Source organism: Companilactobacillus furfuricola (assembly GCF_003946325.1).
GTDB lineage: Bacteria > Bacillota > Bacilli > Lactobacillales > Lactobacillaceae > Companilactobacillus > Companilactobacillus furfuricola.
In genome coordinates this window covers 1-55617 of the sequence record NZ_RHNT01000007.1, presented here as the reverse complement: position 1 = coordinate 55617, position 55617 = coordinate 1, and the positions used below count along the sequence as shown (strand labels likewise).

Annotated in this window: 73 protein-coding genes and 3 pseudogenes (1 of these 76 only partly in view); 21 read left to right on the top strand and 55 right to left on the bottom strand. The window is 37.0% G+C overall.

Going from position 1 to position 55617, the window contains the following annotated elements; all coding sequences use genetic code 11:
- From EKM78_RS03875 to EKM78_RS03730, 32 genes and pseudogenes are all read right to left on the bottom strand, one after another.
- On the bottom strand, positions 1–304 hold the 5' portion of the coding sequence (locus tag EKM78_RS03875) for a hypothetical protein (RefSeq protein WP_164507191.1). The gene continues 218 nt to the left of window position 1, outside the view; 304 of the gene's 522 nt are visible here — the first part of the coding sequence; its start codon is at positions 302–304; its stop codon lies beyond the left edge, outside the window.
- Between the two features lie 34 nt (positions 305–338).
- A complete protein-coding gene (locus EKM78_RS03870) occupies positions 339–941 on the bottom strand; it encodes a phage major tail protein, TP901-1 family (protein WP_125769561.1) in 603 nt (200 codons plus the stop codon).
- Positions 942–955: 14 nt separating this feature from the next.
- Entirely contained in the window at positions 956–1354 is a 399-nt protein-coding gene (locus EKM78_RS03865) for a hypothetical protein (RefSeq protein WP_125769559.1), read from the bottom strand.
- Positions 1351–1743: a phage tail protein gene (locus EKM78_RS03860; protein ID WP_125769557.1), complete on the bottom strand. Its 393-nt coding sequence runs from the start codon at positions 1741–1743 to the stop codon at positions 1351–1353. The genes EKM78_RS03865 and EKM78_RS03860 overlap by 4 nt, the downstream gene beginning before the upstream one ends.
- Complete coding sequence (locus EKM78_RS03855; protein WP_211334327.1) at positions 1727–2017, bottom strand: hypothetical protein; 291 nt, start codon at positions 2015–2017, stop codon at positions 1727–1729. The genes EKM78_RS03860 and EKM78_RS03855 overlap by 17 nt, the downstream gene beginning before the upstream one ends.
- 26 nt (positions 2018–2043) lie before the next feature.
- Positions 2044–2415 carry a phage head-tail connector protein gene (locus tag EKM78_RS03850; protein ID WP_125769553.1) on the bottom strand — a complete coding sequence of 124 codons (372 nt, stop codon included), beginning with the start codon at positions 2413–2415 and terminating at the stop codon, positions 2044–2046.
- A 9-nt stretch (positions 2416–2424) separates the two neighbouring features.
- Entirely contained in the window at positions 2425–2583 is a 159-nt protein-coding gene (locus tag EKM78_RS12520; RefSeq protein ID WP_164507190.1) for a hypothetical protein, read from the bottom strand.
- A gap of 67 nt (positions 2584–2650) precedes the next feature.
- The gene (locus tag EKM78_RS03845) at positions 2651–3532 is read right to left on the bottom strand and encodes a hypothetical protein (RefSeq protein ID WP_125769552.1); all 882 of its coding nucleotides are present in this window, start codon (positions 3530–3532) and stop codon (positions 2651–2653) included.
- Between the two features lie 19 nt (positions 3533–3551).
- The gene (locus EKM78_RS03840) at positions 3552–4064 is read right to left on the bottom strand and encodes a DUF4355 domain-containing protein (protein ID WP_164507189.1); all 513 of its coding nucleotides are present in this window, start codon (positions 4062–4064) and stop codon (positions 3552–3554) included.
- Entirely contained in the window at positions 4024–4185 is a 162-nt protein-coding gene (locus EKM78_RS12515; RefSeq protein ID WP_164507188.1) for a hypothetical protein, read from the bottom strand. The genes EKM78_RS03840 and EKM78_RS12515 overlap by 41 nt, the downstream gene beginning before the upstream one ends.
- A 139-nt stretch (positions 4186–4324) precedes the next feature.
- Positions 4325–4543, bottom strand: a complete 219-nt coding sequence (locus EKM78_RS03835; RefSeq protein ID WP_125769548.1) for a hypothetical protein — start codon at positions 4541–4543, stop codon at positions 4325–4327.
- A 5-nt stretch (positions 4544–4548) separates the two neighbouring features.
- Complete coding sequence (locus EKM78_RS03830; RefSeq protein WP_125769546.1) at positions 4549–6321, bottom strand: minor capsid protein; 1773 nt, start codon at positions 6319–6321, stop codon at positions 4549–4551.
- Between the two features lie 2 nt (positions 6322–6323).
- Positions 6324–7694, bottom strand: a complete 1371-nt coding sequence (locus EKM78_RS03825) for a phage portal protein (protein WP_125769545.1) — start codon at positions 7692–7694, stop codon at positions 6324–6326.
- Positions 7695–7704: 10 nt separating this feature from the next.
- Positions 7705–8961, bottom strand: a complete 1257-nt coding sequence (locus EKM78_RS03820) for a PBSX family phage terminase large subunit (RefSeq protein WP_125769542.1) — start codon at positions 8959–8961, stop codon at positions 7705–7707.
- The gene (locus EKM78_RS03815; RefSeq protein ID WP_125769540.1) at positions 8951–9373 is read right to left on the bottom strand and encodes a terminase small subunit; all 423 of its coding nucleotides are present in this window, start codon (positions 9371–9373) and stop codon (positions 8951–8953) included. The genes EKM78_RS03820 and EKM78_RS03815 overlap by 11 nt, the downstream gene beginning before the upstream one ends.
- A 592-nt stretch (positions 9374–9965) precedes the next feature.
- Positions 9966–10391 (bottom strand): hypothetical protein, encoded by a 426-nt coding sequence (locus tag EKM78_RS03810; protein ID WP_125769538.1) that lies wholly within the window; start codon positions 10389–10391, stop codon positions 9966–9968.
- 7 nt (positions 10392–10398) lie between these two features.
- Positions 10399–10830: a hypothetical protein gene (locus EKM78_RS03805; RefSeq protein ID WP_125769536.1), complete on the bottom strand. Its 432-nt coding sequence runs from the start codon at positions 10828–10830 to the stop codon at positions 10399–10401.
- Positions 10827–11015 carry a hypothetical protein gene (locus EKM78_RS03800; RefSeq protein ID WP_125769534.1) on the bottom strand — a complete coding sequence of 63 codons (189 nt, stop codon included), beginning with the start codon at positions 11013–11015 and terminating at the stop codon, positions 10827–10829. Before EKM78_RS03800 ends, EKM78_RS03805 begins: the two co-directional genes overlap by 4 nt.
- Positions 11016–11053: 38 nt before the next feature.
- A complete protein-coding gene (locus tag EKM78_RS03795) occupies positions 11054–11404 on the bottom strand; it encodes a hypothetical protein (RefSeq protein ID WP_125769532.1) in 351 nt (116 codons plus the stop codon).
- A gap of 6 nt (positions 11405–11410) precedes the next feature.
- Entirely contained in the window at positions 11411–11644 is a 234-nt protein-coding gene (locus EKM78_RS03790; RefSeq protein ID WP_211334326.1) for a DUF3310 domain-containing protein, read from the bottom strand.
- Between the two features lie 16 nt (positions 11645–11660).
- Entirely contained in the window at positions 11661–11963 is a 303-nt protein-coding gene (locus EKM78_RS03785) for a hypothetical protein (protein WP_125769530.1), read from the bottom strand.
- Between the two features lie 111 nt (positions 11964–12074).
- Complete coding sequence (locus EKM78_RS12510) at positions 12075–12227, bottom strand: hypothetical protein (RefSeq protein ID WP_164507187.1); 153 nt, start codon at positions 12225–12227, stop codon at positions 12075–12077.
- Between the two features lie 2 nt (positions 12228–12229).
- The gene (locus EKM78_RS03780; protein WP_125769528.1) at positions 12230–12394 is read right to left on the bottom strand and encodes a LuxR C-terminal-related transcriptional regulator; all 165 of its coding nucleotides are present in this window, start codon (positions 12392–12394) and stop codon (positions 12230–12232) included.
- A gap of 11 nt (positions 12395–12405) precedes the next feature.
- Entirely contained in the window at positions 12406–12927 is a 522-nt protein-coding gene (gene ssb, locus EKM78_RS03775) for a single-stranded DNA-binding protein (protein ID WP_125769525.1), read from the bottom strand.
- Positions 12920–13393, bottom strand: a complete 474-nt coding sequence (locus EKM78_RS03770; protein ID WP_125769523.1) for a hypothetical protein — start codon at positions 13391–13393, stop codon at positions 12920–12922. The genes ssb and EKM78_RS03770 overlap by 8 nt, the downstream gene beginning before the upstream one ends.
- Positions 13393–13808, bottom strand: a pseudogene (locus tag EKM78_RS03765) (RusA family crossover junction endodeoxyribonuclease). The gene EKM78_RS03770 and the pseudogene EKM78_RS03765 overlap by 1 nt, the downstream one beginning before the upstream one ends.
- On the bottom strand, positions 13798–14118 hold the full coding sequence (locus EKM78_RS03755) for a hypothetical protein (RefSeq protein WP_125769517.1): 321 nt from the start codon (positions 14116–14118) through the stop codon (positions 13798–13800). The pseudogene EKM78_RS03765 and the gene EKM78_RS03755 overlap by 11 nt, the downstream one beginning before the upstream one ends.
- A gap of 2 nt (positions 14119–14120) precedes the next feature.
- A complete protein-coding gene (locus EKM78_RS03750; protein ID WP_125769515.1) occupies positions 14121–14888 on the bottom strand; it encodes an ATP-binding protein in 768 nt (255 codons plus the stop codon).
- Positions 14889–14897: 9 nt separating this feature from the next.
- On the bottom strand, positions 14898–15746 hold the full coding sequence (locus tag EKM78_RS03745; RefSeq protein ID WP_125769513.1) for a Lin1244/Lin1753 domain-containing protein: 849 nt from the start codon (positions 15744–15746) through the stop codon (positions 14898–14900).
- Positions 15747–15755: 9 nt separating this feature from the next.
- Positions 15756–16568 carry a PD-(D/E)XK nuclease-like domain-containing protein gene (locus EKM78_RS03740; RefSeq protein ID WP_125769511.1) on the bottom strand — a complete coding sequence of 271 codons (813 nt, stop codon included), beginning with the start codon at positions 16566–16568 and terminating at the stop codon, positions 15756–15758.
- Positions 16534–17346, bottom strand: coding sequence for a recombinase RecT (locus EKM78_RS03735; RefSeq protein ID WP_125769509.1), 813 nt, complete (start codon positions 17344–17346; stop codon positions 16534–16536). Before EKM78_RS03735 ends, EKM78_RS03740 begins: the two co-directional genes overlap by 35 nt.
- A gap of 4 nt (positions 17347–17350) precedes the next feature.
- A complete protein-coding gene (locus EKM78_RS03730; RefSeq protein WP_125769611.1) occupies positions 17351–17989 on the bottom strand; it encodes an NUMOD4 motif-containing HNH endonuclease in 639 nt (212 codons plus the stop codon).
- Between the two features lie 138 nt (positions 17990–18127).
- Between EKM78_RS03730 and EKM78_RS03725 the strand changes: the two genes are divergently transcribed.
- Complete coding sequence (locus EKM78_RS03725) at positions 18128–18448, top strand: hypothetical protein (RefSeq protein ID WP_125769507.1); 321 nt, start codon at positions 18128–18130, stop codon at positions 18446–18448.
- Between the two features lie 266 nt (positions 18449–18714).
- On the opposite strand, the gene EKM78_RS03720 is transcribed toward EKM78_RS03725, so the two are convergent.
- The gene (locus tag EKM78_RS03720; RefSeq protein WP_125769505.1) at positions 18715–18915 is read right to left on the bottom strand and encodes a hypothetical protein; all 201 of its coding nucleotides are present in this window, start codon (positions 18913–18915) and stop codon (positions 18715–18717) included.
- Between the two features lie 39 nt (positions 18916–18954).
- The gene (locus EKM78_RS03715) at positions 18955–19221 is read right to left on the bottom strand and encodes a hypothetical protein (RefSeq protein WP_125707466.1); all 267 of its coding nucleotides are present in this window, start codon (positions 19219–19221) and stop codon (positions 18955–18957) included.
- A gap of 46 nt (positions 19222–19267) precedes the next feature.
- Between EKM78_RS03715 and EKM78_RS12505 the strand changes: the two genes are divergently transcribed.
- Positions 19268–19480 carry a hypothetical protein gene (locus EKM78_RS12505; RefSeq protein WP_164507186.1) on the top strand — a complete coding sequence of 71 codons (213 nt, stop codon included), beginning with the start codon at positions 19268–19270 and terminating at the stop codon, positions 19478–19480.
- Here EKM78_RS12505 and EKM78_RS12500 read toward each other — a convergent pair.
- Genes EKM78_RS12500 through EKM78_RS03700 form a run of 4 tightly spaced genes read right to left on the bottom strand, consistent with a single transcriptional unit; the run spans position 19477 to position 20777 of the window.
- Entirely contained in the window at positions 19477–19614 is a 138-nt protein-coding gene (locus tag EKM78_RS12500; protein ID WP_164507185.1) for a hypothetical protein, read from the bottom strand. The genes EKM78_RS12505 and EKM78_RS12500 overlap by 4 nt on opposite strands.
- Positions 19607–19804, bottom strand: coding sequence for a hypothetical protein (locus EKM78_RS03710; RefSeq protein WP_057766046.1), 198 nt, complete (start codon positions 19802–19804; stop codon positions 19607–19609). Before EKM78_RS03710 ends, EKM78_RS12500 begins: the two co-directional genes overlap by 8 nt.
- Positions 19805–19815: 11 nt before the next feature.
- Entirely contained in the window at positions 19816–20541 is a 726-nt protein-coding gene (locus tag EKM78_RS03705) for a phage antirepressor KilAC domain-containing protein (protein WP_125769503.1), read from the bottom strand.
- Between the two features lie 32 nt (positions 20542–20573).
- Positions 20574–20777 carry a helix-turn-helix domain-containing protein gene (locus EKM78_RS03700; protein WP_125769501.1) on the bottom strand — a complete coding sequence of 68 codons (204 nt, stop codon included), beginning with the start codon at positions 20775–20777 and terminating at the stop codon, positions 20574–20576.
- Positions 20778–21029: 252 nt separating this feature from the next.
- Here EKM78_RS03700 and EKM78_RS03695 point away from each other — a divergent pair, with 252 nt between their 5' ends.
- From EKM78_RS03695 to EKM78_RS03675, 5 genes are all read left to right on the top strand, one after another.
- Positions 21030–21347 (top strand): helix-turn-helix domain-containing protein, encoded by a 318-nt coding sequence (locus tag EKM78_RS03695; RefSeq protein ID WP_125769609.1) that lies wholly within the window; start codon positions 21030–21032, stop codon positions 21345–21347.
- Between the two features lies 1 nt (position 21348).
- Positions 21349–21753 (top strand): ImmA/IrrE family metallo-endopeptidase, encoded by a 405-nt coding sequence (locus EKM78_RS03690; RefSeq protein WP_125769499.1) that lies wholly within the window; start codon positions 21349–21351, stop codon positions 21751–21753.
- A 55-nt stretch (positions 21754–21808) separates the two neighbouring features.
- Complete coding sequence (locus EKM78_RS03685; RefSeq protein WP_125769497.1) at positions 21809–22381, top strand: DUF5067 domain-containing protein; 573 nt, start codon at positions 21809–21811, stop codon at positions 22379–22381.
- Between the two features lie 53 nt (positions 22382–22434).
- On the top strand, positions 22435–23595 hold the full coding sequence (locus EKM78_RS03680; protein WP_125769495.1) for a tyrosine-type recombinase/integrase: 1161 nt from the start codon (positions 22435–22437) through the stop codon (positions 23593–23595).
- A gap of 213 nt (positions 23596–23808) precedes the next feature.
- Complete coding sequence (locus EKM78_RS03675) at positions 23809–24255, top strand: Rrf2 family transcriptional regulator (protein WP_125769493.1); 447 nt, start codon at positions 23809–23811, stop codon at positions 24253–24255.
- A gap of 44 nt (positions 24256–24299) precedes the next feature.
- Here the strand turns inward: EKM78_RS03675 and EKM78_RS13050 are convergent.
- The 3 genes and pseudogenes from EKM78_RS13050 to EKM78_RS03665 form a co-directional block, all read right to left on the bottom strand.
- Positions 24300–24743: pseudogene (locus tag EKM78_RS13050) on the bottom strand (MFS transporter); the annotation flags it as partial.
- A 15-nt stretch (positions 24744–24758) separates the two neighbouring features.
- Positions 24759–25691, bottom strand: coding sequence for an MFS transporter (locus EKM78_RS03670; protein WP_245994771.1), 933 nt, complete (start codon positions 25689–25691; stop codon positions 24759–24761).
- 28 nt (positions 25692–25719) lie between these two features.
- Complete coding sequence (locus tag EKM78_RS03665) at positions 25720–26499, bottom strand: MBL fold metallo-hydrolase (RefSeq protein ID WP_125769491.1); 780 nt, start codon at positions 26497–26499, stop codon at positions 25720–25722.
- A gap of 567 nt (positions 26500–27066) precedes the next feature.
- On the opposite strand from EKM78_RS03665, the gene EKM78_RS03660 reads away from it, so the two are divergent.
- Together EKM78_RS03660 and EKM78_RS03655 are read left to right on the top strand one after the other, a co-directional pair.
- Positions 27067–27213 carry a type II toxin-antitoxin system HicA family toxin gene (locus EKM78_RS03660; protein WP_125769489.1) on the top strand — a complete coding sequence of 49 codons (147 nt, stop codon included), beginning with the start codon at positions 27067–27069 and terminating at the stop codon, positions 27211–27213.
- Positions 27214–27276: 63 nt separating this feature from the next.
- Positions 27277–27672 (top strand): type II toxin-antitoxin system HicB family antitoxin, encoded by a 396-nt coding sequence (locus EKM78_RS03655; protein WP_125769487.1) that lies wholly within the window; start codon positions 27277–27279, stop codon positions 27670–27672.
- Between the two features lie 310 nt (positions 27673–27982).
- Here EKM78_RS03655 and EKM78_RS03650 read toward each other — a convergent pair whose 3' ends face one another.
- Positions 27983–28507 carry a VanZ family protein gene (locus EKM78_RS03650; RefSeq protein ID WP_125769485.1) on the bottom strand — a complete coding sequence of 175 codons (525 nt, stop codon included), beginning with the start codon at positions 28505–28507 and terminating at the stop codon, positions 27983–27985.
- A 161-nt stretch (positions 28508–28668) separates the two neighbouring features.
- Between EKM78_RS03650 and EKM78_RS03645 the strand changes: the two genes are divergently transcribed.
- On the top strand, positions 28669–29322 hold the full coding sequence (locus EKM78_RS03645; protein WP_125769483.1) for a sugar O-acetyltransferase: 654 nt from the start codon (positions 28669–28671) through the stop codon (positions 29320–29322).
- Positions 29323–29347: 25 nt separating this feature from the next.
- On the opposite strand, the gene arsC is transcribed toward EKM78_RS03645, so the two are convergent.
- The 5 genes from arsC to EKM78_RS03620 form a co-directional block, all read right to left on the bottom strand.
- On the bottom strand, positions 29348–29764 hold the full coding sequence (gene arsC, locus EKM78_RS03640; RefSeq protein ID WP_125769481.1) for an arsenate reductase (thioredoxin): 417 nt from the start codon (positions 29762–29764) through the stop codon (positions 29348–29350).
- 19 nt (positions 29765–29783) lie between these two features.
- Positions 29784–30095: an ArsR/SmtB family transcription factor gene (locus EKM78_RS03635; RefSeq protein WP_125769479.1), complete on the bottom strand. Its 312-nt coding sequence runs from the start codon at positions 30093–30095 to the stop codon at positions 29784–29786.
- Positions 30096–30123: 28 nt separating this feature from the next.
- Complete coding sequence (gene arsA / locus EKM78_RS03630; RefSeq protein WP_125769477.1) at positions 30124–31851, bottom strand: arsenical pump-driving ATPase; 1728 nt, start codon at positions 31849–31851, stop codon at positions 30124–30126.
- Between the two features lie 25 nt (positions 31852–31876).
- Positions 31877–32218 (bottom strand): arsenite efflux transporter metallochaperone ArsD, encoded by a 342-nt coding sequence (gene arsD / locus EKM78_RS03625; protein ID WP_125769475.1) that lies wholly within the window; start codon positions 32216–32218, stop codon positions 31877–31879.
- Positions 32219–32396: 178 nt separating this feature from the next.
- Entirely contained in the window at positions 32397–34811 is a 2415-nt protein-coding gene (locus tag EKM78_RS03620; RefSeq protein ID WP_125769473.1) for an L-type lectin family protein, read from the bottom strand.
- 338 nt (positions 34812–35149) lie between these two features.
- Here EKM78_RS03620 and EKM78_RS03615 point away from each other — a divergent pair, with 338 nt between their 5' ends.
- A complete protein-coding gene (locus EKM78_RS03615) occupies positions 35150–36538 on the top strand; it encodes an amino acid permease (RefSeq protein ID WP_125769471.1) in 1389 nt (462 codons plus the stop codon).
- Between the two features lie 59 nt (positions 36539–36597).
- Here EKM78_RS03615 and EKM78_RS03610 read toward each other — a convergent pair whose 3' ends face one another.
- Together EKM78_RS03610 and EKM78_RS03605 are read right to left on the bottom strand one after the other, a co-directional pair.
- The gene (locus tag EKM78_RS03610; protein ID WP_125769469.1) at positions 36598–37863 is read right to left on the bottom strand and encodes a methionine gamma-lyase family protein; all 1266 of its coding nucleotides are present in this window, start codon (positions 37861–37863) and stop codon (positions 36598–36600) included.
- A gap of 15 nt (positions 37864–37878) precedes the next feature.
- On the bottom strand, positions 37879–39972 hold the full coding sequence (locus tag EKM78_RS03605) for a putative ornithine decarboxylase (protein WP_125769467.1): 2094 nt from the start codon (positions 39970–39972) through the stop codon (positions 37879–37881).
- Positions 39973–40220: 248 nt separating this feature from the next.
- Here EKM78_RS03605 and EKM78_RS03600 point away from each other — a divergent pair.
- Positions 40221–41659: pseudogene (locus EKM78_RS03600) on the top strand (APC family permease).
- 72 nt (positions 41660–41731) lie between these two features.
- Here the strand turns inward: EKM78_RS03600 and EKM78_RS03595 are convergent.
- Genes EKM78_RS03595 through EKM78_RS03575 form a run of 5 tightly spaced genes read right to left on the bottom strand, consistent with a single transcriptional unit; the run spans position 41732 to position 46627 of the window.
- Positions 41732–42571 (bottom strand): metallophosphoesterase family protein, encoded by an 840-nt coding sequence (locus EKM78_RS03595; protein ID WP_164507184.1) that lies wholly within the window; start codon positions 42569–42571, stop codon positions 41732–41734.
- Positions 42564–43658 (bottom strand): ABC transporter ATP-binding protein, encoded by a 1095-nt coding sequence (locus EKM78_RS03590; RefSeq protein WP_125769463.1) that lies wholly within the window; start codon positions 43656–43658, stop codon positions 42564–42566. The genes EKM78_RS03595 and EKM78_RS03590 overlap by 8 nt, the downstream gene beginning before the upstream one ends.
- A gap of 12 nt (positions 43659–43670) precedes the next feature.
- Positions 43671–44489, bottom strand: a complete 819-nt coding sequence (locus tag EKM78_RS03585) for a carbohydrate ABC transporter permease (RefSeq protein ID WP_125769461.1) — start codon at positions 44487–44489, stop codon at positions 43671–43673.
- Complete coding sequence (locus EKM78_RS03580; protein ID WP_342768430.1) at positions 44482–45294, bottom strand: carbohydrate ABC transporter permease; 813 nt, start codon at positions 45292–45294, stop codon at positions 44482–44484. Before EKM78_RS03580 ends, EKM78_RS03585 begins: the two co-directional genes overlap by 8 nt.
- A 55-nt stretch (positions 45295–45349) precedes the next feature.
- Positions 45350–46627, bottom strand: coding sequence for an ABC transporter substrate-binding protein (locus tag EKM78_RS03575; protein WP_245994770.1), 1278 nt, complete (start codon positions 46625–46627; stop codon positions 45350–45352).
- A 301-nt stretch (positions 46628–46928) separates the two neighbouring features.
- Between EKM78_RS03575 and EKM78_RS03570 the strand changes: the two genes are divergently transcribed.
- Both EKM78_RS03570 and EKM78_RS03565 read left to right on the top strand, forming a co-directional pair.
- Complete coding sequence (locus EKM78_RS03570) at positions 46929–48110, top strand: MFS transporter (RefSeq protein WP_125769453.1); 1182 nt, start codon at positions 46929–46931, stop codon at positions 48108–48110.
- Positions 48111–48218: 108 nt separating this feature from the next.
- On the top strand, positions 48219–48578 hold the full coding sequence (locus EKM78_RS03565) for an SMR family transporter (protein WP_125769607.1): 360 nt from the start codon (positions 48219–48221) through the stop codon (positions 48576–48578).
- Positions 48579–48887: 309 nt separating this feature from the next.
- On the opposite strand, the gene gdhA is transcribed toward EKM78_RS03565, so the two are convergent.
- A complete protein-coding gene (gdhA, locus tag EKM78_RS03560; RefSeq protein ID WP_125769450.1) occupies positions 48888–50234 on the bottom strand; it encodes an NADP-specific glutamate dehydrogenase in 1347 nt (448 codons plus the stop codon).
- Positions 50235–50436: 202 nt separating this feature from the next.
- Here gdhA and EKM78_RS03555 point away from each other — a divergent pair, with 202 nt between their 5' ends.
- From EKM78_RS03555 to EKM78_RS03530, 7 genes are all read left to right on the top strand, one after another.
- Complete coding sequence (locus EKM78_RS03555) at positions 50437–50964, top strand: TetR/AcrR family transcriptional regulator (RefSeq protein WP_125769447.1); 528 nt, start codon at positions 50437–50439, stop codon at positions 50962–50964.
- The gene (locus EKM78_RS03550) at positions 50964–52025 is read left to right on the top strand and encodes an ABC transporter permease (RefSeq protein WP_125769444.1); all 1062 of its coding nucleotides are present in this window, start codon (positions 50964–50966) and stop codon (positions 52023–52025) included. The genes EKM78_RS03555 and EKM78_RS03550 overlap by 1 nt, the downstream gene beginning before the upstream one ends.
- A gap of 1 nt (position 52026) precedes the next feature.
- Positions 52027–52713, top strand: coding sequence for an ABC transporter ATP-binding protein (locus EKM78_RS03545; protein ID WP_125769441.1), 687 nt, complete (start codon positions 52027–52029; stop codon positions 52711–52713).
- Between the two features lie 163 nt (positions 52714–52876).
- Positions 52877–53323, top strand: a complete 447-nt coding sequence (locus EKM78_RS03540) for a GNAT family N-acetyltransferase (RefSeq protein WP_125769438.1) — start codon at positions 52877–52879, stop codon at positions 53321–53323.
- Positions 53324–53464: 141 nt separating this feature from the next.
- Positions 53465–54025 (top strand): peroxiredoxin, encoded by a 561-nt coding sequence (locus EKM78_RS03535; RefSeq protein ID WP_125769435.1) that lies wholly within the window; start codon positions 53465–53467, stop codon positions 54023–54025.
- 111 nt (positions 54026–54136) lie between these two features.
- The gene (locus EKM78_RS12495; RefSeq protein WP_164507183.1) at positions 54137–54298 is read left to right on the top strand and encodes a hypothetical protein; all 162 of its coding nucleotides are present in this window, start codon (positions 54137–54139) and stop codon (positions 54296–54298) included.
- Between the two features lie 481 nt (positions 54299–54779).
- Positions 54780–55568, top strand: a complete 789-nt coding sequence (locus EKM78_RS03530) for an excinuclease ABC subunit UvrA (RefSeq protein WP_125769432.1) — start codon at positions 54780–54782, stop codon at positions 55566–55568.
- Positions 55569–55617 lie beyond the last annotated feature (49 nt).

The following is a 55617-nucleotide window of genomic DNA, read 5'->3' as shown; positions in this document are numbered from 1 at the left end:
TATTATCTTGCGCTCTAAATCCGTCAGCTATCCACTCAATAAGAATCTCATTGGGATCAATATCAACTGGTTTAGCCATCAACGTTGTAAAACTTGGCACATCTACATACTCACTGACTAGTTGAGAATCGGGATTGTACCAACGAATGCTGAACATATTTTCATACGCCTTATTAGGTTCAAGACCATCAATCTTAATGCTAAAACTTCCGCTTTCACCATCTATTACTTCTGATGGTGTTTTTAATTGCAAAATCTCGCCTGTGTGTGACTGTGAGTCACCGTTCGTATCAGTGACTACCACAGATGACTGCGTTATTGAGCCAACCGATAAGTCACTAGGCTTTACTGGGGGCTGTTACATCAGGACGTGAAGCACCATCAACTTCATCATCATATTTAGTTCCGCCAGCTGTGTCGCTATCATCGTTTGCAATATCCAAGCCACGGAAAATATAATCGAAGTCTGCTTGTTGGTCCGCTGAAAGTGTTAGCCAACCGTCTTTTGGCGTTCCATCTACTGTGAAAGTAACGTCACGTGTTGAGAGGTCGTCAGCGTCGTTGTCATTGCTGTCTTCGTTAACTGACCCTCTCATATACCATGCATATACTTCACTTGTTGAACCGTCTGCATTTGTCTTGATACGATCTTTGTTAACAATCCATGCCTCAACCTTTCGGCCATCAAATAATGCGTGTCTGATTTTATCAGCAATGAAATGGTTGTTGTTTACAAATTCAACTTCAAGTTCTGTCTCAACGCTTGATTGAGAAGAAACTGATCCATCTTTAGTAGCTGTTGAATCAGAGTCAACACTCGGATCAAAGCTCAATGATGTTTGATAGGGAACAAGTTGAGCCTCCATCTTTGTTTGGTCCTCTAAAAGACGGACAAACAATACTGCATTTTTACCTTGTAACTTGACTAATTGTTCTGCCATGTTTTAACTCTCCTTTAAATTATTTCAAAATGTAAATTCATGATTCCATGTAAGAGGATTTGACCCTCAACACTGTAATCTGTAATGAGCCTTGTTTCTGATCGTTGCATATCAAAAACAGTCGTGTAATTCTTGGTACTTTTAATTTTTACCGCCTCGTGTAAGAAGCCATTCATCATATTGGATATAACTGCACGATTGCTTGCGTTATTCCATAAATCAATATCAAGTTCTAAATTGCCATCTAAGCTGTTTTTCGTGCTATCAGGTGTAAGAGAAGTATCTCCAATAATAACGAACGGGTAAGGTGCGTTTTCCTCTTCGGTAGGCAAATAGTCGTAGGTGTCATACCCTTTATTTGTCGAATATTTAAAAAAATAATTGAATATTTCTAACTCTGGGGAAAATATCATGATCCTTCTGCCGCCCTTTTTATTCTTTCCAAGAAGACTGGATAAATCGTATCTAATGCAGGCTTCAATGTCGGCTCTTTCGCCATGTATCGAGTTCCAAGTTCAACGTACTGGAAATATTCGGTTTCCGGTCTAATTATTCCTTTTAACCCGTTGTCCTCGAAATAAACATTCGTCATTCGCTTAGTTTGACCTGTTGAAATTCGCTTACCTGCCTTTGAACCGCTCTTATAGCGCTTGTTGTACGTTGTTCCCATGTTTCTTTTGGTTTGTTCTTGTACTTCTACTGTGGATTTTCTGACCGCCTTAATAACATCTTTCATGTCTGCTTGTTCAGTGAGTTTGGCTTTTGCTTTATTGAGTCCGACAAATTTAACTTTCATTCCCATAGGACCACTCCACTTGGAAGCTCTTAACTTTTAACGTTGGAGTTTCAAATTTCTTGATCCAATGAGTTGAATCGTTTCCAATCAGCAAAAAAGACCAGTTGAAATTAATGTTTTCAGCTAGTCTTATTGTCTTTGTATTTAAGTTGTAATTACCAAAAGCCTCGACATTTCTTTGAACCCCATTGCTTGTAACATTTGCCCAACATTCAAATACAAGTTTTGTATCTGGCTTATGTCCCCCGGTTTCTGGATCATACTTATTACCAGATTCCATATAAAACTTTATAGGAATGTCGTATCTCATTTCATTCTCCCCATGTGATATGGATTCAAAAATTTAATTGTAGGTTGTGGGTTCTCCGAGTTTTCTTTTAGATAATTGGTAATATCATCTTCAAATCCTGCAAAGTCATCACCATTGAACGTAATGCTTTCACCGTCCTGTGAATACGATGTCATTCCCTCGTTACTCATTCGGTTATAGCGTCTGATTGAAACTTCAAACAAAATGAACTCTAGCGAGCTTGGAACGTCTTCACTGGTCAAATGTAACTTAGACTTCAATCGTTGTGTTGTTCGCTTGATAATGAGGTTTAATAGCTTGTCACGATCATCACTCGTAATAGATAGAGCGGTTTTAATGTCATCTAAAAGCGTTGTTTCTTCTGCCATGTCTGCCTCCTACCCTTTTGTTTTGAAAGTTGATGAATGAATTACTTTTTGGCCTTGTCTAATTTCAATAACTTGTTCCGTACCTGCTTTAAGACCTTTTAGATGGGCTTTATCTCCCTTTTTAAAGCCTTTTATAATTAGTTTGTTATTGCAGTATAAGTCTGCCATTTAAACACCCCTAACGTCTGCTGTCGTCTTAGTAGAGTTGTCTACTTCAACGCCTGCCACTTCGGGACTAGCTGGGAGAATCTGTGCCTGCTTCGGTTGCAATAGTTGAAACAATAATTCCATCTAATCTTTCAGGTAACAATAATAAGGCGTCTGCAACGACTGATTCATATGATAGTGAGTCATTTTTAGGTTCATGAGCGATTCCAACCAAACCTGTTTGATCAGTAGTGAAATTAAATGCTTGTGACAATGATCCACCATTTAGTGTTGCAAAGAACAAATTAAGGTTTTGAGAAGCTGTAACGTAAACTGTACCGGCAGGAACATTGTTACTCATAATAATTGTGTTAACGCCGAGAAAGTTTTGAATGTATGTCATACCAAAAACAGTTTGTACTGTGACAGGTGCTGACCCTACATAATCATAAAAATCAATTGGGTTAACCAATGCTACGGAGGTAATGTCTTCGTCTTCAAAAGCAACTGCAAGTTGTCCAAGACCTTTAGCAAGTGATTGTTGGAAACCATTTCCCTCAGCCTTTCCTGTACCATTTGCAAATTCATCGAACAAATCTTTTTTGATACGTTTTTGAATTGCCTTCAAAAGTTCTGAATCCGTCTCTGCAACTGCACCTTGGAATCCACTTGATTGAATTGCTTCCGCTGTTACATTCTTGCGCCACTTGTTAAAGGTTAATTCCTTAGTGTCTGATAGTTCTTTTTTGACTTCTGACAATGGAATAACTTCACCTTCGGCAACCTTTTCGTCAGCTAGAGTAACAGTTGATTTATAAATCTTAACTGTTGAGCCCAATGCAAGAGCCTGTTTTCTTGTAATGCCAAGTACATTGATCAATGTTGTTAAACCTTTGTTGAATTGTTCAACAAAATCAACTGATTGTGGAATTAACTTGTCTTTTAATACTGTGTTTCCGTCTACTGCCATGGTATCCATGACCTCCTAATTATTTATATTCCGGGAACAAGCTCATATTCTCGGCAATCTTTTGCTGTCTTTCAACTGGATCAACAATTTGCATAATCTCATCACGTGTAATTGTTTGAGCTTTTCCAGTAACTCTTGGGGTTGTACCTTTTGTTAGTTCCTTGGTCGTCTCTTCTTTAATCAATTCCGCAAATTTAACCAATTTACTAACGTTTGTTTTAGTGCTGTCAGCTTCCGAAGTAGTAACAAGGTCTAAAGCCTCATCATTCGCCGTTATCCCTTGTTCTTTAAACATTGAACTTGCCGTATCACGCATTTTATATGTTGCGAGTTCTGCTCGTGCTTCGGCTGCTTCTTTTTGAATCTTTTCCAATTCATATTTTTGTTTCTGTTCGGAGTTCATTTTTGCCAACTTCTTAGCTTCGTCAACTTCGTGCTGCTTCTTTTCCCGTTCTTTAGCAAGTTTCTTTTGAATTAAAGTATTGACGTCCTCATCGGTATATTTTTTTTTCACCGGCTTTTTCTTGGCCATCGTTATCATTTTTATTATTTTCTTCCGGTGTTTCTACACCTGTATTCTGTTCATCATTATTCAATCCATCTATTGGCGTTGCTTTGCTGTCGTTATCCATAAATAAATTCCTTTCGTCCATAGCTTTTAACGTGGATCAATGCTTGCACATTCCATATCTTTTAAAGTGATAAATGCTTGCACTTTGCTACACCATAGCTTTTTACGTCTTCAATGCTTGGACGTACAAAAAAAGCACCCAACCTTATTTGGTTGAATGCTTAATACAAAATATTTGGATCTAACGGTGGTAATGGGTCGTCATCAGCAATCATTTTATCAATTTCTTTTGCTAATACCTCGGCATCTTTTTTTGTAATGATTCCCGCTTGTTCCCAACCTTCCCAATTTTGAACAGGGAAATCATCTTTAAAATATTTTTCATATTTTTGAGTTGCTTTGTCGAAAATATCTCTTGCCTCATCTTCAATATATATCACTAATATCACCTCTTATTGATTTCCTCAATCATCTTCCAATACTCATCTACCGATTTTGGCATGTATTTTTGTAATACCTTTAATGATAGGGGATTTACTGCAGCTGATTCAGTCATATGTGCAATAAATTCTGTTTCAGCCATTCCGTTGTGTTTCCAATACTTAGAACCATGCCCATATCTCAGTGGATATGCACCGAAATACCCCGTTGATTCTAACATATCAGAAAATGAACTATATACTTTATATTTTGTATCTTCGGGCAATTGATCCATTTCTTCTCGTACCATATTTAAAAACCCTTGTTTCGCTATTCTCCGTTGATCGTAACTCATTCCATCACTTGAACCACCAAAAATTGCATTGTCCATATCTTCTTTAATAACCTTGCGAAAATTGAATTTATCACTAGAGGACGTTTGAACCGTAGTTATTGGTGTTTCTAAAATCTGTTTGTTATAAAGTTTTGTTCGTTTTACAAGCCCCGTTGTTCCCCTGCCATTTTCATAGAACTCTTTTATTGAATAATTGTCAATTGCATGTCCCATTTCATGGAATCCAGTTTGATAAGCAAAATTACCTTCGTTCTCTTTCCATCTACTCTTGAGCATATGAACAGATTTATCCGATGGCGCATAATATGCGGGTTTTTTCCTACTTCTATTTGGTTTAAAACTAAATTGATCTTGATAACGATTAAATACTTGTTTTAGTCTTGGATCAAATTCTTTGGAGTTTACAATCTTATCAAAGCCTGTTGAAATATCTTTGCCAACGATTTTTTCCATATCGTCTGAATGAAAACCTTGTTCCGACATCTTATTATTCTTTGATTCTTTTTGTTGCTTTAATTCTCTCTCTTTTGGTGTCGGAGGCTCATTCCAATCATCATCAACAGTAACGGTTGAGCAACGGCAATTGGGATGTACAGGAATATCAGGGGCGGGATTATCTCCATCTCCCATCAATTCAAATACTTTATTGTCTAGCGGTTTGCATACAGAACATGCTGTCGGTTCCGCAATCCATTTTACTTTGTCAAAATCATTTTCCATATACAAAATACGACTGTATTGATCCGCAACCCTGGCTGACTCAGTTCTAGCAATCCGAGAAGCCGCATAACCAGCATTCTTTATCTTATCATCAATCAGCGACCGGAGACGTGAACTCAATTGATCAGCATTCATACCCATTACCAAACTACGTGTAATGATATTGTCTAGTTCGTTTTTCAACACGTCTTGGTTCGTCCAAATTCTGTCCGAGAACTTTGCTCCGTGATATGAACTATATATCAACGCTTCCATTCTCCGTTCTGTCATCTTTGGCACCGTGTCACCTAGAATGCCAGCCTGCCGAACTCGCTCAGAACTTATCTCTTTAACAAGTCGCTCACTTAGCTTGTCGCCTATTTCATCTGTTTCTGCCAAGAGATCAACGCCAATTTGACTTTTAAGCATTTCCAAACGATTAATTCGCATAGTCGCATTGTAAATCCTCAACCTTTCATTTGCCTCGTCCGAGAAGTCCTGCTCCTCCACCATCTTTTTTGCAGTGTCTTGAAATCCTTTAACATCAAAGTTGGAAACTCGTTTTTTCGCTTCATCTATACTGATACCCTCTTTGTTTGCATATCGTGTATAGAATTGAGATATATCTTTATCTATTTTGTCTAATGATTTGTTATAGATTCCATCTATCTGCTTGTCAAAATCAATGTCTTGTTTTTGTTGTTGATCTATCCACTCACGCTCTCGCTTTTCCCAATATCCCATAATTATTCACCTTGTTCACTGGTTGTTGAATCGTTAAATCCGTAATCAGTCGCAGGGTTATTGTTAACTGCGTTTCTTGTTTGTTCGTTTTGTTCTTCTTGAATGCGAGTGAGTTCAGTTTTCGGATCGTCAACAACAGAAAGAGTGGACAACGCTGTTTCAAGCGATGTAACACCAATCATATTCTTTGCTGTTTCTGCTTCCTCTGCAACGTTGTTAGGAATATTACGGGTAAATCTGAACGTTATGTCCATAGGTTCGCCATAGGGCAATTGAACGCCTAAAACTGAAAACATTTCACGTAAGTTCTGTGTAAATTTACGTTCTTTGTTAACAGCAAGGTTACTCATTGCCTGCATTTTGTATGCTAGTGCCGTTCCGCTTGTTGAGCTTCCGAATACATCATCACTTATATTGGCTATCATGCTGATTTGATAAATCATGGTTGTTAGACGATTCAAAATATTCTCTTGGTTTCCATCTGCGTCAGGCTTTTCTAAGAATTTTGCGTCAACATCGTATTCACTACCTGCATTCTTGGTAACAATCAAACGGTTTTGCTTGATATTAATTTGTTCGTCCTCTGACAAATCAAAGTTCTTTAGGAATAAATAAGCATGAGCAAAGTAATCAATATCATCAAGTTTTGCACTGAACGCCTTATCGTATGCATGAATCAATGTGATTACAGAATCAAATACGCCTAACCGTTCCTCATTATCAAAAAACTCCACAGCGGGAACCTTGCCCTTAAAGACCAATGGCTGTGAATCTTTAATTACAACGTCATCAATGTATGTGAATGAGTCAGCTCTGTCAGAATAATATGCCGTCCCAGTGATTTCATCTTTTCCGTTCTTGCCGTATGTGACAAATACGATTGGCTTTTTATTAATTGTATCGTCGTAAATCATGAACGATTGATCAGGTGAAATAGTTGCTGTCTTTAGTTGACTGTTCTCATTGTTGAATGCCAACATATACGATTTGCCGTAAATACTAGACTGTTTTGATATTTCACTGAGCTTGTCGACAAACGAATTATCATTGATCCATGACTGCAATACTTTGTCTTTTTCTTGGTCATCAACTTTGATTGTTGGTGGGATACCAATAAAATAACCATTCAATGTATCAACTAAATTCTTTGGAAAGTTGACAATTAAATGGTTGTTGTCTTGCATATTCTGGGCAATTTCATCATCAAACGCCTTTGTCTTGCCTTTATACTTGTTCATTTTGTCTTTGTATAACTGCTCGTAGTTTGTTTTGTGATAGTTGATAAAACTTCGTAGGTCTTCCCTTGTGAACTCTTCGTTAACAGGGAAAAGATATTCATCGTTATCACTGACGATTCCTCGTTGTAGTAACATTTGCTACCTCCTAAAATAATAAATTTCTGTGTACTTTTGCTTGTACTCTTCCATTTCCATTGATTTCCTCAACAGCATAACGTGTTGCGTCTGCCCAGTGGTTAAACATATCAACGGGCTTATTTGTGTATTCGCCTGTCTTCTTATCCTTTAGCCACGTATAATTCTCAAGTCCTTCAATCACATGGGAACAACGATCATCAACTACAAAATGATATTGTTGCAGGAATTGAATACCTTGAATGATTGAATCTTTACCCTTATTTGATTTTCTAACTCTCTCAATTCCATTCCTGCGTAATTCATCAATACTTTTAGGCTCTGCTGCGTCTGCTGTGATAACTTCCTTTGCATAGCCTATTTCCTTAATAACATCTGCTATTTGATTGTTCATCATTCCGGTTTTGCTGTATTCCTCAAGAAAATAAATGTTCTTTTCCTTTTGGTCTACCTTTACATGAATGAAAAACGAGGGATCATTGGTGTAACCAAAATCAAGTCCGAACATACTAGGAATATCCTGCAATGCTGGATCATTGATGTTTAAACGCTTAGTTTCGTAATTGGGAAAGATTAATTTATCAAGTGTTGCAAACTCTCCCAATGCATAAATTCGATACCAAACGGGATTGGTTACTTTAAACCGTTCAATATTCTTTTTGGTTGTTTCATCAACAAACTTATTATCTTTGTAGCTCGACTGATGGATAATTGTGTCCGGCTGTTTCTGATTGAAAAAATATTGATATACCCAATTTGCTTTGGACACAGGGTTAAACATCAAATAGATTTGTTTCTTAACGTGTTTCTTTTCACGGACACGTAACGTTAACTGGTCGTAGTCCTCTTGACTGAACTCGGTAGCCTCTTCCATTACAACGTCTGAAAGTCCCTTGATTGACTTAATTTTCTCTTGGTCGTCCATTCCCTTGAACAGAAACATGGCGCCGTTTGGCAACGTTATTTCAAAGTTCGTTTTATTAACTTTACAATACGGCAATAGCTTCCATTCCGAAAGCCTTATAATTACGTCTTCATAAATTGAATCACGTAACCGACTGCCGACTTTACGCAAAAATAAAATTTTGCGGGGATACTTCCAATTTTGCAACGCCTTTAAAACAACCTTTTGAACAACCCCGTGAGATTTACCGCTTGCAGCACCTCCATACCATACTTCCGTAAAGTGTGAATAATCGTTTAAGCTGTCAAAAACGGGGCGATTAAATTCAAGTTGTGGACGTTCGAAATTTAAATCAATCTCCATTTTCTTCGTAATCTCCAATATTGATCTTGATTGTTCCATTTCCCGTCGTATTGATATTGTCGGTAAATAAGGCGTGTCGCTTACCGATTAATTCAGCCGCCTTAATTCTATCCTTGGCAGTAACCTCAACGTCTGTATATAAGCCCTTCGCAGTTGCTACTGTTTCGGTGGTTTCGCCGCTCATTGTCTTAGAAAGGAATTCCATGACTTCGGTGGCGTCTGCAATGCTTTCACTATGCATTGAGTCAACTTGCTTTTGTATGGCCGTTTGAATGTTAGCTTTTGTTAGTAGTTTGCTTGCTGTCACACGAGCAGATTTTTCACTGTAACCAGCTCTAATCGCCGCTTGTGTGGCGTTTAAATCTTTTATGTACTCATCTACGAATTTTTGTTGTTGTCTGTTTAAACTCAATTTTTACCACCTCCAAGCATTTTTATTTTGGGTAGCAAAAAAGCACCCCGCTATTAACGGAATGCTTAATTGTCGCAATAGGCTCCGTAGAGTATCTACCACTTGCAAAATGGTTAGGCATGGAATCGAACCATGCACTTCATCTATTCCTAAGCCCCTACTTCTATGTCTGTGTCGAACAGACTCCCAAACAGATGTCAGATAATAGCGTTTAACCTTTTCGCCACTAACCACAAGCAACCCCGACGGTGTACATGTACACGATTTAGAACGGGGTCAAAGTAACTAATAATTTGAAAAGGTCAATTAAGACCTATGCGAGCCTCGGGAATCGAACCCGAGCATAGAAATGTTATAAGAAAAAAGGTATTGGTATTTTTAGGAGGAAACCGCCAGTACTCGCCTAATAAAAACAGTGACCGTTATCATAAGTCACTGCGTGAAACTTGTCGTTTTTATTGTTGTTTTTTTAAAGATTGGTTCTGCTTTTACCGTCTCTGCTGACTCTATTTTTTCATGATCTTGGCATTTTGCCAAAAATCTATAGTACTAATTTACTACTGGATTGGGGTAGAAAACCACCTGTTTTGTTCTACTCTTTTATTCCTTGTATATCCGCCAGAACTTTCAACAGACGATATCTCTTTTTGTAAATCATTGCCACAGAGAAATGCATGATATCAGCTATTTCCCGCCAACTGTAATAGTTACTGGATAAGAACCTCAATTTATATATTTCATATTGTTGGTTGTCCTGCTCAAAAATTTTTACAGCTTTAGAACAGTTCTCTTTTAACGCCAACTTGGTTTGTAGTTCTGTATCTGACATATGTCTAAACATTATGCTCTCAGGTTCTTTACTTATTTTCGAGCCACGTCCACCGCCAATATTTGTGTCTGATTCTTGCCACGGAAAGTCCAATACTAGCATTCTTCGAGCTATTTCATCATTGATGGTCTGATAATCCTCTAACTGTTGCTCTAAATATTTTAATGTCGCTTTCCTCAACTTTTCCATATGTCACCTATTCAACTTTTTTTTCTTCAAACATATCGATATTTAAGTAACTGTCTTGAAGTAAATTCATAACTTGTTTTAGCGTTAAAAATTTATTTTCTTTTGGAATTGAAACGTCATTGATATTTGTTCCAAGAATTGGAGTTCCCTCAATGTTGTCTTCAAACAAATATATCTCTTTCCCTGATCTTTGAGTGTTATTTGATTTTAATCTCCAAAGGTACTGTGGTTTAAAAAAAATGCCTTCACCTCTCCAGTAATCAACCATATCAAAAATTACCTGTTGCGGTGTTTGTGATTGCATATACTTATCTCTCAAATACGTTTGGTCGTCATCATCGTATAAAACATCGATAACATCATCAAAATCATTTTTATGGCTTTTGTGCCATTCCAATTCTTCAATTTCGGGATCAGTCCAATCTTTAATAACTCTCATTCTTCTTCACCCTCTCCCCAACTATTCCAATATCCTTGATTGGTATTCTTATCAACTTGAATAGAATTTTTGCGAATTGACAAAAGTAAATTATGGAGATTAGCCCCGTGACCTTTGCCTTCCAGAACATCAATAGCTTGTTTCATTTCTAGGATTAATAATTGATTACGTTCACTCTTTTTCATTCTTCTACTTCCTCCAATCTGTCTGTGCTGCGGTTTAATCATTTTTCCACCTCATATAATTTTCTTCCACACGAAGGACAACATTTAATGGGAATTACGATATGTGCCCGTTCTATGAATTCGTCATCAATTTGTTCAATGACTAAATTTTTGCCTTCTATATACAAAGAAGTATGCAAATCCGTATCAGCACATACAGATTCGTTGAAATCAATTACAAATGCCCTTAAATTTTTCGGGTCACAATACTCACATGTTTCTGGTTGCAATTCCGCAATAGCTTTATCACAAGCCTGTACACCTGTTTCATAATCATCAGAACCTTTTAGTAAGTCCCGTGCAATAATCTCACGGGCTGTTTTCATTTTTTCGATTACGTCATACGCCATTTTCATTTATTCTCCTTTGTAGGAATTGACCAACCAGTCAATATATGTCTTTGCTTTTTCACCATCTTGTTTTGGATCATCTTTATTTCCCAAACGGTAAATATATTTCAGAGCTGACCCTCTCAAATACCCTTTGAACTCGTCTGAGCTCATTGCCTCCATTGCTTGAATAACTTCAATTTTGCCTCTGTTGTAATGGTCCGGGTGTTTAACGTTAGCGTTCAATTCTTGATTGTCCATTGTTGCTTGTTTCCCCCTATTCTCCGTGCTTCTTTTGATAATATTTTCTAGCTCGAACTCTTTTTGTAATTACTTGCCAGGTTTCATCGCTAACCAAGCCTTTTTGAATTGCCATTCCTAAAACTTGGATATGTAAACTAAACATTTTTCCAATATCGGTTTTGGTTGTTCCTTTGTCCAATTCGTTTTGAATTTTTTCCCAATCATAGTCTTTTAAACGTCCCATCAGTTCTAACTCTCTGCGTTCCTTTTTGTGCAGTTGAGCCATTATGGATTGTCGCTTTTTCCGTATTTTTTTCCATTTAGTATCATCAACCAAATTGTGATCAATTCCATTTTTTAAACTGCTAAGCGAGATACCATTCCTATTGGATATCGCTGTCTTTTTAGTCCTTGATCAAAGTCTGATTGAATAGATTCCCAGTCGTACTTATTTTTTTGCATAATAACTTCCATAGGTCTCGTTTTTATACCAATTATGTATTTCCAATAAAGTAGGGTTATCTTCTGGAACAGATAAAAGGTCATATCCGAATTGTCGTTCTAAACTGTATACTTTTTCTAATGCCTCTTTTTTATCCATTTTTAAGCACAAAAGTCACTCTCGTTCTGCAACTCCCTTTCGTGTTTTCTGTTATATGAATTTAGTTCAAGAACGGTTTTGTCTGATATTTTCATTGCGTCTGCAATTTCAATAAATGAATATCCATTTACTCTCATTTGAAAAACTGCTAAATTTTCATCAGTCATGTTCGTTCCTCCTAAAACGGTAAATCATCGTCTGTGATGTCAGCTTGTTGTGTGGACTCGTTCTCATATGTTCCGTTCTTATTCATGCCGTTAACTTCTTCATATGTCTTTTCTTTTGACTCGCTGCCTTGTGTTGTCAACTCAGTTGGTTTTGCTGATGGTTGTGCATTGCTTGGTTGTCGTTGCTCTTTATTTGCTGGTTGATGATTGCTTGATTTTGGTTCAAGTAATGAAAAGTTCTCTGCTAACACCTCAGTAACAAACACTCTGTTTCCTTGATCGTTTTCATAGTTCCTTGTTTGAATACGACCATCAATCCCAACTAATGAACCCTTGTGAGTAAAATTGGCAAAATTTTCCGCTGCTTTTCTCCACATCACACAATTAATAAAATCCGCCTCACGCTCTCCGTCTGCGTTTGTATATGTTCTATTAACGGCGACGGTAAAACTTGCTACGGCGTGCCCATGTGCTGTATATCGCAATTCTGTGTCTCTTGTTAGTCGACCCACCAAAACTGTTCTATTAATCATTGTCTGTGCCTCTCATATCTGAGACTTCATTCAAAATCTTATAAATGATCATCTGCTTAAATTCTTCGGGTAAATCAGAGAATTGTCCTTTTACGGGGATACTTTCTGATTCTTCCATGTTTGGAGTTTTAATATTCATTTTTTCAACAAGATCGTTTTTAATTTTGTCCTCAGCTGCTTTTGTCAAACAATCGTCTATTAAAGTTCCTAATTCGGCGCAAAGATATTCGAGGTCAATATCATCAACCTCTATATTAAGTTGATGTGTCTCTATTTGATGTGTCTCTATTTGATGTGACACTAGCTGGATAGCTAACAATTTTGGTAAGATGTCACATGAATCATTGCCTTCATAACATGTAACTGCATCTTGATCCTTAACGGTGCTAATAAAAGTAAATGGTTGATCATCGTTAATAGCCTTTCGCAAGCCGTTTATAACTTCCCTGTCTGTATATGCTCTCATTATTTAATTTCCCTTTTTTTATTTATAGTTGATATTTTGACTTCCACTCTTGGACATTCGTCGTAATCTTTTACTGCATTGATCTCGACAATTTGACCATCATCAAACCATGCGCATTTGAGACCATCAAAAACCGATTTAATATAATTATCCAAGTCCGATTTAATTGCCGGCTTTACTTCGTGGATTGCCCGCCGTTCGTGCTCTTTTTTTGATATTGATTTTTGAATGCTTCTGTAAAAATGTAATTCTGCTTTCAAAGGTTCGCCCCGGTCAAAAAGTTGTTCATTATTAAATTCTTTTCGATATTGTTCTTCGATGTTTTTTTATATTCTGCATATTTTGGTGGGGTGTATGTTCCCCGTCTCGTGACTCTAGGCCTTTGCGCCGCGACTGGTTCACCCTCAATAGTCATTTTTAAAAACATTCTCTTTAATCTCCTTCAAAAGCCAATTCATATTGAGTAGTTCTCCATCGATTTGTTTATGCACCGTTTCAAGCTCTGAAATAGCCATAATTAAATGTTCCTCAATATCCGTATTACCTCGATAATCAGAAACATCGTTTGAAAGTTGGTTATACCGTTCATATATGACTTTTAAATATTTGATTTGACTTAGGATAGGATCATGAATAATCAAAAGTTGGTTATTCGCATAAGCAAGGCTGTCTTTTTCCACGTTTTGAATTATTGGTAGCTCTGATATAAATTTTTCTGTTTCCATTTCTAAACCTCCCTCCTGTCTTTACCACCAAACACAATTACATTCTCAGGTTTTTTGGTAAGTAATCGACTTATTATTTTTCCGTTATACATTCGTTGCAATTCACTACCTGTATTGTTCGTTGTAATAATGTTCGCTTTGTTTTTTCGATAGTCAGCAATTCGGAATAGTACTTCCTGTGTGAATCTCGTAGCAGGCTGTATATCTGCACCTGTCACGAAGCTTGTTTCACTTCCTAGGTAATCAAGAACCAATACATCACATTTTTGGATACACTTTTCAATTCGATAAACGTCATTTTTTTCAATATTGTATTTATCTGTAACGGCTTGGCGTTCTATATTGATCAACATTTCAACACTTACAAACAAACATGAAATGTCAGTTTCTAAGGACTTTAATCCGTTCAAAATGCTAACTGCCAACATGGTTTTGCCTCTTCCGGTTTTACCAGTGAATAGGTAGTTCGATGTATTGCCTTTATATATTTCATTTGCGATATTTCGAGCCTGTAAGAGTTCTTGTTCTTGCTCCGGTGTATCTGTATCAAAGTCATCAAAAACGCTTTTCAGATCATCAATATCACTAACAAGCGAACTGTTAAACATTCGATATTTCTCTTGTGACTTATATCTTTTGGTTATGTTAATCTCGTCTTGTTTTCGCCGTTCGTCCATGTCGATATTCTTCAAGTTATCCCAATCAATGTTGATGTCTTTTTTCTTGAGGTCTGCCAACAGTTCACTCATGATTGTTCCTAAGTTCTCCATTTCGCCCTCCTAGTATGGTAATTTGTCCGATTCATCAACAGAATATGGTTCATTCTTGGCCTTCGGTTTTTGTTCTGCCTTTACATTGCTTAACGTGAACAAGCTATGATCAAGCCAGTTTTTTAAAATCCCATCTGCATAATTCCAAGACAGTTTATTACTAAGAGCTGCCTTTTCAATTGCGAGTCGAACAATCTCATTGGCTTCAATTTCATTAGTTCCTTGATTAACAAAGTCATTGATTCGATATTCTATGTTTTGTTGTACAAATGGATTTAGTACCCCAATGTTTTGTTGATACACTGTAAGAGTTTTTTGAAAAGCAACAGCAGGTGACTCTATTTCTTTACTCTGCTTTTCTTTACTTTTCTTTTCTTTCCTTTCCTTTACTTTACTTTGTGTACTAATGTCATCATTTACCTCACTTGAACTAGGGTTATTGTCAACATTAACTACACTTGAAACTAGGTTATTGTCATCATTAACTAAATAACGTAATTTTGGTTGTTCTTTTCGTCTTTTTGTAGCTTCTAAAAACGTTGCTTGAACTCTCTTGCTTGTGAGAGTTTGATACTCCTCAAATGCTTCTTCGCTGAATGTGTCATAGGAAATCAGTCTATTGATTAGTTGATCCATTTTTTCAATAGTCATTCCGTCAATTCGATTTACCAATTGCATTTGACTCAACCTATCCCACTTCAAAAAATAACCATTCCGATAGATAGCCGATAAGAGGTAAAGAAAAGCAACAACACCCTCACTTCCAAACTCCCCCATGATTGCTTCAACTTTTTCATTTGTTGGAAAATCAACGTCGAGTGGAAAGTAATCCATGCCGTTTTTAATAGGTCTTGCCATCTTGCTCTCCTAACTAATAAGGTTTTCCATGCTTGTAATTTTCCTTAGTGTCGCAGTTTTTCGACAATAAGCGCATTTACCACAACGTATTGGTACTTCAAATCCGCTCTTTACTTTTTCAAATCTTGGTTGAAGTATTTCAATCTCTTCTTGGGCCTCTGCTAGTCGCTTCTTAGGAATCGAGATAACAGCCTTTGCGGGTATTTCTTGTTTACTTACTGCAATAATATAAGGTGTACACATGACTCCATATTGTTGATAAATTAATTGCTGGTATACATACATTTGCAACGGATAATTATATTCGTCCATAAATGATTGCCACATATGTTTTTCTTCGTTCCAATATTTACGGTCTATTTCCCTAGTTGTTTTTAAATCAAGAAATATTTTGCGGTCTAGGTTCAAACAATCAATTTTGCCTTTCCAATTAACGCCTTCAATTTGGCCTTTAACGATTGCCTCTTTCTTACCCTGATAAAGATTATTAAACATTGGATCATCAGCAAGCGTTGCAATCATTGAGTCAGCAATCTGATAGTCTTTTAACAGTGTGCCCCGCTTTGTGAACATGTCACTTTCGTGTTGTTTAATGAAATTCTCGTGAGCCGTATGGCTTTCAATGTAAGAATGCAAGTAATTGCCAACCAATAGAGCTTTTTGGTTCATATCTGGTTTGTATATATCATTTAGCTGTGCTACAGTTGCGGTCTCACATTTTTCAAAGTTCTTGAAAAAAGTTGCCGATTGATAATACCTATCTGATTCAATTGAATAATATGTTTCTTTATTCAGAGTCTTTTGAATTGGTTGTCGAGTCATTGACATTTACCTCCGTTGCACTTCCATTGATCAACTGACTAACATCAGTTGCGGGTTCTTGCTCTTGTACTTCAATATCTTTAATGTCGTTTGCGCTGATTGTCGTTGCGTGCTCGTCGCTTTCGTATGCTTTTTGCATTTCCACGCTCATTGGTCCCCATTTACTGATTAAATTTCTTAGAACCGTTTTGAGCGCCATTGCGTCGAAATTAGTTGCCCAAACACCACTCGGTTTTGACTTTCCACTCATTTTTGAAAAACTCTGTCTGTGATCATCAATTTGTTTACGAGTCCAATACACAGTTTTTTCAAAGCCACTAGTTAACTCAAAGTAACCAACGTATCCAACGGGTTTTTCAGAGGAATCACGATCCTTAAAATGAGGTTCATAATCCAATTGCTCGGTTAACGGGTTGTAACTTTGAAACTCGTCTTCATACACTGCGACGGCGTTCAGATGTTTGTACTGTCCGGTTCTCTGTGCCAATTGGATATATCCTTTGTAACCCATCTGAGGTTGTGCCTTGCCGCCGTATGGAACTAACCACATGTATCCTAAGTCTTGATTAATTGGCAAATCTAAACTGGCTGCCACCATAGCCGAGGCAACGACGCTCATTTGATCAACATTCTTCAAAGATTGATTACTATTCACAACATTAATAAGTGATGTAACAAATTGAGCTGATTTGTTACCTAACACAGATTCAAATTTTTCAACGATCTTTGGTTCTTTTACTAATGTCTGGATTGGTAATTTTGCTAAATTGTTTACCATTTTTTTATCCCCTTTTTCTTATTGTGTTAAAATGTACATATGATTTTTTTGAAGTATTCCGGTCCTTTGTCATTGCAGTGGCAAGGGACTTTTTTTGTTCTTCATATAATTCGTTTATATCTTTTGTCGGAACTCGTACAAAGCCCCATCGGCCAACTTTTACAACTCGAGGATATTTATTTGAACAGCATTTTGTAATTCCTCCGTATGCAAGACCGGTCTTTGCGGCAGCGTCCGTACAATTATCAAAAACCCCTTGTATAGTTCCGTTCTCGTCAAACCATACTATTGAAGTATCCTTTACTGAATAATCAAGTTGATATGGTTTACGTCGTCTGGAATTCTCTCCAATTGTGATCCACTCTAAATTTGTTGCTCTGTTATCAAATTCATTTCCATTCAAGTGATCCACAACCAGAGGAATATTTGACTTTGGCTTGTAACAAAATAACTCTGCAACTAGTCGATGGACGTCATACGTTTTTATCCTGCCTTTTCCATCTTTAAACGTCGTTTTTAAATACAATGTTCTTGGTCCGGGTCTTGATAACTTTCTGATTTTTCCTGTTCCAGTGTTCCGTACACGTCCAAAATCTGAAACCTCATAGCGTTCAAACTCTGGAACTGGTTTCCAATGTTCCATTGATTACCACCTATTTTCTTGTCCGTTTGTTTCTTTTGTTTGTGTTAATGATCCATATGCAGATTCGTTTTGTAACCATTCGTCAAAACCGTCCATTGGTGTCACTCCTTTGGTATAATTTTTTTGAGGTGCTTGTTTATGAAACTAAATAAAACTGATGAAAAGGTATTAAAATATTTCATTCATGCAAAGGGTTCGAATAGTTTTGTGGATCGTGAGAAACTGAAAATTCCAGAATCTATTTCAGATGATGATATTCATGAATCTATTTCCGTCTTAGAAGATGCAGGATTAATTAAGTCCTTCGGCAAGGATTACACATACCGAATAGAACCGGATGGATTACGTTATTTTGATAGTAAAGAACAATTAAGAAAATCATTGATATTTTGGAAATTCGTATATCCCGTTTTTGCGTTTATCCTTGGTGGCTTGGTCAATCAATTTTTATTTCATTAAGATTAAGATTTCGGAAACTACTATCCCCATTAGAAACCAAAATAGAAGTATGAAAATCTTTTCTTTCTTACCCATTCCATAACACCTCCGGTCTAACGATGGTCATCTCGTTTGTTGCAATCTTTACCAATTTGATAAATAAGCCACTTCATGATTTTTACGTTGAATATCGGAATAAGAAGAAATGATCCGATTAAAAAAATCAACACAATAATCCATTCAATAAAATCTAAAATAATAACACCTTCCATAACACCTCCGGGTGTTTATTTTTTTGTCTTCGAGTAAATATTTGTTCTGAAATTCTCGTTTCCTGCTGTGTCTTCTTTTTCAAATCCATAAAAATCAGTCGTGTTTTTCAATATTCCCTTTAACGTTTTAAATTTAATAAATAGATATGTCGCAACGCTTGAAAATATTGCTATGAACATTGCGTCAAAAATAATTGTTTCAATTGCTAATTTCATGATTCCCTCCAATTTTTACTGTTCCCACGGTCTTTTTAATTAATTTTGTAAAATGAATTCGTCTAATTCTGGTTTGTAATAAAGCGTTATTCCTTTGATAGTATGTTTTGGCAAACCTTCCAAAATGAACTTATCAAAAGTGTTATTTGAAACGTTTAGGTACTTTACTGCCTCGTATTTCTTCATATATGGTTTGGCAATCAGTCCGTTATCTTTTTTAAAGTCGTCAACAGCTTTTCCAACCACTCCATAAACTGATTTCATCAATTCGTGTTCTTGCTGTTCGGTCAAAGTTATTTCCATCATTCGGCCTCCTGTTTGATAAACTCTCCTTAGAAAGGAAGTGTTGATAATGAGTAAATCTGGTATAAACTTTTCTGGTCTGAAAAAATTTGAAAAATCTATAAAAAACTTAGACACAGAACAAGTTTTTCTTGATGGTTTAAAGAGGGCACATAATGAATTTGAATGTGTTAATTGTGACAAAAAGTTTGAAGTTCATTCTCCACAATTTGAATGTCCTCAGTGCCACACCACTTATGACTATAAGATCAAGAAGAACTAGATTTTTTGAGCCAGCTCATCTGCCAATGAGTTGGCTTTTTCTAATTTTTCAATCAATTTATCTACTTTTTTACATAATCTATCTAATGTAGCTTCTGTTTCTGACGCATCAATTTGTATTGTTTCTTTAATCACGTTTTTCACCTTCCTGTTTGTAGTATTTCTTCATTACTTCTAGTGCTGCTATTGATTCGTCGATTAACTCGACATTGGTTGATTCTCGTTTGCGATTGAGATTGAAGATTGGTAAACCTTTAAATAGTGCATCTATGTTCTCGCCTACAATCTCCTGTGCTGTCGAAAAATTCTCGTACGTCACTTTCATAATCATTCCTCCTATCTAGAAATAACTGAGTTATTTTCCAGAAACTTATTAATAAAATATTGTTGGCCCTTACCAGTAACTTTTGGAGTTTTTGTTACTACCGTGACTCCGTCTGAATTAACATGGCTTGACTCTTTAATCTTGAATAAGCCTAAGTCCATCGATTTTTGAGTTGGTGAGTTGTAATCTGCACCCTTGCGCTTAATCAGATAACCGTTGTCTCCCATCCATTGGAATAAACGTCTTGCACCAGTATCAACACCATTACCTTTGATAATCTTTGCTAGGTCTCCAACTAGGATTGTTGTGTGTGATGTAGCTACTGAGTCAGCAAATATTGCCTTAGGTTTCATCACTTCTAACTGTTCCTGCTGGTCTGCTGCTAAACGTAAAGCTTCAGCCATTGTTGATGGAATTTTGAACCCACCTGTTTTGATTTGGTCTTCCATTTTGTTAAAAGCTTCAATGTATTGCATTTTGAATTTAAGAGCTTTCTTGCCTGTGAATCCCATTGCTAGTAATGTGAACCCATCACGGTTCATGTAATACGCCCTTCGTCCTCTTCCATACGTATCAGGCAAATCCGTTACTAAAAACATCTGCGCAAAATTGCGCACATCTTTTTCTAAATCATCAATTGCTCGTAATACGTCTCTATGATTTTTATTAAATGTTTCCGCAACTTGTAAACTGCTAGTTACTGCTTGTTGATCTTTCATAATTACTAAGTTGTTCATTTCATTCATCTCCTTTTTTATATTCGTACTGCCTATATACCGAGGACTTTTTCAATTTGCTTTCGTAATTCTCTAGATTTAGGTGTCATGTCACCTTTGATTGCTCTATTGAGTTGTTGTGGATTAGCGTCAATTTCATCTGCTAATTCGCGTTGGGTCATATGATTCTTAAGAAGCGCAATCTTGATAGAGCTCTCAACCTCATAAGCAGCCTCCGCATATTTTTCTTCTGTCATTTAAATACTCCTTTCTGTTATTTGTTTATCAAGTTGTTGACAGTAATCACACAGTTGTGTACTATAAAGGCATAGCAAATAAACCTTTATTAACGTTTGTTGATTCCTGCTCGCCAAAGCTTATCAACAACCGCTTGTGTTTTTGTTGCTCAATTACTTGATGAATTAATAATAACACAGTTGTGTAATTTGTAAATACTTTTGTGTAATTTTACTGTATTGTTTTTTCATCAAACGTGGAGAATGACTGATATGACAACGTTTGAAAGAATTAAAAAAGTTTCTAAAGAAAGAGGACTTACTTTAAAACAAGTCGCTGAAAAATCTGGAATGAGTACCAACGCTATTTATAGGTACAATCAAGGAGTAAATCCTAAGTACGATTCATTGAGAGCAATCGCAAATACTTTAGGTGTGACCGTTGAATATCTTACTGGTGAGACATCTGATACCGATAAGAAAAAACAAGTTGACCTTGCTGATAATGATGTAATCATGACTTTTGAAGGACGTCCAATACCACCAGAAGATATTGAATTGATGAAACGCTTGTTGCGTGGAGGAGAATAGAATGCTTAACGTCATAATGGCTTCGTTGATGAATAAAGCCATAGACTGTGGATATAGTGTGATTGTTGATAATAGATTCTCAAGTCGTACACCCTCTGCCGTCAATCCGTATACAAAAACAATCGTAGTTAATGGAAGTTGGCACGATCCAGAACAATTACCATTTCAATTGGCACATGAGATGGGGCATCTTATTAATAAGGATGATTCCAATTGTTTATACTTTTCCCCTTCCAAACATGGTATTGAGGGACGTGCGAATAGACAAGCTGTAAAATTGCTGCTGCCTTACTATACCGATGATAGGCCTATAGAAGAATTTAACAGTATTGATTTTATGAGAGCATTTAAAATACCACAATATTTAGAAAATGTAGTTAATGAAGAATTTTACAAGAATTATTAATTTTAAGTCCAACAAGCTGAACGACTTTAAAAGCTGACTATTGGGAGGATTATAAATGAAAACAAGAGGTGTACTATACGCAACGGCTTCACTAGCAGCAATCGCATTATTTGCAACTGGTTGTTCTAGTAACAACGACAGTAAGGACTCATCGAGTAAAAATAATGAAAAGACCGAAAAAGTGACAAAGGCCAAAAACAAAGATGTATCCAATAATAAGTGGACCTACAAAGATGATGTCTTTGACGCTGGAAACCTTACATATAAGTTTACCAAGTCTGAAATTATGGACTCCGTAACAGACGGCAAACAAGTACTCGTTCTTTATACTGATGTGACAAACAACTCTAAAAAAGAACAAGACCCCTCAAATATCTATATGGTTGTTCACGCCTACCAAAAAACTGATACGGCAAACAAACAACTTGATCCCGGAATTGTTGCGTTAGACGAAAACGCAAATAGCCCTCTTCAAACACAAGAGGACGCAATGAATGATAAATTGCTACCAAAGAAAACAACACAAGGAGTTGTATTATTTGAATTAGAAAACACAAATAAAGTAACAGTTAAATTTTCTAATTCTGATTTCAAGAATATTGGATCAAAAACTTATAGTGTTCAATAGCATTTAATTATTCATGTCGTTTCTTCCCTGTTCCCACGGCGGGAGATTAAAATATGACGAAAATAAAAAAATACACAAAAAAAGACGGATCAACCGCCTACAAATTTAATATTTATTTAGGTATTGATCCGAAAACCGGAAAGAGCAAAAGAACAAATCGACATTTTGCAACTCTCAAAGAAGCAAAAGTTGAATTAAAAAAACTAGAGTATCAAGCGACACAAGGAATTACAGAACACAAAGAAACAAATATAACCTTTGAAGAGGTTTATAATGAATGGTTCGAGGGGTATGTGAATACTGTTCGTGAAAGTACATGGTACAAAAAGAAAAAGATTTTTGAAAATCACATATTACCGGCATTTGGCAAATATCGAATTAGATCAATCACTACTGCTCAAATACAAAGTGAGCTAAACAAATGGTTTAAGTCGACTACCAACAATTTCAAACCTTGGTTTTATTACACCAGTGCTATTTTCAAATATGCTATTCAGCAACAGTACATTACTGACAACCCAGCTAAAAGAGTTATCATGCCACGAAAAACTGAACATATTGAAAAAGAACCAAACTTTTGGAATAAAGATGAGTTGAAAACCTTTTTCGATTTTATTGATTCAAAAAAAGAGTTAGAACGTTACACATTGTTTAGAATACTTGCATTCACTGGTATTAGACGTGGTGAATGTTTAGCATTAACGTGGAATGACTTTAACAACACCGAAAACATTTTGCAAATCAACAAAACACTGACGCAAGGTATTGGAGGAAAGCAGATAATTCAAGACACAAAGACAATTAAGGGAACTCGTACCATTCCCCTAGACACAACCACAATTAAATATTTAAACCTCTGGAGAATTCAGGATCGCAAGGAATTGTTGAAAATGGGGTTTAATATTGGTAAAGGTTCACAGTTAATTTTTCATAGTAATACTAATCACTTTAAATCATTAAATACTCCAAAGAAATGGTTAGATTTAATAATGAAACGTGTGAACAGTGAACAAACTTTATTACACCCAATAACCATACATGGTTTTAGACATTCCTACGCAAGTGCATTGTTTGCCTCAGGAGCAACTATTAAAGAGGCTCAAACATTGTTAGGACATGAGGACGCTCAAACAACATTAAACATATACACTCACGTAACAGCAGATCAAAACAAAGAAGCAACGGAAAAACTGGTTAAGTTCCTGAACTTCTAAATGGTACTCAAAATGGTACCTAAGCGAAAAAACAGCCCTTGAGAAGCCTTGTAACTACTGATGTATCGGGAGTTATTAAAATTAGTATCCGATTCCCCTCATCTCCATAGACCACTTTTTAACCAGTGTGTACAGGGTATACCCCTTGCATCACTGGTTTTTATTTTCATCCTTTTTAATACCTTTACCAATTTCCATTAGGAGGTCCACATCATGGCCAAAAATACTAAGCTGAGTGACGCTGTCCATACAATTGCATTGATCGAAATAAATCCATTCGAAAACCTAACTAGTGCCCGCATCGCGAAAAGTATTAATACTAATTCTTCATTTATCCGCCAAATCATGAGCAAATTAAAAAAAGCCGAACTCATTACTAATGTAGTTGGTCACGCAAAGCCAAAGCTCAGTAAACCTGCAAGTGAAATTTCTATCTGGGATATTGCAGTTGCTATTGGTCAAACGAAATTATTATTCGTTGATACACATATCGACCCGAAATGCGGTCCTGGTAAAAACATTCAAGAAACGCTATCTGATTATTACGAGGCAATTGAACTATGTGCTGAACAAAAGATGCGCGATATCAGCTTGCAAGATATCATAGATTCATATGATATTAATTTAAAACAACATCCTGAACTAGCAAAATTTGATTAAAAAAAGATGCTCACATCATTTTGATTGTGAACATCTTTTTTGAATTAACTTGTCGCCCGTTTAATACTGATAAAACGGATCGTTGTGATAATCTCAGCAATAATTGTTAGGATAAGTGCCACGATAAAGGTATTTTTCATCCCAAAAATAAACAAATTATCGAATCCAACCGGATATTTAACAATATGCGTTCCCGTTTTGATACTGATTGACGTAAATAATACCATCGTGGAAAAACTAGTTCCCAACATCATGCCCAAATTTCTGGCCAATGCGTTGATACTACCGGCAATTCCTAGTTCACTCTTGGGGACAGAAGACATGATCACGGAATTATTGGGTGATTGGAATAAGCCCATACCAATACCGTAAAGAAGTGATGTCACAATAAAGACGCTCAACCATGTGTTGATATTAAATCCAATGATCATTATTTGGGCAATAATCAGTGATCCTAATCCAAATATAGTAACTTTTGCTCCACCATATTTATCAGCTAACGTTCATCCCAGTGGGCCAAAGAAAGCGATCGTCAATGGTATTGTTGCCATCAATAAGCCGGCAAAACCTGGGTCAAAATTGCGAGCATTCACTAAATAATATGGAATGATAATATTGTAAAAATATCCAACAATAAATACTAGAATTGCTGATAAAACACCCATTGAAAACTCAACGTTTTTAAATATTTTAAAATTCAACATTGGTTGCTTAGACTTTTGTTCAAAGATAATGAAGCTTGCCAATAAGATGACTGCCACTAATAACTCAAGCAAAACTTCTACTTGGCCATATCCAATACTCTGACCCCTTGAAAATCCAAAAAACATCGTGCTAACAAAAGCAGCAAATAAGACAGTTCCCAAATAATCCAGCTTAGCTTTTGTTTTAGGTCGATGGGATTTCGGTAGAGAAACTTGACCTAACCAAATTGCTATTAACCCGATCGGTACATTGATCCAAAAAATATATCTCCAAGATGCGATACTTAAAATCAAGCCACCGAAAGATGGTCCAGCAATAGAACCTAGCGCAAATGCGGTAGCTAAGATCGATAGTGACCTTCCTCGTTGCTTCTCTGGAAACAGTGCTGTAGTAATACCAAAATTATTGGACATTGTCATTGCGGCTCCTAAAGCCTGGATGCTTCGACTAAAAAGCAGAAATCCAAAGCCAAAATTAAGTCCAGCCGTAATTGATCCAATTAAGAATATAACCGTTCCAATTCTGAAAATTTTGATTTTACCAACCAGATCGCCCAATTTTCCAAAAAACATTAATAAGCTGGTAATCACCAGCAAATAAATGATCACGATCCATTCAACATTATTAACTGTTTGGTTTTGTTCTTTAGCGATTATTGGCATGGCGATATTAACGATCGATGAATCTAATGAGGTCATAAATGAAAAGATAGCCAATGCAATAAGAGCCATTATATTTTGTTTATTAGATTTAATATGCTTATGCCTCCCAAGTTTCACCGTCAGATGGGATCAATAATGAGTCATCAAATCCCTTGTCCTGTGCAAATTTTTTTAACATTGAACGAGTCACCGTACCATGATTGACCGCATCCATATGACTAGCGATCAATTTGGCAGAAGGCAATAACTGATGGATCTTTAAGACATCTTCTTGATCCAAAATCAATCTACCTTCTTTAAAGCCATTGCCACCAGCATTAACAACGATCAATTCTGGTTGATATTTTTCCAAGCTTTCTTTCAAGCCATCAAACCAAATTGTATCTCCAGTGAAAAACAGACTTTTTTCTGATTTAGCAGTGAATAAGACTCCCATTGTTTTACTAGTATTAAAATCTTTCTCCAGAACGTCTTTAACATCATTGTTTTCATAGTGTTTGCCTTGTGTTGGCTGGAGTCTAACTCCATGAAAATCGATGGCACTATCCAAAATTCTGACATCTTTGAATCCTGCATGAACAATTAAGGTTCTATCTGGCTCACCTTGAACAAAGATAGGCATTTCTTTGTCAATAACCTCTTCAGCCTTTTGATCCCAGTGATCAATATGGTCATGAGTAACGATCACCGCATCGACTCCATCCAAGATTTCCTCAAGTGACATTGGTAATTCGACGATTGGATTTCGTTCAGTATTACCTTGCTGATTACTCATTGGTTCATAAGTCCCTTTGTCCGCCAACATCGGATCAATTAAAAACGTTGTTCCATTGAATTGTAATTTGACTGTTGCATTTCTAATTTCTGTAGCTTTCATAATTAACATTTCTCCTTGCTGTATATTTTATTTTAACATCACAAAGAATAACAGCCCGATTTACAGTTGTCAACCAAATTGCATAATTAATTATTCGCATCGGTCATTCATTGAAATGAGTAAAAAAAAACTAGATTGCTAAATCTGAAGTCGCAACTGTTTGGGACCATTTCAAAACCAAAATCTAATACATAAAAGATGAGTTAGATAGCTCAAAAACATTACGATAAGAAAAACTAAGTACCACAATCCCCACAGAACAGACAATCAGCACAAAAAAAGTAATACCCAAATCAATTTTTTGGGTATTACTTTTTTTCATTTTAAAGCACTACAACGTGCTTGCCATTATATTTATTAGCAACCAAATCCCTATGTGCTGACTCACACTGGCCAATCCATGATAAATGTGAGCAATGGGTACATTGGTTTTTACTGATTCAATGCCTTCAACGATTTCTTGCTAAATCTAAAACTACTGAGTAAAAATATCAATTTGAAATCATTGAATCCACACGTATTAAACACGTGTGATACAATTAATGTAGAAAAAATTGAGGTGTGGAGATGAAACATACAAAGCTGATTAAATTAATAAAAATCAATGGTTGGTTTTTAGAACGACATGGTAGAAATCATGATATTTGGACCAACGGTGTCGATAAAGAGCAAATCCCTCGACACAAGGAAATCAATGAATTGTTAGCTAAATAAATCATCAAAAAACACCATCTTGAATAAGCTGTTTTACCGTCACACTGAAAGAAGGTATATTATATGAAAGTTATTTACCCAATTATCATAACAAAAACTACTGACTCGAAAATCCCCTATTTTGTATCAATCCCAGATCTAGATGGCGCTACTCAAGGAACTAGTGTTGATAATGCAATTGAGATGGCACGTGATTACATTGGATTAAAGGTTATGGATCTGCAGGACGAAAATAAAACTGTGCCTGATTCTGTTTACAGCTTACCTACTGCCCAAAAAAACGATATCGTTACTTTAGTGGATGTTGATATTACTACCTACAGAAAGAAACATGATAATAAAGCCATTAAGAAAACACTAACTATTCCTAATTACTTAAACGAATTAGGTAATGAACAAAATATCAATTTTTCGGAAACGTTAACTAACGCTCTGAAGAAACAACTCAATGTACATTGATTTTCGATGCAAGCAAAGTATGAGAAACTGCATCAGCCATTGAGCATTTAAAAGCTAGCCAATTCCAAGATCCGACGAAGCTGCGCCAGCTGTCTTTTTTTAATGCAGTGATTGCAAGCTTCTGAATTCACGTAAAAGAAAAGACCGCACATCATCCTGATGTACGGCCCTGGGCAATCTTACAATTGAAACCTTGGAATGTGCAAAACTGCCACTTGTAAATAACAGGTAGGCTACCTGCAAGAAATTACTTTACAGGTTTTTCCTCTCAAATACTAGTAAATTTGCGATTTAATTGATTTTTTTCTAATTAGTCCATTAATACTGTCAATTCGGGGATTCTGGTATTTCGTTTCATTGAATTAATAACGACTCTGACCATTACTGCGCCAACGATGATCCCCAATGCATTGGCAATAACATCGTTAATATCACTCGAACGATTGATCAAAAATGCGTGCGACAAATAATATTGGGTGATCTCGATCCAACTTCCGACAAATACGCCGATTATCGCTGTATCCGAAAGAGAAATTTCGCTAAAGTACGATTTAATTAGCATCCCTAATGGCACCGTCAGCAGGATATTCTCAAAAAATCCTAATTCAAAAATATCTAGCTGGAACAAATTAACCTTTCCGATACCTGCTTGCATCAAATAGATTTGTGAACCATCAAATGAGAAGGGCGTGAAGACGATGATCTCCAGTAGCATCAAATACATCACTCCCAGTAACGAAAAACTTCGGTGCAAAGTAGCTGTTTGTTTTTTATAAATGTTGATCGCACTAATGGCGGTAAAAAATAAAATTAATGTTAAGGGCACCCATCTCATAGAAATACTTCCTTTTTGTAAGTTTGTTATTGATTCATTACTTTAACTATACTGAAGCTCTATTTATGGGAACTTAAAAAAGATTGAATATTTTGTGAACATTAATTTATTATCAAAAAATAAGGTATGATGAAGAAATAATATTTACGAGAGGTAGCCATATGATATCAAATGAAAAATTAGCCCAATTCAAAAAAGTTACTAGTTCTGGTGAAATATATGACAGTGCCGACGAAGACTTTTTGGCATACCAACATAAATTAGTTCAAAAAATCTTTGAATACAATCAAACTCCAGAAACTCCTCACGGCTTAAAAAATCGCGAGAAAATTTTAAAAGAAGTAGTTGGCACTTATGGTGAAAATTTATATATTTTACCACCGATCAACGCCAATTGTGGACTTTATAATACTCACTTTGGCAAAGATATTTTCATCAACTTCAATTGCAACTTTGTCGATGACGGTCGGATCAGTTTTGGTGACGACTGTATGGTCGGTCCTAACGTGACCTTTGCAACCGCAGCTCACCCTATCTCACCCAAACTGCGACTCAAGAAAATGCAATACAACAAACCAATAACCATTGGTAAAAACGTTTGGATCGGTGCCAGTTCAACAATTTTACCAGGAGTGTCGATTGGTGATAATGCCATTATTGGTGCTGGTAGTGTGGTGACTAAAGACGTTGAAGCAAACACCATCGTTGTCGGGGTTCCTGCAAAGAAACTTCGTGACATAACCGCTGAAGATGATAAATACTACGACAATGGAAAAGCGATCCCTCAAGATATAATCGAAAAATATTTAGACTAAAAAACCGCCAACTTTGGCGGTTTTTTTAATTCAATTCTTGTTGAAGTCGACTGACGTTTAACTTTATTCTGTCTCTGACTTGATTAAACACGTGCATAATTTCTTTCTCGGAGCCAGTGGCTTGAGCAGGATCTGGTAGCGGCCAATGGATCCTCCTCACTTCTGGTGGCGTCAACGGACACTTATCTCGCGCATCGCCACAAAGTGTTACGACCACATCGCATGATCTTAAATAATCTTCATCGATCAAAGTTGAAGTCTGCTGGGAAATATCGATCCCTGCAAGTTTCATCGAACTAACAGCACGTGGATTCAATCCATGAGTCTCAATTCCAGCACTTTTAACGATCCAATCATCGTCAAAAATGTTTTTAGCGAAACCTTCAGCCATTTGACTGCGGCAAGAATTGCCCGTGCATAAAAAATAAATTCTCTTTGACATAGCCTCTCCAGTCTTGTGATTAATTCGTAGCCTTCTTTTGATGGCAAATACAGTTTTCATCTGATTTTAACAAATTATAAGTGAACAATGGCAATTGTTTTATAAATTGCGGATCAAGCGTATAGTTTTGCCATTTGCCATTTTTTTCTGCAGTTACGATATTAGCTTCTTGCAAGACTTTCATGTGGTGCGACAAAGTTGGTTTAGTAAAATCAAAGTTTTCCAAAATATCGCAAGCACACATGGTCCCACAAGACAAAATATCAATGATCTTCAACCTGTTAGGATCAGCCATTGCTTTGATCATCTTGGCATTTTTTTGATAATCCAAACTTATCTCACCTACTTTTTTAAGATTTTTAATGAACCATATTTTGTTCAAAGTCAGGGATCCACTGCTCAACTGCATAATGTCCCTTCGAAATATCAGCGACTTTTTCGATCCATTCTAGTTCTTCGCTAGCTCGAACGCTCAAAATATCATTGGTCGTTTGAGTTGCATACATACTTTGATTAACTAGCCACCAAGTGTGAGCTATTTTAGCACGATCCAGATCTTCATTTAATCTGACCGACTCATAAATCGGTGTCGTTTCTGGCAATGTCACGGTCAAGACTTCTGTTTGATGATGATCTTGAAGTCGTGGCAATAATTTTTGGATCGACTCCGGAACTTCACCTGAAGAACGTTTGACTTCATGAGCATAATTCTGGGTCGACTCCAACAATAATAATGTATGCCCAGTCGGTGCCGTATCGATCACCACGATCTCATCTTGAGACTGATCAACGATTCTGGCAAAAGCACGAAAGACTGCAATTTCTTGGGTACAAGGTGAACGCAAGTCTTCTTTAACGTAATCAAGATTATCATCGTCCATCGATTTACGAGCTTTGGAAATGACTTCATCTTGATAATCAGCTAATTCTTTTGCTTCATCAATGTGACTGACGGTGATTCCTGTTTTGTCAGGCAAATAAAGATCGATGTGGTCAGCTGGATCAGTCGTTGCTAAACGAACTTTCTTACCAGCGGCGACTAATTTTTTAGCAATTTTGATCGCCACAGCCGTTTTGCCGACACCACCTTTTCCCATCGTGAAAATAATCTTCTTGTCTGTCTTAAGATAATCATCGACGATATCTTGGAGATTATTAAAATCAAATTTCTCTGCCGGCATCGGAATAACTTTGGGCTGCTGTTTGTTTAATAGTGTACGAATATTTTTGATCCCCATTACATTGTATGGACGAAGTGGCACGTAGTACCTTTTCAACTGGCTCAAGATATCCGGGATATTATTCAAATCATATTGTTGTTGGTCAAATATTTCGTGTGAGACATCGTCATCAGCTTGTTCTAATATCCCATTAATGATCAAAATATGATGGTTGATATTTAATTTTTCTAGCTCCATATAAGCACGTTTTGACTCGATCAAAGCTGCTCGCTGTGGACGACTGACAATGACGATAGTCGTGATATCGCCATTATTGAGTGTTTCAACGGCATGCTCATACATTTGTTTCTTGTCACCCAAGCCAGATAACTGACCCAGGCAAGAAACTCCCGTAGTGTTTTCATCTAAATAGTCATTCCAAGCAGATGGCAGTTGAAGCATCCGTAAAGTATGACCGGTCGGAGCTGTATCGAAAATGATATGGTCATAATTATCTTCGATAGTCTTGTCCGTCAAAAAATTAGCAAATTCGTTAAACGATGCGATCTCAACGGTACAAGAACCCGATAGCTGTTCTTCCATGTTCTCGATCGCACTGTCTGGTAATACACCGCGATAAGGTCCGACGATACCTTCACGATATTCTGCTGCTGCGGTAACAGGATCAAAATTGGCAACCGCTAAATTTGGAATACCTTGAATCGGTGTTGGCTTATTAGTCAGTTTTGTTTGGAAAACATCTTGTAAATTTGAAGCAGGATCAGTGCTGACTAACATGACTTTTTGACCTCGATCAGCCATATTCATTGCCGTAGCACAGGCAACAGACGTTTTCCCTACTCCACCTTTTCCGGTGAAAAATAAATACTTAGTTAAATTGAGGTCAGCAGGATCGTACAAATCCATCTTGAACACCCCCTTTTCAAATGAATTATTTACTTACAACATCAGCATTCTCATTTTTGAAAACAACGCCGGTGTACTGAGTCAATTCAGCTTGAGTAGGATATTCACCCACTTTGACCACTTTTCCATCAACAATAGTAATTGGTAAAGCATCTTTTCCGTCTTTTTTGATGGCATTTAAAACATCAGGATTCTTAGAAAAAGTAGCTGGTTCATCTGATAAGCAGTGACGTTTAGCGTCAACGTCAGCAACCTTTTGTAATGCTTCAAAGGAATTAGTGATCATCAACAAAGTTTCATCGACAGATGGTCCACAAACTCCTGTTGGACAACACATAGCTGGTTCGAACAATTCTATTTTCTTCATAATTCTTCCCCTTTGCTTTGAAAAATTTACCGATCAAATAGGATATATAGATACCTATCTATATAAAATATAACTGGTTTTGAGAGGGAATTCAATAGAATTGGTGAAATAATTCACTAATTTATAAGTTGATATTCTGGATGGTTTTCGAAAACTATTCCTTTGATTGTGCATTAAATCATTTGACGCTATCTATCAACTGCCAGATGATTGTCCCATGATAATAGCCTTCCTCGACAGGATCATTTGTCAGTAATTGGATTCCTTGATTCTTTTGCCATCGTTCAACAATATCCCAAGTTTTTGGATCATCTGTCGCTTTTGTGGCTCGATCAACTTCGACTGGTTTGGATAAAGAATGATAGTTATTATTTTTATCAATAAACACCATTTTGCCATTAAAGGGCAGCTTTGTTTTAGTATTTATCAATGGCATAGCTACTGCGTTGACTCTCCAGCCAGCGCCTTTTTTTCTAGTATCTGTAACATCAACTTTCCACATTCCCGAGCGGCCTACCAGTTTGTGTACACTATTACCGTTGATTGTCGCAAATCTAACATTTTGAGTCCGATAACTAATCGTTACATTTCCTCCGATTGTAATAAATACGGTTTTTTCACTCGTAAAAGTTTGTCTACCAACTAACTCTTCTGTCTTGATAACGACCGTATTTTGTCCTTCATGCAATCGATCTTTTGGAATTGTAATCGGAGTTGGAACATAATAGGATGTCCCATCAGTAAGTTTTTGATCAGGTAATGGCTTTCCATTTAAGGTGACGTTTAACGAGACATCTGAAAGATCGTTATTGCTTGTGTTATTCCAAACGTAGCAATTTATTAGCGGATCACTAGTAACTTCTGACATACCTTGGTAATTTATTTGTTCAGGGTCAACTCGCATATTTAGAATGTTAAATCCAATGACAAAATCAGGTGACATGCCGTCTTTGATTAAATAATCTCCTTCAAATTTTGCATGCTGTTCTTTGACAAAAACTTTTCCTGCAACAGGTTTTACCCTAGTAATTATATGAACTGTTGCCTTATTGTGAGTCGGAGTTAAAGATTTTGCCAAATGATAGGTAAACTTATTTCCTGTCATTGGATCGTTTTCAACTTTTTCAACTGGAGCGCCGTCATTGTAGTCAACATAAGCCGATCGGTACTCAACTTCAGATGGCAAATTAATGTTAGCAGTGATCTTGTCCCAGTTTTTAATGCCTGATTGATAATTTAAAGCATAGGTGAAATCAAGTGTATCACCAGCATTTGCGTGTGTGCGAACTGGTGATTTTTGCTCAGAGTTTTCTAGTTTTTCACCAACTAGCTCTCCTGTGGATTTATCAAAAATTTGCATGTTCAATTCTGCATTTACAAACGATGGAATTGATTCAAACACGATCAAGTTATTCTCAGAAAACTTACCTGTTGATCCTGTGAAACCCCAATGCAATTTATGATTAGCATCTTTAAAACCAAATTTTGATATATCTATTGGAGCTGTAGCTTGTGCTGTGGCATATTTTATATTGCCGTCTTTATCACGATCATCGAAAAAATACCTCATCTGTTTAGTAATGGGATTCCATTTTATAGTAACGTGATGCCAATTACCGTCGGATAAGTACTGATTGTCATTTTGATAATGATGCAGCATTTTAAAATACTTTTTGTAGTTCCCTTGATCGTTCCCTGTTCCTGATACTAAATTAGCCTGATAAGTCCATGGATCTGCTGGATAATTAAGTGCAATATGTTGGCCTTGTTTTCCTGCGTCAAAAGAAATCCCCAAATTATTCAAACTGGCAAAATCTGTTGATCCATCAACAAATGTGTCAAATTCTAAAGCTAAACTATTCTGAATGGCCGTCTTTGCAATATCTTTTTCTAAATGATGATCATCATTAGCCCATGGCAAGTGGACATCATTATCAAAATCAGTTCCCCAAACACCCATTGATTCTCCGTTTCCAAGTCTCACACCTTCCTTATTCGATTTAAATGTTGATATTGCACCTAATTTTCTACTATCATTATGGAAAACTAAGGACATACCATCACCAACGAATTGCTGCTGACCTGGTTCCAGGTGAGGCTTATATTGATTTCGACCGTCATATTTCAATGAATATCCCAGATAGACCCACATGGACATCGTTTGAAATAGGTTCGTATCAAAATAATTATCCTTGTCAAAATTTCCCCAAATAGCTCCTAATTGTTTTATTGAATTATTTACTAACAACAAACTGGAATCAGTATATACTTGATTACCATGAGAAATAACTTTTGCAGTATTAGTTAGTTCATTTGACGGAAATTCGCCTAATTGGAAATAATCCTTCAGAGGCAATCCATCTGGTGCTGTTGCTACTGCGTGTTTCAAATCAATAAAATTACCGTTACCGTCATTTAAATCACTTAAATTTATATCACTTATATTTGGTAATTTGTCATCAACAGCAAAAACATCATTTGAAGAATTATTAATTGATAAGAATATAGCAAAAATAAATAACGAATAAGAAACCATGAATACTAGAATTTTCCGAGTGGTAATACCATCAAAGCAATATTTGTGATGGTTCATCTAATCCCTCCAAAGGTTATTTTTGGTTCAAATTATACTCCAATATTTATCCATTTTATTAATTTATAATTTCATAACATATTCAAATATTTTTATGATGGATTGAGTTAATCTTGGTTATTCTTATATTTTTATACTTATAATCTTAAAAATATTTTTTCATATTTGAGTGATTTTTATTTTCTATTCTTGCGATAATTAAAAACGAATAAAAACTGCTACTTGACCCCTTGGCAGATTTAATTCATGCTAGAAACTTACACTGCTTTTGCATTGATCTTCCTTACGTGAAATTTGTGCAGGTGCTTTAAATTTTGGGATTATAGAAGGTTACGAATATGGAAGAAGAAGAAACAATCTCATCTGGAAAAAATGAATTATCCAGAAGTTTAACTGGTAGACAAGTTGAGATGATCGCTATCGGTGGTGCCATTGGTACTGGTCTTTTCCTTGGTGCCGGTAAATCGATCCATTTAGCAGGACCAGCAATATTGTTAGCATATTTATTAACTGGGATTATCTGTTTCTGGATCATGCGAGCTCTCGGAGAATTACTTTTATCTGATTTAAAATATCACTCTTTTGTTGAAACTATTTATGATTATTTAGGTAAACGAACTGCGTTTGTTATCGGTTGGTCCTATTGGGCTAGTTGGATCGCTATTGCAATGGCCGAACTTACCGCCATCGGGGTTTACATCAAATTATGGATCCCGAACTTGCCTCAATGGGTACCAGGATTGATCACGTTGATCATTCTCGTTTGTATTAATTTGATCACTGTAAAAGCTTTTGGTGAAGTTGAATTCTGGTTCGCCTTGATCAAGGTTTTCGCCATCTTGGCCTTGATCGTTGTCGGTATATTTTTGATAATTTTTAGATATAAGACTTCTGCCGGAGTTGCTACCCCCACAAATCTAATTCAAGACGGCGGCTTCTTTGCCCGCGGTTGGCAAGGATTTTTCATGTCGCTACCAATGGTCGTCTTCGCCTTTGTCGGAATTGAGATGATCGGTATGACTGCCGCTGAGGTTCAAGATCCAAAAAAAATCATTCCTAAGGCTATCAACAGCATTCCTTTACGGATTTTAATCTTTTACATCGGATCATTAGCTGTGATCATGAGCATCTTCCCTTGGACCGGTCTGGATCCATCATCAAGTCCATTCGTGATGGTCTTTAAAGAATTGGGCATCCAAGGTGCAGTTGACATCGTTAACTTTGTGGTGATAACTGCAGCAGCTTCTTCATGTAATAGTGCTCTCTTCACAACTGGACGCATGCTTTCTGAATTGACCAGCCAGTCAAAGAGCCCTCGGGTCAAGAAAGTCAGCAAATTGTCGATCCATCACGTGCCATCGATGGCAATTTTGCTCTCGTCAATTTTGATCGCGCTCTCGACCTTGTTGAACATCCTCATGCCAAACGATGTTTTCTCTTTGATCACTGGTGTTGCGACAACTAGTTTCTTGTTCATCTGGGGAACTATTATCTTAGCTCACTTGAAATTTCGGAAAAAGCATCCTAAAAATAATTTCTTTAAAATGCCTTTTTCACCTGTCAGCGACTACATCGTGCTAGTTTTCTTTGTGATCGTAGCTGTGATGATGGCATTCGAAAAGAGCACTTTGATCTCTTTGATCTTTGCCTTAATTTGGTTCAGTGGCTTATTCATTTTAAGCAAGAGACACAGTAATTTATCAAGAGACTTTTTAAATATGGATTAAAAAAAGCTATGGCGTTAAGAGTTGTTAACTCTTGATACCATAGCTTTTTGCTTGCTTATTTACTTGTAGAAAGTATCGTTGACTGCTCTAGTTATCGCAATTTTTACATGAGCATAAGAGAGTCCGCCTTGGATGTAGAGTGAATAAGGTGGTCTGATCGGACCATCAGATGATAGTTCGATCGTGGATCCTTCGGTAAAACTTCCTGAAGCCATGATCACTTCATCCTCGTAACCATCTTGATGACTTGGGATCGGATCTACAAAAGAATTCATCGGTGAATAGTGCTGAATGGCAGCACAAAACTTGATCATAGGATCTGGTTTGCCAAAGTTGACTGTTTGGACGATATCAGTTCTAGGGGCATCCCATTTTGGAGAAACAGTCATCCCCATTTCTTCACATAATGCAGCTGTAAAGACTGTGCCTTTTAGCGCTTCACCAGTAGTGTGGGGAGCTAAGAAGAATCCTTGGTAAAAGTCACGCATATAACCCCAAGTTGCTCCTTCCCCTTTACCAGCACCAGGAACGGTCAGTCTAGAACCTGCGCCATCGATCAAATCAGATCTTCCCACGATGTATGCGCCACTCTTGACGATACCCGCACCGGCATTTTTGTAGAGCGAACCGGCCATGATGTCGGCTCCATAAAAAGTAGGTTCTTCCATTTCAGAAAATTCACCGTAACAGTTATCAACAAAAATGTTGATGTTAGGATTTATATCTTTAACAAACTTGATCATTTCAACGATTTTCTCGACGGTGAAACTGTCGCGGACTGCATATCCACGCGATCTTTGAATGGCTACTACTTTGATCGATTTGTCTTCTGTCAGTGTCTTTTTAGCAGCTTCATAATCAACAGAACCGTCTTCTTTTAATTCGTCAGTTCGAAATTTAATGCCATAGTCAGCCATCGTTCCTTGGTTGTTTCCAGCAATACCGATTACTTCTTGGATCGTGTCGTAAGGTGTGCCCGTTAAATAATACAAAGTATCGTCTGGTCGCAACATACTGAACAAAGCTGTCGAAATGGCATGGGTCCCCGATGCAAATTGGGGACGGACTAAAGCGTCGTCAGTTTTGAAGTATCCGGCGTAAATTTTTTCGATCTTATCACGACCGATATCGTCATACCCGTATCCGGTTGAAGAAACTAGATCTTCTTCACCAACTTGGTTTTCTCTAAATAAATCTAAGACTCGTTGTTGAGTATATAAAACTTGTTCGTCGATCTCATCGATTTTTGGTTGGATCATTTTTTCAACTTTAGCTACTTTTTGACTTAATTCCTTTGGTAAGTTTTCTTTCCATGACAAGGCCATGTACAATTCCCCCTCTTATTTTGAAACTTCTGCTTGAACTGAAATGTTTCCTTCATTATCTGTTTGCCAATATACTCCTTGGATCTCTGGGACGAATCCAGGGAAACGTTTGATGGCACCGACTAAGACTTTAAAATATTTTTGATCGATCGACTGCCACTTTTCGCCGGGAGCAATGATGAAGACTCCTGGTGGATAAGGAAGGGCTCCTTCCATCGCTATTTGTCCGACAATATCATCCAAATCGATCAATTTGCTTTGATTGCGCATGAACTTAGTGTCAGCTTGTTTTGGAGTCATCTCATATGATTGCATGTCGGCTTTTTCAAAAAGCTGTTTTTGCAAGGTAAAAGTCTGATTGTCAGCATAATATTGATGCATTTCTTGGCACAACTGTTTTAAAGTATACCCTTCATAGCGCTTGGGGTGAACCTTAACTAATTCTGGTAAAACGTCAACTAGTTGATCATCATGTAAATAATGATCCTCAAACTTTAGCAACGTCTGCAACAATTGGTCCATCTCTGCCTGCGAGTCTCCGGGCGTCAATAAGAAAAGCAAGGAATTGAGGTCGTCTTTGGCTCGGATGATCTCTTGCTCCATTAAAAACTCAGCGACGATCGGACCGGGGATACCATTTTTTTCATATCGTTGATGTTTGATATCGATCCCAGGGGTCATGATCGTGATTTTCAAAGGATCAAACATAGCTTGTCCTGGAGCCATTTTATTGAAACCTAACCATTGTTCGTTATGATCAAGCAGCCAATACTTACTATTATTAGCTAAATCATCCGTCGATATTTCTGAAAAATCGGTTGGAACTAACGGTTTGAATAACTGTGATCGCTTCAGTAGCTGTTTTCTGAATTCGATCCCCATCCGTAACGTCTTGTCCCACCAATTTATATTCCCCTGACCTGATGTAACGTAAGCATTGACAGTCAGTGAAGCATAGATCGGATAAGAATAACTCGAAGTGACGAATTTCAAGTAAGCATTATTGAAATGCTTATGGTCCACATAACGTTTTTGACCCTTGAGGTGAGCGTTCTTTTTCAAGATCTGCGACGTTTGTGCCAAACCGGCTTGTTGTTTATGCAACGATTGGGTAACTAAGATTCCGGGATCATCTGGTCCGTACTCGTATGACAACGGCGACAAATGTTTCATAATCGGCACAAATTGTTCAAACCCACCCCAAGCACAGTCAAACAAAATGTAGTCGCAAAGTTGGCCGATCCGATCGATCAGCCACTTGGCATCATAAAACACCCCGTCGTATGTTTCTAGCTGTAAAACCGCCAGACGGAATGGTCGCTTTGCTTGAGCTTTTTCGGGATCGACCTTAGCGATTTCTTGACTAATGACATTCTCGTTTAAAAAGTCGGGATCCATTTCACCGATCAACCCTAACGGATTACGGTCAGTTGGCACGTAAACTGGTTTCGCACCAGACATGACTAAGGCACTGTTATACAACGACTTGTGATTGTTACGATCGAATAAAACTAAATCGTCTTCGGTCAACAAGGCACTGGCACAGATCGAATTAGCACTAGTTGTGCCATTCGTACAAAAATAGACTTTATCGGCATGATAAGTTTTTGCAGCTTTTTGCTCAGCTGTTAAGGGTGTTCCTTCATGGGTCATCGTATCCCCCAGTTGTGCAACTGTATCACTGGTGTCAGCGAACATTAAATTCTTGCCAAAAAAATGGTTAAAAACAACACCGGCTGGATGCAAGTAAAAGTATTGACCGTTGTGGTGACCCGGCGTAGTAAAACTGATCGGGTGCTTTTGAGCAAAATCGATCAAATCCGTTAAAAAGCCCGGTACCATTTCCCGTTGATATTTTTCAATCTTTTCAGTTATTGATCGTTTTACATGATCTACTGAGTCGTTTTCAGAAACCGTAATAATGGGAATGCCCAGTCCTGAAGTCTTTTGGATATCTTCAGCCGCCGAAATATTAGCTTGGTCAAGCTGCCTCAACACGATAGCAGCAAGGCTTGATGGTGGAACATCTTGGCTGAACGGAAGCACGTCCCATTGACTCGGAACAAATTCTTTCACATCATCTGTGATGGCAATTTTCAGAAAATTCATGATTTTCTCCCATTTTCTTTGATTAATTTCAAAAATAACTTTCATTATTGACCGTTATTCCCTACAATATTGGAGTGATAATTTCACAATTAAATTTATTATTATGAAAAACGCTACAGTTTTGATTATATATATATCTATCGAGGTAGTACACAAGTGAAAATCAATAGTTCTTTGCTGACACTAAAACCTCCCAATTACTAATTTTACTTTAAATAGATTTATATATATTTCGGGGGAAAGTAAAATTGGAGACTTTAGAGCCTAAACGGCATTATTTAAGTTGGCCAGTAATTGCGCTGATCGACTTTGTTACCATTATTAGTTTTGAAAATATTTTTTATCCATTCCAAAATCAAGGTTTGTCAGTAGTGATATCATGGATCTTCCTGTTATTTGCCTACGTCATTCCTTATGAACTGATCGTTAGTCAAATGAGTCTGACTTTTGATAATCAAAGTGGTGGTCTCGCTTCCTGGGTCCGCCGTAGTAGTAACGACACCTTAGGATATTGGACTTCATGGATGTATTGGGTCCAAAGTGTGCCCTACATTGTTGATGTTTCCAACTCAGTTATCGTTTCATTTAGTTGGATGTTTCTAGGAAACAATACCTTAGATAAAAAAATGTCGACGTTTTGGTTCGGAATGCTAACTTTTGCTATTATTCTTATTTTTATTTTGTTAGAGAACGTCTTTAAAAATTCATTAGAAATATTGTCACTGATCGGTGGTGGCGCCATGTTTATCATGTCTGTTCTCTTTGTACTGCTTGCTGGCTATGCAGTTATGAATGGCGCACCGATCGCTACGCGCCCTTCAATTGGAGTTCTTTCATGCCGAACTTTAGCTTGAAGTACTTCTCAACGACTGGATTACTGATCTTTGCCATGTCTGGTGCAGAATTAGCCGCCCCATATATCGTTCAAATGCCTGATCCCAAGCATGAATTTCCTAAGGCAATGTGGCTATTAGCCTTGATGACGGCATTTTTGACCATCTTTGGAACGCTAGCCTTAGCCATGTTCTTTAATGCTAACCACATTCCACATGACTTTAAGATGAACGGTCCATACTATGCCTTTAGTTTACTAGGTCAAAGTTTAGGACTAGGTAAATTGTTGATGTATATCTTCGCCGTCGTTCAAGCAATCTTTATGATGGCTCAATTAGCCGTCTTACTAGATGCTTCCAGTCGTGTCTTTGCTGGTGATGTGGCTGATAATTTCATGCCTAAATGGATGACGAAGAAAAATAAAAATGGTCGGCCTATTCATTCATACATGATGACTTCCGGATTAAGTTTGTTCCTACTCTTATTGACCGGAACATTGCCTAACATTAACACCATTTACAACTGGCTACTTAACATCAATGGGATCATCTCACCATACAAAACTTGTTGGGTCTTCTTCGCCTTCATTTGTGTCCGTTGGCAACAAAACAAGTTCAAATCAGACTACACCTTCATCAACAGCAAAAAAGGTGCTTTACTCGTTGGTGGTTGGTGCCTAGCTTTCACCTTCGTCTGTGCTACATTAGGATTTATCCCTCAGGAAGCCGACTTTGGTACTAAAGCTTTTGATCACCAACTATTATTAAATATCATCACAGTGATCGTCTTATTCGGCCTAGGATTCATCATGCCAATGATCAGACGCCACGAGAAAAAATTTGAATTAGATTAATTAATCATACACAACTTTGAACTATTCAAAAAAAGTGCAATTTAACGTTTGAAATGTTAAATTGCACTTTTTTTATTGAAAAATTCCCGGATCTACAAATCCCGTGTCTGCAACGTCGACGTGGTTGATCACATCTTGTCCTGCAAGTAAACAACGAGTCTCAACTCCGATGTTATCATCTTCGATGGTAATAATGTCATAGTTGGTAGCATCATAAATCAAATGCTTATGGTGGTCATCGCAGTTGATGTGATAGGCACTAGAGTCTGTAGTGTGGAATAAAATATTGTTTTTCGTAAAAGTCGTTGAGAAATGGATGTGACCCGAAAATACCGCCATTACTGGGCTATCTTTGATCACTTCCATTAATTCTTGACCTTCTTGTAAAACACTATACTGCATATGTTGGATCGATGGCCCTGCGACCGGATGGTGCAAGAAGATAATCGACTTCTTCAAAGGCTCATCTTCCAAATTGTCCCGCAACCAGGTCAATTGTTCCTGACCAAGATATCCTTGCTCGTAATCGTAAAACTTACTGTCAAGGAAATAAAAGTTGAGATCCTTGCCTGATACCAAGTAATAATATTTTGCTTGCTCGGGCTGTTCCAAATATCCTTGGTAAAAAGCTGTTGTCCGATCATGATTTCCTAAAATAACATTGATCGATATTTGTAATTTATCCATTTGCTGACTAATCAAACGAGCAAGTTTAGAATAATCTTTGGTGACCCCCTCATGGATCAAATCACCCGTAATCACAATCATGTCCGGTTTTTCAGACATTTTTGAAACATCCATAAAAATGCTATTCAATTTCAAAAACGGATCAATCTTTTGATGATTAGCAGCTTGATGTCCTTCTGGAGTCAAATGCGTATCCGTTATTTGAATAATCTTAAATTTATTCATGTTTTCCCCAATATAAATTTTTTTCGGTTGAGTGATCGAACAAAACGGTATCGCTCTCGACAAAATCAATATAGATCTGATCATCTTCGGTAAAATCACAGCTGTTAACGATTGACTTGATCAAACAACCATTGGCCAACTTCAAGCTCAATTGGATGAAACGACCATAATCAACGATGCTATCAATTTTTGCTGGCAAGCTATAATCTCCCTTTGGTGTCATCGAACATTTGATATTTTCAGGACGAATACCTAAATAATACTTTTGTTGTGCTAATTCACCATGACCCATAACCTTTAAGAGCGGATGATCGTTCAAATACATTTCCCCATTTTGCAAGACTACTTCAATAATGTTGATTTGCGGTGTTCCAATAAATCTCGCGACGAATAAATTAGCTGGTTGATTGTAAATATTGTCAGGAGTATCGATCATTTGAATAATACCTTCATTCATGACTGCAATTCGATCTCCTAATGCCATAGCTTCTAGCTGATCATGAGTAACGTAGACGATAGTCTGTTGATCAATTTCGTGTAACTTTTGTAATTCATCACGAGCTTTCTCCCGAAGTTGTACGTCAATATTAGACAGTGGTTCATCTAGCAAAAAAATCTTGCTTTTCTTAACCATCCCTCGGCCGACAGCAACCCGTTGTTTTTGACCACCCGATAATTGCGAAGGTAATCTGTCTGCATAATCAGCTAAATTCAAGGTATCCATGACTTGATCAATACGTTGCTTTCTAACTTGTTTATCAACTTTATGAACTTTCAGAGCATATTCTAAATTTTGATAAACCGTCATATTCGGATAAAGCGCATAATCTTGAAAAACCATGGCAATCGCTTTACCATCGTTTTTCATAGTCTGTAGATCATGACCATCGATCAAGACACTTCCTTCTGTTACGTCTTCTAGTCCAGCAATCATTCGTAAAGTTGTTGATTTACCGCATCCAGACGGACCTAACAATACTAAAAATTCACCAGCATGAACTTTTAGATTCATCCTATTAATAACATCAGAATTTTTAAATTTCTTCGAAACTTGCTTCAATTCAATTGTTGAGTTACTTTTTCCCATATGATTAACCCCTTACTTCAAACCACTATTACTAATGCTGTTAAGAATGTATTTTTGAAATATCAAGTATATGAGCAAAGGTAAAATGATCATGATGGTTGATAACGCCATTGCCAACGGAAAGTTCGTTCCACCTTCACTGGAAATGTAATTTTGTAATGCTAAAGGCAACGTGAAACTGCCTTTGTCTTTTAAGATCAACGTTGGCCATACATACTCGTTCCAAGAATTAATGAAGAAAATCGCTCCAACACTGACAATACTTGGTTTCAAGATTGGAATAACAATATTAAAAAATATTTTGCGATTAGGGATTTGATCAATATGTGCTGCATCGATCAAACTGTTGGGGATCTTTTCCATGGTTTTCAAAAATATCATGATACCAGTCGCATCACACAATTGTGGTAATGCAACTCCAACAACATTGTTCAGCAAGTCTAACTTAGCGATCACTAAATAATTGGGGATCATTACGATCGTAAATGGCACAAAGATCGTTGCCACAAACAATAAATATATCAACATTTTCCCTCTAAACTGATAACTTCTGAAAGCATACGCTGTCAATAATCCCGTTAGTAATTTTCCCAGAGTCACAATAGTAGCCATTAAAAAAGTGTTCCAAGTCAGCCCTAAAAGATTAACTTGACGATTCAACGTCAAAAAGTTATCGATCGTAGGATTTTTAGGAATCAAACTCAACATTGATGAATATGAATCTTGTAATGTTTTAAAGGAATTAGAGATCATGAATAATATTGGTAGTATCGCCATCAAAACTATCAATATCAATAAGACATGCCATAAGTTAACTTTTCGCTTAAACATAATCTTTGTCTCGACTTTCGACAAACTTGATCTCTAGAAAAAGTAAAATTAAAAAAATCAGAAATGTCGTGATGGCTAAGGCTGAGGACGTACCAGTTTTGTATAAAACAAAGGCATTCAAATAAGTTTGGTAAATCACATTGGAGGAACCATAATAAGGTCCTCCAGTCGTGATGACATTTATTGGTGTAAAAACGTATTGAAGTCCTTGAACGATCGTTAAAATCAAAACATAAATTGCAATGCCCCGATTCATCGGCAAAATAACATTCCAAACTAAACGCCATTTAGGAATACCGTCAATTCTCGCTGCATCAATAATATTCTTTGGAATTGAACCTAATCCAGTTAATAACAAGATGAAATTATATCCAAAGACTTTCCAATTCGTAATTAAGCAAATCACAGTAATAGCTAGTATTCCTGAATTCGACCAATTAGGCATCGTTAAACCGATAGCTTTTAAAATGTATGCCAAAGGACCTGAAACAGGGTTTAAGATCCATGTGAAAATCATTGCCCCGACCACTAATGAAAAGAGGCTGGGAATGAAAAATAAAACCTTATAAGTACCTTGCATTTTACTAATAAAGAACTTCACGATCAGCGAAATAAAGTATGGTATTACGAAATTTAAAATCACTAAGAAAATGATATAAATCAGCGTATTCAAAATAACCTTTTGATTCACCGGATCAGTGAAGACTTCGATGTAATTTTTCAAGCCAACGAATTCTTTCGTTGGAGCAATCAAATTCCAATCGAAAAAGCTCAAATAAAAGGTATATAAGATTGGGATGATCATAAAAATTGTCAGCAAGATCGCGGTTGGCAACAAATAAACAAACGGTAAAATTTTATTATTTTTGTTGAGCATTGATCTTTTCCTGTGCTGACTTCAAAGTTGAGCTAACATTACTTCCAGATAAGATCTTATCCCTTGCATCGATCATAGCTTGTTCAGCTTGCAAGCCTTTTTGAGGGAACGAAGTCCAAGGAATGGCATTATCCAAAGTATCTACCGCTGGTTGAAGCATTGGATTTTGTTTGACATAATCTTTAAAATCAGCTGATTTCAGAGCTGACTTGGTCGAAGGTAAGTATCCGGTCCCTTTGCTCCAAGTTACTGTTGAATCATTGCTATACATGAACTTTTCAAATTCCCAAGCAGCTTTTTGTTGTTTCTCATCTTGTGCCGTGATCGAAAGCATGGATCCACCAACGGGAACAACAGTCTTACTACCCTTAAAGTGTGGAGCTACGATAGCTGCAGCGTTAAAGCTAGCACTCTTCTTAATGTGTGAAGCTTGGGCGATCGTTGTGAAAGCCATGGCTACGTCGCCTTTAACAAAGGAATCCATCCCTTGTGCCCAAGGTGTATGCAATGCTAATTTACTGTTGACCATGTCTTGGTAATATTTGTAAGCCGCAATTCCTTGCTTACTTGCAAATGTTGCTTTGCCATTCTTTTGAATATCAGCACCATGACTAAGCATCAATGCTTGTTGTGCCCATGTGTCACCGGGTTCTTGAATGTATAGCCCATATTTACCTGATTGTTGGTTGATCTTTTGAGAAGCTTCTTTAACACCTTCACAAGTTTGTAATGAATTTTCATCGATATTGTATTTAGCTAATATATCCTTATTGATAAATAAAACCGGTGTGCTTAACGAATAAGGAAGTCCGACTAATTTGCCAGTGCTATCTTTAGCAAATGACAACGAGCGTTTATTAAAGTTAGTATCAATAAACTTGTTAGAACCATCAAACTTCTTTGCTGCATCAGTTGGTGTCATATATTTAAAATTGCTAGCAAAGTAATTATCATAAGCCCAGCCAACTTGAACAATATCAGGAACTTTGCCTGAAGCTTGAGCAGATTGTAAATTCTGCATCAAGCCTTGGTACATATTAGGATTGTACTTGGCTGTCACTTTGATATTCTTGTGCGTGTCGTTGAATTTCTTCACAAGTTGGTCGACTGTGGCTCCCCCTTGAGTTTGAGCATTTACGTGCCAATAAGTGATCTTCGTCACCTCATTGGCCGAGGATTTCTTTGAACATCCAGCAAATATGAATGTCAAAGCAAGCAAACTTAAAACTACTGATAAATTTCTAAAAAACTTCTTATTCACGATGTTTCCCCCTACTTATCAATCTGGTTATTAGTGTAAAAAATCCATGTATATATTTGATATATTCTTTGTAAAGATTGTGTATATTTTAGGTAAATCACGATTAAAATAAATCATCCCTATTTTTTTAATACAAAAATATTACCGATGTATTAAAAGTGTTTTCTTTATAATATTTATGCTGTATACTATTTCATCAGGCGCACTAAAGCGTAATATTTAGGAGATTCAAAATACGACTATTTCTACTACCGCATTGCGGTGGTATTTTTTTTGAAGAAGTGATCTAGAGGAGGTAAAAATGAAGCATAAAAAATCGATTTATATTTTAGTGTTCAGTAACTTTTTAATTTGTTTAGGTATCGGTCTAGTCATACCTGTCACCCCGTTCATTAAAAATGAATTCCACTATACGACATCTGATATGGGAGTGATGACTTCACTTTTTGCCTTGGCTCAGTTCATTGCTTCACCTATTGTGGGACGGATTTCTGATCGAGTGGGTAGAAAGCCGATCATTGTTCTAGGTTTGCTGATCTATGCGATTTCTGAAGTTATCTTTGCGATTTCAACAACTTTACCAGGATTCAATACTTCACGTTTGATCGGTGGATTGTCTGCTGCCATGGTTGTTCCGACTTCAATGGCATTAGCTTCCGATTTAACTACCCTAAAAGAACGGGCAAAAGTTATCGGCTGGCTGTCGGCTGCCTTCAGTGGTGGTTTGATCTTAGGACCAGGTATTGGTGGTATGCTTGCCAATATCGACTACAAAACACCATTTTGGTTTGCTGCCGGTATCGGGATAATCAGTGTGATCTTTACTCAGCTACTTTTGCATGATGCCGATAAGGAAGTCCTTGTGCAAGATGCTAAAAAGGAGCTCGAAAAAAAATCCGGTTCTTACCGAGATCTTTTAACCGCTCCATTTATCATTTTATTCACGATGATTTTGATCGCATCGTTTGGTCTTCAAGGGTTTGAAAGTATTTACAGTATTTACGTTAACCAGATCTTTAATTTTGGTCTAGGCACGATTGCTCTTGTCTTAACTTTAAACGGGATTATTTCCTTGATCTTACAAGTAAGTTTGTTCAATATTTTTGTTAACAAGATCGGCGAAATCAAACTTATCAGTCTTTGTTACTTATTAAGTGCCATTTCAGTAGGTTGGATCTTGTTCGCTCGCTCCAAAGTCGAAGTCATCATTGCAACATTGATCATCTTTAGCTCATTTGACTTACTTCGTCCTGCTATCACGACCCTTCTGACCAAAGCAGGCCGAGCAAATCAACAAGGATTGATCAATGGGATGAACATGTCGTTGACTTCGATCGGTAATATTATTGGACCATTAATGTCTGGTGCTTTAATGGATTGGAATCCACATTCACCATATGTCGTTGTAGCAATTATCTTGGCAATGTCTTACTTCTTTACGTTTATCGTAAAACGTTTCCCAGTTCTTCCTGCTGAAGAATAATTTTACATATGATATAATATTTTTAATTTAAATCACCGCCGGGTGTTAACAAACAGAGTACTCAAAATAATTCCATTAGGCCATAGAAGGAATTATTGGGGGTACTCTATTTTTTCGGAAAAATACCTTCGAAAAAATCTAGGAGGAATTGATATGAATTGCATCTATCTAGTAATTGCCGGACTATTTGAAGTGGTTTGGGCATCAACAATGAAATTAAGTCACGGCTTTTCCAAGCTGGACTGGTCGATTGCAACAGTGATCGGTATGATCGCCAGCTTTTTCTTTTTAGCTAAAGCGACTAAGTCACTACCACTATCATTGGCCTACCCTATTTGGACCGGGATCGGTGCTGTCGGCTCGATCATCATGGGCGTAATGTTCTTTGGTGACAAAATCCCCGGAGTAACCTGGATCTTCATTGCGTTACTATTAGTAGGGATCGTCGGAATCAAATTAACAACGTAAATAAAATAGAGAGTGGAGGGTGATGGTCAGCTAGTGAGGATTTAGGGACTGGCAGCACAAAGGTGCTGCGTAGCAGTGCCTGCTGGCAGTTTCTAACCCGGAGCTCTCTTTCAACCGCAACTCGTTTCAAAAAATAAGAGAGTGGAGGGTGATGGTTAGCTAGTGAGGATTTAGGGACTGGCAGCACCAGCTGACAGTTTCTAACCCGGAGCTCTCTTTCAACCGTGAATCTGTATCAAACCTAAAAAAGGACAAAGCAAAAAAAATCGGCTTTGTCCTTTTCACTTTACTTTGATCTTAAATAACTTTTTAAACTAATCCTTGAGCTAACATAGCTTTAGCAACTTTTTCAAATCCAGCAATATTAGCGCCAGCTTGATAATCTTGTCCTAAATCATACTCTTTATCAGCTGCAGCGGATTTTTCATAAATATTTTCCATAATATCTTTTAATTGACTATCGACGTCGTCAAAAGTCCATGCGAGGCGTTCGCTATTTTGACTCATTTCGAGTGCAGAAACGGCAACACCACCAGCATTAGCAGCTTTAGCAGGTCCATAAACGATGCCGTTTTCTTTATAAACAGCAATAGCTTCAGTCGTACTTGGCATATTTGCACCTTCAGCTAAATACTTAGCTCCATCTTTAGCAATCAATTTTGCTTGGTCTTCGTCGATCTCGTTTTGTGTAGCACATGGCAATGCTATGTCATATTTAATATCGAGATCCCAGACTGATCCTTCTGAATAAGTTGCTGTCTTAACTTTATCAGCATATTCTTTGATCCGTCCACGTTCTACTTCTTTGATCTGTTTAACTACATCGACGTCAATACCATTTTCATCATAAATGTAGCCATTTGAATCAGAGACAGTTACTACCTTAGCGCCATTTTCTTGGGCTTTTTGAATCGCATAAATGGCCACGTTACCCGCGCCTGAAACCTTGATCGTTTTGTTCTTTAATTGATCTCCTTGACCTTTGATCAAGGCATTCAAGTAATAGATCAAGCCAAAGCCAGTAGCTTCAGTTCTAGCCAAAGAACCACCGTATTCCAAACCTTTACCAGTTAAAATACCATTTTGGGAACCATTCAAGCGTTTATATTGGCCATACAAATAACCGATCTCACGTCCACCAACACCGATGTCGCCAGCAGGAACATCTAAGTCTGGCCCGATATGTTTTTGTAATTCAGTCATGAAGCTTTGACAAAAACGCATAATTTCTGAATCTGACTTACCTTTAGGATCAAAATCAGATCCACCTTTACCACCACCGATAAGTAGTCCAGTCAGACTATTTTTCAAAATTTGTTCAAATCCTAAAAACTTGATAATACTTAAGTTAACACTGGGATGAAGTCTCAAGCCACCCTTATAAGGTCCGATTGCTGAATTGAATTGGACACGGAACCCTCGGTTAACGTGAAAATTTCCTTCATCATCTTGCCAAGGAACACGAAATTGGATCGCACGTTCTGGTTCGACTAAGGAACCAAGAATATTAGCTTTAATATATTCCGGATGCTTTTTTAAAACAGGTTTTAAACTGTCTAAAACAGTAAATGCAGCTTCTTGAAATTCAGGTTGATTAGGATCTCGTTGCGTAATTGTTTCCTTTAGATCTTTGATATAAGCTTCAACGTCTGCCATAAAAATACCTACCTTTTAATAAAAATAATTCATCCATATATTTAACTATAACCAATTAAATAAGTAGATGCCATTATTATATCACTTTATTAGAAAATGTAACTTTATATTAGAATAAAATTAATCTTAAAAATATATTGACACCCTGTCACTTTCCATATACCATATCTTCTGGTGACACAGTGTCACTGTGGAGGAAATCATGACATCATTGACTTTTAAAAATTTAGACAATACAAAAAAACAATTGATCGAAAATGTCTTACTTGACGAATTCTCTCAATATACCTTGCCCACTGCCAAGGTCTCACGGATCGTCAAAGCTGCAAACATTGCTCGAGGAGCGTTTTACAAATACTTTGACGATATTAATGACGCTTATCGCTATATTTACGGTCAGGCTATCCAACAGATCCATGCTGATTTTCGCATCCCTAGTGAACAATCAAACTCCGACTACTTGACAGAAGTTAAAAATTTTGTCGAGAGGATCGACAACAGTAAGTACTATGAATTAATGAAAATGCACATTTCTTCTAATGAAGCGTTTTTAGCTTCGCAATCTGAAAGTTTTGACCAAAAGATCGACCCAAACAAAATGGATGACCGGACTTGGATCATGACCGTCTTATCCCATGAAATCATTAAAGAGATCCTGCTCGACCCGAAGAAAAAAGATTTTTGGCTGACGAGATATTCAAATATCTTGCAGCAATTAGGAGAAAAATAATGTTTTTAGCAATTAAAGAAATTAAACACGAAAAATTACGCTATGGCTTGATCATCGGGATGATCGTATTGATCAGCTACTTGATTTTTATCTTGACCAGTCTCGCTTTGGGTTTGGCTAATTCCAATACAGCTGCTATCAAAACTTGGCAGGCTGAAAGCATCGTCTTAAATAAAGACGCTAACATCAGCCTCGGACAATCGCTCATTACAAAACAACAAGCCAAAAATATAGATCTGACCAAAGATCAAGCTTACGTTGGACAATCTTCCGTCGTCGCGAAATCGAAAGGCCAAGATCAAATATCTGCGACTTATTTAGGTATCGATAAAAATCAATATTTGTATCAAGATCTCAAGCTTACTTCTGGTCACAAGCCAACCAAAAGCCATCAAGTCGTTGCTGATGAAAAATTTCAACAAAGTGGCTACAAATTAGGCGATCAAGTAAGCTTAAATTCAATTTCGAAAAAGTATACCATCGTCGGTTTCACTAAAAATGCCAAACTCAACGTTGCGCCAATATTATACGGTCGAATCATTGACTGGCAAGCTATCAAAGGAATGGGACCTAACCTCGTTGCCAGTGCCGTCGTTTCTAAAACTGAGTCAACTAAAATATCCGATGCCAATTTAAAAAACTACCCCATCCAAAGCTTTATCGATAAACTACCGGGATATTCAGCGCAAAATTCTACTTTCACATTTATGATAGCCTTTTTAATGATAATTTCATTGATCGTCATTGCCATCTTTTTATATATCTTGACCATTCAAAAGATCCCTAATTATGCCGTTTTGAGAGCTCAAGGTGTCCCCGCCAAAACGTTGATAAATACGACAATCTCCCAATCGGTTATCTTAGTGCTCAGTGGCTTGATAATTGGCACGCTTTTGACGTTCCTTACGGCAATCGTCATTCCGACATCTGTACCAATGAGTTTCAACATACCGTTATTGTCACTAGTGGCTGTAGGATTATTGATCACTAGTGTACTCGGTGCTTTAGTACCAATTAAAACAATTCTTAATGTCGATCCCGTCGACGTGATCGGAGGATAATATGCCAACTATCAAATTGAGTAATATCAATAAAACCTTTGGGCATGATCTTAGTAAAGTCCACGTTTTGCACGATATCAACTTCCAAGCAAATAAGGGTGAACTGATTTTAGTCCTAGGCCCTTCGGGATCAGGAAAGAGCACCTTTTTGACTATTACTGGTGGACTACAAACTCCTAGTTCTGGAACAGTTTTTTTGAATGACGAGCCTTTAAACCAACTGAACAAAAAAGCTCTAGAACAGTTGCGACTAAATAATATCGGTTTTGTTTTGCAGTCTTATAATCTTCTCCCATATTTAACGGTCAAGGAACAGTTTGAACTGGCTGACCGTGTTAAGAAAACTGGCAATTTGACTGATGGCAGATTTGATGACTTGATCAATGTGTTAGGTATTGACGATCTGATGAACAAATATCCTGCCGAGTTATCTGGTGGTCAAAATCAACGTGTGGCAATTGCACGTGCACTTTATACTGATCCCGAAATCATTTTGGCTGATGAACCAACAGCAGCATTAGATACTGCTCGTGTCGATGAAGTCGGTCAAATGTTGAAATCATTAGCTAAAGACCGCAACAAAGCTATTGTGGTTGTGACCCATGATTTACGTCTAAAGAATTATGCGGATCGAATTTATAACATTATCGACGGTAAGATGACACAAGACACGTCAAATATGCATTAATTATCCAGCAGTTGATCGAAAATGATCGGCTGCTTTTTGCATCACTGCGAAGCGTTTTCAGTTTAATAAAGAATTTATATTTAATTTCGGTTACTTTCTTTGAAATTATTATAATAATATTTATTTCAGAGGAAGTCATCACAAAAAACATCAATTAGAAGGGATGGATAACATGTGGAAGATCGCAACTTTGAACAATTTAACGCCGAGACAAATCTATGACATGTATAAATTACGGCAAAAAGTTTTTGTGCTTGAACAAAAGCACCTTTATCAAGAATTAGATGATACTGATCTTAATGCTATTCATTTATTAAATTATCAAGATGATAGCTTAGTTAGCTATGCAAGAATTTTCCAAGAAGGTCATCATGTGTCTTTTGGAAAAATGGTCGTCGATCCAGAATATCGCAACCTAGGTCTAGGAAATGAATTGCTTGCTAAGATTTTAGACACAATCAACCAGTTATTTCCCAATCAAGCTGTCGAGATTCGTGCGGGAATTGAGGCTCAAGACTTTTTCCAGCATTTTGGATTCACAAGTTTAACTGATGTTAGCACATCTAGTAAAGCTCACCATGTAAAAATGGTTCTAAACGAGGCTGATTAGCAAAAAGCCGTTAATACGGCTTTTTTTAATGTATATTTCAGCTACATTGTAATGATTCTTATATAATAATTATTCATAGCTATTGAATTTTTAGAAAAGTAGACTATTATTAAATGTATAAATCCGAAAGGAGCTAGTTTAATGTATATTAATAAAGAAATTCCTGATTTTAATGTTAAAGGTTATCAAAATGGTGAGATCAAGGACTACTCTAAGAAAGATTTGCTTGGCAAATGGTCAATTATTTTCTTTTACCCTGCTGACTTTTCATTCGTATGTCCTACTGAATTAAGTGAATTGCAAGATGATTATGAGGAATTCAAGAAAAACAATGCTGAAGTTTATTCAGTTTCTGTTGATAGTGAATTTTCACATAAGGCTTGGGCTGATGCTACTGATACTATTCACAAGATTCAATATCCTATGTTGTCTGACCAAACACACCAACTTTCAAATTTCTTTGATCTTTTAGATGATGAGAGCGGTCAAGCTTACCGTGGCGTGTTTATTATTAACCCTGAAGGTGTTATTAAGTCATATACTATTAATGCTATGGGTATCGGCCGTAACGCTGATGAGATTTTGAGAACTCTTCAAGCTGCTCAATTTGTTGCTGAGAACGGTGATAATGTTTGTCCAGCTAACTGGCATCCTGGGGAAAAGACTATTAAGCCATCTACTGATTTGGTTGGTAAGATTTAGTTATTTTGTTATTTTTGGCATCCACTTTTATTGGTGGGTGCTTTTTTATTGTAAAGATGTAAGAGAGCTATAGCAGACAGAGGCGTTTTACTTTGCCGGAGTTCTGTTAGTTTGTTTGGTGGTTGGGGTGTGGTGGTAGTATTTTGGTTGCTACGTTCAATGCCGACTCCGGGGCCTGGGGATACAGCCACTGGAACGCTGCCGATGTCGACTGAGGGCTGTATCCCCGGGCCCCTCCGTCTAGATAGAGACATTAATCACCCCCTTTTTTGAGATTTACCGATTTATTTTGATCAAGTTGGCACTGTTTGCGCGTCCTATTTCTCACATGTCTATCTCAGGTTTTATCTATTCTGGTGGGAGTAGATGCTTCCTTTTCTTATCAGGATATATTCTCTTTCTGGATTACTTACTCTTTCCTCGGTTCGCGGGACCTTGCTCCGCTCATTTTTGTTTCCTGACTTACATTGCTGTTGTTGCTTTTCATTTTTTGTTGGTTCGATAAGAGCAAATTTATAATTTTATCTCTTGCTTTCGCTTCTTGCTTGCGTGCTCGTTCCTCACACTCTCGCCTTATTACTCTACTTCTATCTTTTTGTTATTTATTTTTTTATTTGTTGTTATTTTAATTTTTTATTTGTTGTTATTTTAATTTTGTTTATATTTGATTCATTGTTCTATTTATCGCATGTTAGACCAATTTTTTGCTTAATGTTAAACTCTAGGTATATTTTTGATGAAAGTTGGTTAGGCTATGAGTATACGTCATAAGAATTATATTCCTGATAATATTGAGGTCCGTGGTGCTAAGGCTAATAATTTGAAGGATCTGGATGTGGATATTCCTTTGAATTCTTTTGTTGCTATTACTGGTGTTTCTGGTTCAGGGAAGTCTTCTTTGGCTATGGATACTATTTATTCTGAAGGTGCTCGTAAGTATTTGAATGCTTTGAGTACTTACACTCGTCGTCGGATTTCTCAAGTGGGGCGTTCTGATGTTCGTGATATTAGGAATTTGCCTTCGACGATTGCTTTGAGACAGCGCCCTTCGGTTCCTGGAGTCCGTTCTACTGTTGGTACTATGACTGAGAGTTTGAATATTTTGCGGTTGATGTTTTCTCGTTTGAGTTCGGTTGTTTGTCCTAATGGCCATCGTTTGGATCCCTCTTTGAAGATTTCTGAAGCTATGGACCTGCCTGCTTCTGATGAGCGTATGGGTCAGCTTACTTGTCCTGTTTGTGGCGTTAAGTTTTATGCTTTTAGTGCTGAAGATTTTGCCTTTAATTCGGACGGTGCTTGTCCTAAATGCGAAGGTACGGGAGTTTTGAAGACTTTGCAACGGTCTAAGATTATCCCTGATGAGAATTTATCTATTCAAGATGGTGCCATTCGTTCTTGGCGTTTGCCTGGTCGTTCGATGCAGCAACAAATTGTTCAAGAGCTTGGGGTTCGACTTGATGTTCCTTTTAAGGATCTTTCTGACAAGGAAAAGGATATTGTTCTTCATGGTAAGGGGGTTCTCGTCGTGGTTTGGTTATTTTGATGCATTTATTTAAGAAGAGGCTTATATACTCAATGCCAATTTTCATGAG

Coding starts and splice junctions, on each gene's coding strand:
- EKM78_RS03870 (WP_125769561.1), bottom strand. CDS start 941: ATGGCAGAACAATTAGTCAAGTTACAAGGTAAAAATGCAGTATTGTTT.
- EKM78_RS03865 (WP_125769559.1), bottom strand. CDS start 1,354: ATGATATTTTCCCCAGAGTTAGAAATATTCAATTATTTTTTTAAATAT.
- EKM78_RS03860 (WP_125769557.1), bottom strand. CDS start 1,743: ATGGGAATGAAAGTTAAATTTGTCGGACTCAATAAAGCAAAAGCCAAA.
- EKM78_RS03855 (WP_211334327.1), bottom strand. CDS start 2,017: ATGGAATCTGGTAATAAGTATGATCCAGAAACCGGGGGACATAAGCCA.
- EKM78_RS03850 (WP_125769553.1), bottom strand. CDS start 2,415: ATGGCAGAAGAAACAACGCTTTTAGATGACATTAAAACCGCTCTATCT.
- EKM78_RS12520 (WP_164507190.1), bottom strand. CDS start 2,583: ATGGCAGACTTATACTGCAATAACAAACTAATTATAAAAGGCTTTAAA.
- EKM78_RS03845 (WP_125769552.1), bottom strand. CDS start 3,532: ATGGCAGTAGACGGAAACACAGTATTAAAAGACAAGTTAATTCCACAA.
- EKM78_RS03840 (WP_164507189.1), bottom strand. CDS start 4,064: ATGGCCAAGAAAAAGCCGGTGAAAAAAAAATATACCGATGAGGACGTC.
- EKM78_RS12515 (WP_164507188.1), bottom strand. CDS start 4,185: ATGGACGAAAGGAATTTATTTATGGATAACGACAGCAAAGCAACGCCA.
- EKM78_RS03830 (WP_125769546.1), bottom strand. CDS start 6,321: ATGGGATATTGGGAAAAGCGAGAGCGTGAGTGGATAGATCAACAACAA.
- EKM78_RS03825 (WP_125769545.1), bottom strand. CDS start 7,694: ATGTTACTACAACGAGGAATCGTCAGTGATAACGATGAATATCTTTTC.
- EKM78_RS03820 (WP_125769542.1), bottom strand. CDS start 8,961: ATGGAGATTGATTTAAATTTCGAACGTCCACAACTTGAATTTAATCGC.
- EKM78_RS03810 (WP_125769538.1), bottom strand. CDS start 10,391: ATGGAAAAGTTGAGGAAAGCGACATTAAAATATTTAGAGCAACAGTTA.
- EKM78_RS03805 (WP_125769536.1), bottom strand. CDS start 10,830: ATGAGAGTTATTAAAGATTGGACTGATCCCGAAATTGAAGAATTGGAA.
- EKM78_RS03800 (WP_125769534.1), bottom strand. CDS start 11,015: ATGAAAAAGAGTGAACGTAATCAATTATTAATCCTAGAAATGAAACAA.
- EKM78_RS03795 (WP_125769532.1), bottom strand. CDS start 11,404: ATGGCGTATGACGTAATCGAAAAAATGAAAACAGCCCGTGAGATTATT.
- EKM78_RS03790 (WP_211334326.1), bottom strand. CDS start 11,644: ATGGACAATCAAGAATTGAACGCTAACGTTAAACACCCGGACCATTAC.
- EKM78_RS12510 (WP_164507187.1), bottom strand. CDS start 12,227: ATGGATAAAAAAGAGGCATTAGAAAAAGTATACAGTTTAGAACGACAA.
- EKM78_RS03780 (WP_125769528.1), bottom strand. CDS start 12,394: ATGACTGATGAAAATTTAGCAGTTTTTCAAATGAGAGTAAATGGATAT.
- ssb (WP_125769525.1), bottom strand. CDS start 12,927: ATGATTAATAGAACAGTTTTGGTGGGTCGACTAACAAGAGACACAGAA.
- EKM78_RS03770 (WP_125769523.1), bottom strand. CDS start 13,393: ATGAGAGCATATACAGACAGGGAAGTTATAAACGGCTTGCGAAAGGCT.
- EKM78_RS03755 (WP_125769517.1), bottom strand. CDS start 14,118: ATGGAAACAGAAAAATTTATATCAGAGCTACCAATAATTCAAAACGTG.
- EKM78_RS03750 (WP_125769515.1), bottom strand. CDS start 14,888: ATGGAGAACTTAGGAACAATCATGAGTGAACTGTTGGCAGACCTCAAG.
- EKM78_RS03745 (WP_125769513.1), bottom strand. CDS start 15,746: ATGGCAAGACCTATTAAAAACGGCATGGATTACTTTCCACTCGACGTT.
- EKM78_RS03740 (WP_125769511.1), bottom strand. CDS start 16,568: ATGACTCGACAACCAATTCAAAAGACTCTGAATAAAGAAACATATTAT.
- EKM78_RS03735 (WP_125769509.1), bottom strand. CDS start 17,346: ATGGTAAACAATTTAGCAAAATTACCAATCCAGACATTAGTAAAAGAA.
- EKM78_RS03730 (WP_125769611.1), bottom strand. CDS start 17,989: ATGGAACATTGGAAACCAGTTCCAGAGTTTGAACGCTATGAGGTTTCA.
- EKM78_RS03725 (WP_125769507.1), top strand. CDS start 18,128: ATGAAACTAAATAAAACTGATGAAAAGGTATTAAAATATTTCATTCAT.
- EKM78_RS03720 (WP_125769505.1), bottom strand. CDS start 18,915: ATGAAATTAGCAATTGAAACAATTATTTTTGACGCAATGTTCATAGCA.
- EKM78_RS03715 (WP_125707466.1), bottom strand. CDS start 19,221: ATGATGGAAATAACTTTGACCGAACAGCAAGAACACGAATTGATGAAA.
- EKM78_RS12505 (WP_164507186.1), top strand. CDS start 19,268: ATGAGTAAATCTGGTATAAACTTTTCTGGTCTGAAAAAATTTGAAAAA.
- EKM78_RS03710 (WP_057766046.1), bottom strand. CDS start 19,804: ATGAAAGTGACGTACGAGAATTTTTCGACAGCACAGGAGATTGTAGGC.
- EKM78_RS03705 (WP_125769503.1), bottom strand. CDS start 20,541: ATGAACAACTTAGTAATTATGAAAGATCAACAAGCAGTAACTAGCAGT.
- EKM78_RS03700 (WP_125769501.1), bottom strand. CDS start 20,777: ATGACAGAAGAAAAATATGCGGAGGCTGCTTATGAGGTTGAGAGCTCT.
- EKM78_RS03695 (WP_125769609.1), top strand. CDS start 21,030: ATGACAACGTTTGAAAGAATTAAAAAAGTTTCTAAAGAAAGAGGACTT.
- EKM78_RS03690 (WP_125769499.1), top strand. CDS start 21,349: ATGCTTAACGTCATAATGGCTTCGTTGATGAATAAAGCCATAGACTGT.
- EKM78_RS03685 (WP_125769497.1), top strand. CDS start 21,809: ATGAAAACAAGAGGTGTACTATACGCAACGGCTTCACTAGCAGCAATC.
- EKM78_RS03680 (WP_125769495.1), top strand. CDS start 22,435: ATGACGAAAATAAAAAAATACACAAAAAAAGACGGATCAACCGCCTAC.
- EKM78_RS03675 (WP_125769493.1), top strand. CDS start 23,809: ATGGCCAAAAATACTAAGCTGAGTGACGCTGTCCATACAATTGCATTG.
- EKM78_RS03670 (WP_245994771.1), bottom strand. CDS start 25,691: ATGGCTCTTATTGCATTGGCTATCTTTTCATTTATGACCTCATTAGAT.
- EKM78_RS03665 (WP_125769491.1), bottom strand. CDS start 26,499: ATGAAAGCTACAGAAATTAGAAATGCAACAGTCAAATTACAATTCAAT.
- EKM78_RS03660 (WP_125769489.1), top strand. CDS start 27,067: ATGAAACATACAAAGCTGATTAAATTAATAAAAATCAATGGTTGGTTT.
- EKM78_RS03655 (WP_125769487.1), top strand. CDS start 27,277: ATGAAAGTTATTTACCCAATTATCATAACAAAAACTACTGACTCGAAA.
- EKM78_RS03650 (WP_125769485.1), bottom strand. CDS start 28,507: ATGAGATGGGTGCCCTTAACATTAATTTTATTTTTTACCGCCATTAGT.
- EKM78_RS03645 (WP_125769483.1), top strand. CDS start 28,669: ATGATATCAAATGAAAAATTAGCCCAATTCAAAAAAGTTACTAGTTCT.
- arsC (WP_125769481.1), bottom strand. CDS start 29,764: ATGTCAAAGAGAATTTATTTTTTATGCACGGGCAATTCTTGCCGCAGT.
- arsA (WP_125769477.1), bottom strand. CDS start 31,851: ATGGATTTGTACGATCCTGCTGACCTCAATTTAACTAAGTATTTATTT.
- arsD (WP_125769475.1), bottom strand. CDS start 32,218: ATGAAGAAAATAGAATTGTTCGAACCAGCTATGTGTTGTCCAACAGGA.
- EKM78_RS03620 (WP_125769473.1), bottom strand. CDS start 34,811: ATGAACCATCACAAATATTGCTTTGATGGTATTACCACTCGGAAAATT.
- EKM78_RS03615 (WP_125769471.1), top strand. CDS start 35,150: ATGGAAGAAGAAGAAACAATCTCATCTGGAAAAAATGAATTATCCAGA.
- EKM78_RS03610 (WP_125769469.1), bottom strand. CDS start 37,863: ATGGCCTTGTCATGGAAAGAAAACTTACCAAAGGAATTAAGTCAAAAA.
- EKM78_RS03605 (WP_125769467.1), bottom strand. CDS start 39,972: ATGAATTTTCTGAAAATTGCCATCACAGATGATGTGAAAGAATTTGTT.
- EKM78_RS03595 (WP_164507184.1), bottom strand. CDS start 42,571: ATGAATAAATTTAAGATTATTCAAATAACGGATACGCATTTGACTCCA.
- EKM78_RS03590 (WP_125769463.1), bottom strand. CDS start 43,658: ATGGGAAAAAGTAACTCAACAATTGAATTGAAGCAAGTTTCGAAGAAA.
- EKM78_RS03585 (WP_125769461.1), bottom strand. CDS start 44,489: ATGTTTAAGCGAAAAGTTAACTTATGGCATGTCTTATTGATATTGATA.
- EKM78_RS03580 (WP_342768430.1), bottom strand. CDS start 45,294: ATGATCATCCCAATCTTATATACCTTTTATTTGAGCTTTTTCGATTGG.
- EKM78_RS03570 (WP_125769453.1), top strand. CDS start 46,929: ATGAAGCATAAAAAATCGATTTATATTTTAGTGTTCAGTAACTTTTTA.
- gdhA (WP_125769450.1), bottom strand. CDS start 50,234: ATGGCAGACGTTGAAGCTTATATCAAAGATCTAAAGGAAACAATTACG.
- EKM78_RS03555 (WP_125769447.1), top strand. CDS start 50,437: ATGACATCATTGACTTTTAAAAATTTAGACAATACAAAAAAACAATTG.
- EKM78_RS03550 (WP_125769444.1), top strand. CDS start 50,964: ATGTTTTTAGCAATTAAAGAAATTAAACACGAAAAATTACGCTATGGC.
- EKM78_RS03545 (WP_125769441.1), top strand. CDS start 52,027: ATGCCAACTATCAAATTGAGTAATATCAATAAAACCTTTGGGCATGAT.
- EKM78_RS03540 (WP_125769438.1), top strand. CDS start 52,877: ATGGATAACATGTGGAAGATCGCAACTTTGAACAATTTAACGCCGAGA.
- EKM78_RS03535 (WP_125769435.1), top strand. CDS start 53,465: ATGTATATTAATAAAGAAATTCCTGATTTTAATGTTAAAGGTTATCAA.
- EKM78_RS03530 (WP_125769432.1), top strand. CDS start 54,780: ATGAGTATACGTCATAAGAATTATATTCCTGATAATATTGAGGTCCGT.